We start from the raw sequence: 57,671 nt of genomic DNA on the forward strand, positions 1-57,671 counted from the left end.
CGGTGACGATCACCGCGAGCTTCACGTCGCTGATCAGGTGCGGGTGCTGGATCATCATCGCCCGCGGCAGGTCGACGACGGTGCATTCGAACGCCGCGCGCATCTCCTCCTGCAACTGGTAGAAGGCGGAGCCGTCGGTGACCACCGGCGAACTGATCGGGGCTTCCGCGCTGAGCACCGAAAGGTTCTCCGTCGCCTTGACCATCGCGCGTTCGATGAACAGCCCGTCGATGCGGCTCGGGTTCTCGATTGCGTCGGTGAGGCCGCGTCCGGGCTCGAGATCGAGGCTGAGCGCACCCGTGCCGAAATGCACGTCGAGATCGAGCAGCGCGGTCGAACGCTTTTCCTTGTCGGCGAGCAGCCACGCGATCGAGGTCGCGATGGTCGACGCGCCGACGCCGCCGCGCGTGCCGATCACGCCGACCGAGCAATGCGGACGCTCGGGCGAGGCATCGACGGGTTTAGGCGCATTGAGCATGATCTGAGCATGCACGAACGCTTCGCGGAGCATATCGGGATGGAGCGGCTTGAGCAGGTAGTCTTGGATCCCGCTCGCGACGAGGTCACGGTACAGGCGAACGTCATTCACCTGGCCCGCGGCGATCACCACCGTGCCGGGCTCGCAGACTTCGGCAAGCGCGTGGATGTCGTTCAGCGGATCGCCCGACTCGGCGAGATCGACGAACAGGATTTGCGGGGATGCCGCAACCGACAGAGACTGGATCGCGTTGCGCAGTCCGCCCTTGTAGATCTTGTCGACCGACCAGCCGAGTTCGGTCGCGATCGGGCGCAATGCCGCCGCGGTCGTCTCGTCGCAGACATAGGCGGTGAAGGGATCGCGACTGGCGGCGCCAGCGGGCTTCCACGGAGCGTTCATCACTTGCCTCCCGGCGTAGCTGCGGCGAGCGAACCGGCACCGGTCGGCGCTTTCTTGCGGTACGTGTCGATCGCCTTGTACGAGGCGGCGGTATCGGTGGTCTCCGCCCCTTCCTTGCCGCGCACCAGGTCGGCCGGGTTGGCGATCATCGCCGCGAGGTTGCTGTTGATCGCGCAGCCGAAGTTGGACGACGTGTTGGATTCGAACTCGTTGGTCGCATTACGCGACCAGTCCGGGCAGTGCGGCACCTGCGCGCGCATCCGGCTGACGACCACCCGGATCGATCCCGGCGTGACGGAAGCCGGGGTGACCGGCGCGTCGTCGCTCAGCAGCAAGCCATAGCTCGCGACCACCGCGGCGACGTCGCCGTGCGCGGCGGGGCCTTCGCCCGCGGGATCGTCGATGGCTACGCGGTCTCCATATCCAAGCCGCATCGCGTTCATCCAGCCGGCAAGCCGTTGCTGTTCGCCCGGCGCCAGGGCACCGCCAGACACGCCGAGATCGAGCGCGTAGTCGGAGCGGCTCACGACCGGTTGGTGGATCGATTCAAGACCGCGATTCTCGGTACCCATGCACCCGCCGAGCAACAGCGCGGGGATGAGGGACGCTAACAGGATCGACTTGGTGATCATCGGAAATCCTTGATGCTGTGTTCGCGAGCAGCGGGGCACGGGCCGGCTCAATTCGAGAAACCTGGCGCAGGCACGGCGCCCTTCTTGGTCTTGGCGCCATTCCCGTTGGCAGGGCGCGCGGCGATATCGTCCTCGCTGCGGCGGACGTCGCTACGCGGCATCGGCATGACCGGGGCGGCGGCGCCGATCGCCGGGGGAACATAGGACGGTCGCGCGATCGTCGGCACCGGCCGCTTGCCGCCGCCGGTGGCGCTGAGCGTTCCGAGCAGCACGCGGTCGATATCGGTCGGTGCGCGCGCGCCATCGGTCGGCAGCGCGATGTCGCTGGCGTTGTTGACCGGCTTCACCAGATACGGCGTGATGACGATCACGAGTTCCGTCTCGTTGCGCTGGAAGGCGTTCGAGCGGAACAGCGCGCCGATGATCGGCAGGTTCGCCAGCCCCGGCGTCTTGTCGTAGCTGTTGTTATTGTTGTTCGACAGCAGGCCGCTGATCATCATGCTCTGGCCCGAGCCGAGTTCGACCGTAGTCTCGGTACGACGCGTCGTGAGGCCGGGGACGCGTGTGCCGCTCAGCGTGATCGCGTTGGCGTAGTCGAGCTGCGACACTTCGGGGCGTACCCGAAGCGAGATACGACCGTCCGACAACACCGTAGGCGTGTAGGCGAGGCTGATGCCGTATTGCTTGTATTCGACCGAGATCGTGCCGAGCGCCTGCGCCAGCGGGATCGGTATCTCGCCGCCTGCCAGGAACGTGCCCGTCTCGCCCGACAGCGCGGTCAGGTTCGGGTTGGCGAGCATCGTTACCTGACCGAGCGTCTCACCGAGATCGATCGCGCCGAGCAGGTCCATGCCGAGCAGGCGCCCCGCCAAGCCGACAGTCGAGCCGATCGCTGCCTTGGCAGGAAAGCCGAAGAGCGTGTTGCCAGGCCGTGCGCCGTTGGCGTCGACCGGCGCATTGGGAAGGCCAACAACGCCGGGGGCAGTCGTGATCGTGCCTTGCCGCCCCTGCGCGATGTTAAAGAGGAAGTTACCCGAACTCCGGCTCGTCAGGTTCACGCCGATGTTCTTGACGAAGTTCCGCGTGACTTCGGCGACGCGTACCTGGAGATTTACCTGCAGAGGCGTCGCCGTCTTCAGTCGCGACAGGACCTTTGTCGAATCACCGACGAACGCCTGCACCAGTCGCTCGGCTTCGGCGGCATCCTCGGGTGCGGCGACCGTGCCCGTGAGCAGGATCAACCCGTTCATCGGCGTCGCGACGACCTGGGCTTCGGGCATCGCGAGCCCGAGCATCTGCTGCACCGAATCGAGGTTGTTGCCGACGCGGATGGTCGTAGCGTAGACGACGCCGCCGCCCTTCGCGGTTGCCGAGATCGTCGTCTCGCCGGTCTTCTTGCCGAACACGTAGAGCTGAGTCGGCGAGCGGACTTGAACGTCGGCGATGGTGTCGTCTGCGACGAACAGGTCGCTCATCGGCCGCGCCAGCGTGACGAGACGTCCGCGACCGGTGTTGACCTGGACGACGGGCAGTCCCGAGGGGGCGGCCTGCGTACGAGCTTGTCCGCGCTGGGCGAGTGCAGGGGCGGAAGGAGCTGCGGTCGCAGCCACCAGCGCGATTGCGAGCGGCCAGCCGATATGGGGCAGGCGGCGCGTCATGGAGATACGCATCTTAATTCTTCCCCCCGACCGGAACGAAGGTCACCGCGTTGCCGCGGGCGACCCGTACTGCCGGGCCTTGCGTCACGACGGTGCCGCCGCCGCTCGGCTGTGGACTGTTCATGACCTGCATCGGTCCACCATTTGGTCCGCCGCCTTCCGGTGGCCGGCCGGGCACCGTGCTGCGCCGATAGCGCGAGACGTCGGCGCCGGTCTGATAGCTGGATGCGCCGGAGATGGGCTGGCTGGCGACCCGCACCAACATCGCCTTCTCGGCTTTCGGGTCGGTGCCGTTGGGCACGCTAACGGCGCCCGACGCGATCGCTTCCTCCAGCTCGGCGGAATTGTCGGCGATCGACCGCAGCGACAATGACAGCGAGCCGAGCGTCTGTGCGAGCGCAACTTGCTCCGCGATCTTCGGCGTCGCCTCGATCGTCACGTTGGAGAAGGTCTTGACCTCGGTCTTGCCGTCGGATCCCACCAGGTTGTCGGTACGCTGATCGGTCGCGAGCACGCGGATGTTGCGCAGGATCGTCTCCGACACCTTGAGCGGCTCTCCGTCGCCACCGCCCTTGACCTCCTGGGTAAGGACGAGATCGATCCGGTCGCCCGGGAACACGAACCCGGCGACTGCGGCCTGTGCCGAGACGGGGACGGTGACCGCGCGCATGCCGGGCCCGAGTGCCGCGGCGAGGAACCCGCGATCGCCGGGCTTCACCAGCGCGCCCTGCGTGACCGGCTGTCCGGCGGTGATGATGCTGCGCACTACCGTGCCCTGCAGCGATTTCAGGTCGGTCTTGTCACGAAGGTAATAGGCGTTGTCGACCAACTCCTTCGGCCAGGGCTGGAACTTCAGCGCCGTGGCGTCGAGGATCGTGCCGACCGGGAGCGAGCGGGTCGCGACCAGCACTTCGGGGCCGTCGATGACCGGCGCGGCGATGGCGGTCGCGCCAGCTTGCGGCGCCGAACTGCCGGCGATCAGCGTTCGGGCGAAGAAGGCCGTGACGGCTGCGACTATAAGCGCGCCGACCAGCAAAATGATCTTGCGTGTATCCATGACTAGATCGTGCCTTTCAGGCGCCGCGAATGTATTTCGACGTTAATCATCACTGAAACTGGTTAAGGAGTGGTTCGCGCAGCGCGATAAGTCCGGCGATTGCTATCGCCACGCCGTAAGGGACCTCGATCTGTCCGGTGTTCTTCTTAACTCGATGCTCGATCATCATGACGAGCGTGACGAGGCCGCCGACGATCGACATCACCATCAGCATCGACAGGAACGCCGGGAACGGCAGCCACAGCGAGAGCGCGACGATCAGCTTCACGTCGCCGCCGCCCATCATGCCGAAGTGGAAGGCGAGCAGGAACAGCGCGAAGACGATGAGCGCGACGCCGATCTGCAGCGCCATGTCGGGCCACGGATCGAGGCCGTTCGCATACCACCACAGCGGCGCCAGCAGAGCGACCGCCGCGGTCTTCCAGTTCGCGATCTCCCGCGTCCGCGCATCCTGGATACCCGCCGAGACCAGCAGGCCGCCGAGCACCAGAATCAAAATTGGAAGAGCAATGTTCCATCCCATCGGCTAGTCCCTAACGGACATGGCTTTCGAAAAAGTAACCGTGCTTGGAGGAATTTCGAATGATGCCACGGGTTTGCGCATGACGGTCGATCCGCCGACGGTGCGTCGGACGATTCCGGATGAGGCGCGCATCGGCTATTGGACCGCGCCCGACGGCTGGAAGCTGCGCCGATTCGACTGGCCTGCGCAGGCGGCACGAGGGCGGATGCTGTTCCAGACGGGGCGCGGCGATATCTTCGAGAAATATCTCGAGACGTTCGCGCATCTGCATGCATCGGGTTGGTCGGTGACGGCGTTCGACTGGCGCGGGCAGGGCGGGTCCGGGCGTTTGTCGAGCGATCCGCATGTCGGCCATGCGAGCGACTATCGGGTGTTCAATGCCGACCTTGCGGCGTTCTGGTCGGATTGGAGCGCGGAGGACGCGGGCCTTGGCCTGCCACGGGTGATACTCGGCCATTCGATGGGTGGGATGATGGTGATGCGTGCGCTCGCCGATCGCACGATCGCGCCCGATGCGGCGATCCTGGTTGCGCCGATGATCGGGTTGAAGGCGCCGTTCGGGGCAGCGTTCAGCGCAACGATTGCGCGGTGGATTGCCGGTCGCGGCGACCCTGCGCGTGCGGCGTGGCGCAGCAACGAGCGGCCGGGATCGGTCGCCTCGCGTCAGTCGCTGCTAACGCACGACGCCGATCGCTACAGCGACGAGGGCTGGTGGCAGGCGGCGCATCCCGAACTCGTGCTGGGGCCGCCGAGCTGGGCGTGGCTTGCACAGGGGTTCGCGGGCGCTGCGGCGCTGGCGAGCGATGCGCGGGTCGAGTCGATCGATACACCCGTGCTGATGCTGATTGCGGAGGCCGACAAGCTAGTCGATTCGCGTGCGGCGCTCCGACTTGCGGCGCGGCTCCCCAATGCGGAGGTCGTTCGCTTCGGGTCGGAGTCCGCGCATGAGATCCTGCGCGAGGCGGATGGCGTGCGAAACCGCGCACTGTCGGCGATCGATTCGTTTCTGGCTGTGTGCGCGGTCCGACGGTGACGAAAATCTACGATATCGCGATCGTCGGCTCGGGCATGGCGGGCGCTAGCCTGGCCGCGGCGATCGGGTCGCAGGCGAGCGTGCTCGTCCTGGAGGCGGAGGACGCGCCGGGCTATCACGCGACGGGGCGATCGGCTGCCTTCTGGTCTGAAACTTACGGCGGGCCGGATATCCAGCCGCTGACTACGGCGTCCGGGCCATTATTGCATGCACGCGGCCATCTGGCGCCGCTCGGTTCGCTGCATGTCGGTCGCGCCGAGGACGAAGCGGCGATGGACGCGTTCCTGGCCGAGTTCGCCGACAGCGACGTGCGCCTGGACCGGGTCGATCCTGCCGCTTTCGTGCCCGGACTGCGCCCCGAATGGACGCTCGGCGTGCAGGAAGCGACCTGCGCCTATATCGACGTTGCCGCGCTTCACGCCGAAAGCATCGCCACCGCGCGCCGCGCCGGTGCGGTCTTCGTTACCGATGCGGCGCTCGCTGCCGCGAAACGCGCCGCCGGTGTCTGGACGATCGAGACCAAGGCCGGCACGTTCCACGCGCGGACCCTCGTCGACGCGGCAGGCGCCTGGGCCGATGACGTCGCGTTACGTGCGGGCGTGCGCCCGCTCGGCTTGCAGGCGTATCGCCGGACCATGGTGCAACTCCGCACCGATCCCGGTGCGCCCGACGGGATGCCGCACGTCGCCGATCTTGGTGGTCGGTTCTACTTCAAGCCCGAGCCCGGCGGCCGGCTGTGGCTAAGCCCGCATGACGAGACGCCGACGGACCCGTGTGACGCCTCACCCGAGGAGATCGACGTCGCGATCGCAATCGATCGGTTCGAGCAGGTCGTCGACTGGCGAGTCGCCGCCGTCGAACGACGCTGGGCCGGGCTGCGCACGTTCGCGCCCGATCGCCTGCCAATCTATGGGTTCGACCGCGACGTGCCCGGCTTCTTCTGGTGCGCGGGACAGGGCGGCTTCGGGATTCAGACCGCGCCCGCGGCTGCGCTGCTCGCCGCCAGCCTGCTGCTCGGTGTTAGCCCGGACCCTGCGGTTGCAGCGATCGACGCCGCCCGGTACGCGCCCGAGCGGTTCTAATTCTTACTTGCGTCCCGCAGCGACCGCGGCATCGCTCGCCAGCTTGTCGGCGCGCTCGTTCTCCGGGTGGCCGGCATGACCCTTGACCCACTGCCACTCGATCTTGTGCCGCGCGACCGCCGCCAGCAGAGCGTGCCATAGTTCGGCGTTCTTCACCGGCTTCTTGTCGGCGGTCTTCCAGCCGTTGCGCTGCCAGCCCTTCACCCACTTGGTGAGGCCGTCCATGACGTATTTGCTGTCGGTATACAGCGTCACCGCGCACGGCCGGGTCAGCGCGTTGAGCGCCTCGATCGCCGCGGTCATCTCCATCCGGTTGTTGGTCGTCGGCGTCTCACCGCCCGACAATTCCTTCTCGTGCGCGCCCATGCGGATCACCGCGCCCCAGCCACCGGGGCCAGGATTGCCCTTGCACGCGCCGTCGGTGAAGATCTCGACCTTGGTGATGGAAACGGGAGCTTCGTCAGTCATGCAAACAGGTCGTCCTTGAGATACGTCTCGAGCCGCCGCCAATAGGCCAGCGGATCCTTGCGCGTCACCAGCGCATCCGCCGGCGTGTTGAGCCAGTCCCACGCGCGCGTCAGCAGGAACCGCAGGCAAGCGCCGCGCGCCAGGATCGGCAGCGCAGCGCGTTCCGCATCGGATAGCGGAAAACGGCTGACGTAGCCGTCGATCAGCGCCTTGCCGATCGCCGGGTCGTAATTCTCGCCATCGCCGTCGAACGCCCATGACGTATGCATCACCGCCAGATCATAGGCGCGAATGTCGGTGCAGGCGAAATAGAAGTCGATCACCCCGGTCACGCGGTCGCCGAGCATCAGCACGTTGTCGGGGAACAGGTCCGAATGGATCGCCGCCATCGGCAGATCTCGCGGCCATTCCGCCAGGACCGCCGTCAACGCCGCCTCGGTCCGGTCGAACAGCTCCGGTTCGATCGTGTCGATGTCGCGGCCGCAGCGCTCCAGGAACGGTCGCCAGGTATCCGCACCGAGCGGGTTGGGGCGGACCTGGTCGAACCCTGCGAGGCTCGTGTGCATCTGCCCCATCGCCGCACCCGCCGCAAACGCCTGCGCCGCGGTTGGATGCGATACCGAAACCCCGGTCAGGAACTCGATCAGGCATGCCGATCGTCCGGCGAGCTGTTGGATTGCCGCGCCGTCACGATCGGGCAATGCGCGCGGTACGGGATTGCCGTCGGCCGCGAGATGATCGAGCATGTCGAGGAAGAACGGCAGGTCGTCGGTCGACGTCCGTTCCTCGTACAGCGTCAGGATGAACCGGTCGGCGGTCGTCTCGACGAGGTAGTTGCTGTTCTGCACGCCCTCCGCGATGCCCTTAGCGGACAGGAGTTCGCCCCGATCGTAGCGCGCAAGGAACGCGCCCAGCGCCTCCGCCGACACCTGCGTGTAGACCGCCATGCTAGGCGGCCGCCTCCAGTCCGCGTGGCAGCTTGAACGCGACCGTCTCGCGGTTCGTCTCGACCTCGCGCTCCGTCACCGTGAAGCGCTCCGACAGCCGGTCGACCAGTTCGCGGACCAGCAGTTCGGGCGCCGACGCGCCAGCCGTGATGCCCAGCGTGCCTACGCCGGCGAGAAAGTCCCAGTCGAGCTCACTCGCGCGCTGGATCAGCATCGCAGGCGTCCCCTCGCGTTCAGCGACCTCGACCAGCCGCACCGAGTTGGACGAGTTCGGCGCACCGATCACCAGCACCGCATCGACGCTGTGCGCGATCGCCTTTACCGCGGTCTGGCGGTTCGACGTGGCGTAGCAGATGTCCTCGCCACGTGGCGGCAGCATCTGCGGGAAGCGGCGCTGCAACGTCGCCACGACGGCGGCGGTGTCGTCCACCGACAGCGTCGTCTGGGTGAGGAAGGCGAGGTTGGTATGATCGATCGGCATGAACACCTCGGCGTCCTCGACCGTCTCGATCAGCGACATCGCGCCCGCCGGCACTTGCCCGAACGTACCGATCACCTCGGGGTGCCCGGCATGGCCGATGAACACGATATGCCGACCTTGCGCGACCAGCCGCTCGGCCTGACGGTGCACCTTCGACACCAGAGGACAGGTCGCGTCGAGATATTCGAGCCCGCGATTCTGCGCGTCGAGCGGCACCGACTTGGGCACGCCGTGCGCGGAGAACACGACCGGGGCGCCATCGGGCACCTCGTCCAGTTCCTCGACGAAGATCGCGCCCTGCGCCTTCAGCGTGTCGACGACGAACTTGTTGTGGACGATCTCGTGGCGGACGTAGACCGGCGCCCCGTGTTTCTCGATCGCCAGTTCGACGATCCGGATCGCGCGGTCGACGCCTGCGCAAAAGCCTCGGGGTGCTGCGATCAACAGTTCGAGCGGCGGCTTGTCGATTGGGCTCATGATGCCACGCCTCTACGCGATTGCTTGCCTGGACGATAGCCGGTTCCTATGGTGCGCCGCGACAGGGGCCGCTTGCGACATGCGGTGGCCCTTTCGCTCGTTCGAGAAGGTAAGCGTCGCCGTGAAAGCCCCTATCCTAGCCGTTTCTGCGTGTGCGATCTTGTTGAGCGGGTGCGCCGGCAAGGGTGAAGTCGATGCGACCGGCGGCATTTCCGCAGTCCGTTCGGTCTGCCCGCCCGTGGCGATCCCGGCAGCGACCGGCGACATCACGCTGTTCGACCCGGTCACCAGCCGCGACCAGTCAGCGATCGACGTCGTCGCCTTCATGACCAACGTCCGCTCGACCTGCGCCGATGCGACCGATCAGGTCGTCACCAACGTGACGTTCGACATTCGGGCCCGCCGCAGCCGTACCGAAGCAGCGCGCGACGTGACGCTGCCGTATTTCATCACCGTCGTGCGGGGCGGCAGCGCGGTCGTCGCCAAGCGCATCGGCCGGGTGGCATTGCACTTCGACGCCGGCCAGGCGCTGGCTTCGGCGTCGGGCACGACGACTGCGACCGTGTCACGCGCTGCGGCCACCTTGCCGGAAGACGTTCGGGAGAAGCTGACCCGCCGGCGCAAGGCAGGCGATCAGGACGCTGCGGTCGATCCGCTGAGCACGCCGGAAGTGCGCCAGGCCGTGCTGCGTGCGAGCTTCGAGGCGCTGGTCGGGTTCCAGCTCACCGACGATCAGTTGAAGTATAACGCCACGCGCTGAGCGCGTCGGGGGGGCTATCGCCCACGGCATTGCCGGAACGAAGTACGGCCCCCTCTTCGCATGAAGAGGGGGCCGTAATCTTACTTGTCGCTTCGGACCAGTTCGGTCGCGGCGAGGTGCTCTGCCAGGAACCACACCTGCGGTTCGTGCGTGCGAATGATGTTGCTCACCAGCAGATCGTTGGTGCCGTCGTCGCCCGATTCGTCGGCAGCTTCGGCGCCTTCATGAGCCTGACGCAGGATGATCTCATGCGCTTCGAGCAGGCGCGCAAGCTGCGTCGGGACGTCTTCGCGACCCTTGGGCGGGCGGGGAATCGTCGTCATCTCCGCGACATCGTGCGACATCGCGATCGAGATACCGCCAAGTGCCATGATGCGTTCGGCGACGAGATCTACGAGAGCAGCCTGCTCTTCGTAGTGCTTATCGAGCAGCAGATGCAGTTGGTAGAAGGTCGCGCCCGACATCTGCCAGTGATGCTTCTTGTACATGTCGCGGATCGTCATCGTGTCCGCTAGCACCTGGTTCAGCGTCGCGACGCTCTGGGCGCGGGCATTGTCCTCAAGTGCGATCGGGAGTTTCTTCAGCGTCCCATAAGGCTGGATTTCGCGATATTCGACCTTGTACTGTGGCTGTGCCTCGACCGACACATCGGTGTCCGTCTTGATCAGCTTCGCGGGTTTCTTCGCCATTCGGAATTCCTGTCTGTTCGGGTGAACTCGACCGGCATAACGCACGAACGGACGGATCGACAGCAGATCAAATCCTCGTTCAGCGTGATCGCGAAAACCGCCCCGCTCTTGACTGGACGGCGTCGGCGAAGGAAGCGGGCGCGGTAAACGTGTTGGGAGTTGAGGATGACGGAAGCACCGCTGGTCGCAGGTATCGAACTTGGCGGCACCAAATGCATCTGCATTCTTGCGCGCGGACCCGACCAGATCGAAGAAACCGTGCGGATTCCGACCACGCGCCCCGAAGAGACGCTGGCCGCGATCGAGGCAGTGCTGGACCGGTGGAGCGGGTTCGTGGCGATCGGTATCGCGAGCTTCGGGCCCGTATCGATCGATCGCCATTCGGGGGATTACGGCCATATCACCTCGACGCCCAAGCCGGGTTGGGCCGGGACCGATATCGCGGGACGGCTGAGCCGACGTTACGGCGTGCCCACGGGCTTCCATAGCGACGTGGTCGGCGCGGCGTTGGCCGAGGCGTTTTGGGGCGCGGCGAAGGGTTTGCCGGATATCGCCTATGTCACGGTCGGCACCGGGGTCGGCGCCGGCATGATCGCGGGCAACCGTCCGGTCGATGGGCTGACGCATTCCGAACTCGGCCATATCCGCCCCGCTCGGTTCCAGGGCGACGACTGGATCGGCAATTGCCCGTTCCACGGCGCGTGTATCGAGGGACTGGTCGCGGGACCCGCGATCGCGGCACGGATCGGATTTCCCGCCGACGAAGCGCCTGCCGAGCATCCGGTCTGGGACAACGTCGCGGACGCGCTGGGGCAGCTTTGCCACACGCTCGTGCTCACCGGCATCCCGCGCCGCATCGTGATGGGCGGCGGCGTGATGGGGGCATCGCATCTGTTCCCGCGTGTCCGCGCGGCGATGACGCGGAGCCTCGGCGGATACATCACGCTACCCGAGGTCGCGCTCGTCGATACGTTCATCGTGCCGCCTGCGTTAGGCAACAACGCCGGGCCGCTTGGCGCAATCGTGCTGGGCGCTCAAGCACTTGGACATAAGTTACAAACATCGTTCACAGCGTCTTAACTGCTTTAGGTTACTATCCTTCGTAACGATGAAGGCACTTGGCGTACCGCAAGGCACGGATGCGGTGGCCAGTGAGGAACTGTATCGATGCGCATTCTGATCGTGGACGACGAGCCAGCGATGCATGACAGCTACCGGCGCAGCTTCGCCGGTCAGCGATCGGAGAGCGGCGAGGCGCTTGGCGCGATGGCGGCCGACCTGTTTGGCGGGAACGCCAGTGAGCTCCGCCGCGGGGACATCGCCGGCTTCGTGCTGACGCATGTGCATCAAGGGCTGGACGCGGTCGCGGACGTCGCGCGGGCGTTGGCGGACGGCGAACCGTTCGCGGTCGCGTTCATCGATATCCGCATGCCACCCGGTATCGACGGGCGCGAGACGGCGCAGCGTATCCGGGCGCTCGACCCGGAGATCAACCTCGTCATCGTCACCGGATTTTCCGATTTCTCGCCGATCGAGATCAGCAAGGTTGCAGGACCTGCCGACAAGATCTTCTACATCGCAAAGCCGTTCGAGGTCGCCGAGGTCACCCAGACCGCGACGGCGCTTGCGAAACGGTGGGAAATCGATCGCGAGTTGAAGGCGGCCCGTGTCACGCTGGCCGCGCAGGTTGTTCAACTCGAAGAGCAGAGCGCCGAGCTTGCCGCGAACGAGAGTCGCGCGGTGCATATGGCGACGCATGACTCGCTGACCGACGCGCCGAACCGGCTCGCGTTCCTGCGCGCGCTGGCCGAACGAACGCGCGCGGCGGGGCTGTTCGCGACGGTCATGGTGGATCTGGATCGCTTCAAGCTGGTCAACGATACGCTTGGCCATCTGGCGGGCGACGCGCTGATCCGCGAAATCTGCGCGATCCTGCAGCGATCGGCGCCGGCGGGTGCATTGGTCGCGCGGCTTGGCGGGGATGAGTTCGGCATCCTGTTCGAGACGTCCGGCGAGGCGGCGGGCGTCATGGCGTGCGAGCGGGTCGTCGCGGCGTGTTCGGTCAGCCTGCAGGTGTTCGGCAATTCGGTGCAGGGCGGCGCGTCGGCGGGTGTGGTGGTCAGCGAGGGCGGGCAGGGCCGCGATCCAGTCGACGTCATGCGACGGTCCGACCTTGCGCTCAACGATGCCAAGCGCGGCGGTCGCGGCATCGTTCGCCTGTTCGACGAGAGCATGGACGAAGGCATCCGCTTTCGCCGGCGGGTCGAGGGTGGGCTGAGCCAGGCGATTTCGAAGGGCGAACTGAGTTTGGTCTATCAACCGATCGTGTCGCGCGACGCGGTCGAGGTGATCGGTTTCGAGGCGCTCATCCGCTGGAACACCGACGAATATGGCGCGATGAGCCCGAGCACGTTCATTCCGATCGCCGAGGAATCGAACCTGATCCACGAACTGGGCGACTGGGTGCTGGGCGAAGCGCTCGACGTCCTGAAGCAATGGCCTGGCCAGTATGTCTCGGTCAATTTCTCGCCGCGCCAGTTCCGCCGGCACAATTTCGTCGGGCACATCATGGAGAGCGTCGAGCGCGCCGGGATCGAGCCTGCGCGATTGCAGATCGAGATCACCGAAACCGCGATTTTCGACGATGCCGAACGCGCTGCGGAAACGCTCTACAAGCTACGCCAGATGGGCTTCCGGATCGCGCTCGACGATTTCGGAACGGGCTATTCGAGCCTCTACAACATCCGCAAGTTCGCGCTCGATTGCCTAAAGATCGACCGCTCGTTCATCGATGGGATGGGTCGGGAGCGCGAAAGCGCGGCGATCGTGCATTCGATTATCCACCTCGGTCGCGCGCTGGGACTCGGCGTGATTGCCGAGGGGGTCGAGACCGACGCTCAGGTCCAGGCGCTCAAGCTGGCTGGAGCGAGCCATTTTCAGGGGTATTTCTACTCGCGACCGGTTGCGGCGGATGTCGCACTCGGCATGGCAAACGCGCGCTATCTCGGCGGCGAAGACGATGTGGCGGGTGACGGACCGACGGCACCGCGGCAATTGGGCAATGGAATGCTGAACTAGTGCCGACGGTCGGCATGGGTCGCGTTCCGGCGACGCTGGGGCGGCAATTCGGCAAGATGCGGCGGCCTGCATCGCTCGGTGCGAAACTCGTGCTGATCATGACGGGCGTCGCGCTGTGCGGAACAGTCGCGATCACGGTGTTGCTGGCTTCGATCATCACGCCGAGCTTTACCAAGCTGGAAGACGCGGCGATTGCGGGGCAGGGCGAACGGACGCGTGCGGTGCTGACCAGATACGCTGCCGGGGTCCAGGCGGAAGCGCGAGATCGCCGCGATGCAGCGGGGTTATCCGAGGCAAGGCTTGCGTCTGGTAGTCGCGCTAAGCCTGTGACGCGATCACTCCCTGCCGATGGCGTTGCCGAGATCGCAGCAAACGGCCGTATCGCTGACGCGCGCTGGAACGGACCGCTGGGTTCGACCTCGTCGCAACAATGGACTGATTTGCTCGATCGTACGGACTTTGCGCACGTGCTTGGCCGGCGTCGGTCGGCGCGGTTCTATACGCGGCTGGGGAATAGTGTCGCAGCGGTAGGTGTCGCGCGAATGGCGGCGGCAAGCGGCGCGAATATCGGGCAGGGCTATATCGCGGTCGCGCGCGTGATAACCGCTAAGCAGATTTCCGAAGCTTTGGGTGTCGATGCGACGTTAGACGTCGGTTCCAGCAGTTCGGGGGTGGCGTCCTATCGAGGGTCGAGAGCGGCAATTGCCGTGCCCCTAATCGGAGCCGACGGACGCGCCGTGGCGACGACCCGGTTTGCCGTGCCAAGTGATGCAACGCGGCTCGGCAGGCGCGTGCTGGTGTTTGCGATCGCAGGATCGATCGTGCTTCTGCTGTTCGTGCTCATCGTGCTGCGTCGCCTCATTGCGCAACTCGTGCTGCGTCCGTTGCTGCGCATCGAGAACCATATGCGTCGGGTTCGCGCGTCGGGATCGCTTGCGCTGCTCGACGAGGACGAGCGGCGCGATGAGATCGGTTCGCTCGGGCGCAACTTCAACGCGATGTTGCAGCAATTGAAGGATCTGCGTGAACAGATCGGCGTGCAGTCATTCGATCTCGGGCGGAGCGAAAGTGCGGTGGCGGTAATGCACAACGTCCGCAATGCGCTGAACCCGATCAGCACGATTCTCAGCCGCGAGATCGCGCAGGTGCCGCCAATCGACCGCGCTACGCTCGACCGGGCGATCGAGGAACTCGCGCGAGGCGATGTTTCCGACGACCGCCGCCAGAAACTGGCCGCGTTCGTCACCGCGGCGATCGACGCGGACGCCGCCAACCGCGAATCCACCCGTCATGAACTCAGCATCGGCCGCGAGGCGATGGGGCATGTGCTGGAGATCATCGGCCAGCAGCAGCAGGGCGCGCATGAACGCCCTGCGCTGAAGATATGCGACGTCACCGCGATCATCGCGCGCAACGCGACGATCGTCCGTTATCTGGACGGCGCTTCGATCGCGTTCGGATTTCCTGCGGGACCCAATCTGGTCATGGCGAACCGGCTGATCCTGAGCCAGGTGATCGGCAATCTGTTCGCCAATGCGGCCGAGTCAATCGTCGCGCGGGGAACCGGCAGCGGATCGATCGTTACCGCTATCGAGCAGGTCGACGGCCGCGTGACGATCGAGATCCGCGACGACGGCGAGGGGATCACGCCCGAGGTCGCGGCGACGCTGTTCCACCGCGGCTTCTCCACGCGTGCGCATAAGTCTGGCGGTCTGGGGCTGCACTGGTGTGCCAATTCGGTGAACGCGATGCAGGGTTCGCTGCGTCTGGAGAGCGAAGGGCCGGGGCAGGGCGCGGTTGCGATCCTGACGCTGCTGGCGCCTGATGCGGGGGGCGTCGACCTCGGGTGAGGCTACAACAGGCTTGGCTGCACGTCATCGTCCTCGCCCATGATGCCCGACAACGTCAGCCCGAGCAGACGCACGCCGTCCGGCACGGGCAGTTGCGCCATCAGCAGGTCGAGGCCCGCCGCCAGGAATGCGGCCTTGTCCGTGACCGGTGCCTGTGACGATCGTGCACGCGTGATCGTGCGGAAGTCGGCGTGGCGGAGCTTGAGCGTGACCGTGCGACCGCGGGTGCCGTGCCGTTCGATCCGCACCCATGCCGCATCCGCCACCCGGTGCAGCGCCGCGCGCAGATCCTCCGCGGTCGTCAGGTTCGTCTCGAACGTCCGTTCCGCCCCGACCGACTTCGCGGCGCGGTCGACGCGCACGGGCCGGTGATCGATGCCGCGCGCCGCACCGTAGAGATAGTCCGCATAGCTGCCGAAATGCGCCTGGAGGAACGCGAGCGTCATGCCGTAGAGGTCCGCGCCGGTGAGGATGCCGAGCCGTTCCATTTTCTGCGCGGTCACCGGCCCGACACCGTGAAATCGCTTGACCGGCAGCGACTGGACGAACGCCGCGCCGCGCTTCGGCGTGATGATGCAGATGCCGTCGGGCTTGTTCTGGTCCGAGGCGAGCTTTGCGATGAACTTGTTGTAGCTGACCCCGGCGGACGCGGTGAGGCCGGTATCCGCCTTGATCCGCGCGCGGATTTCCTCCGCGATCGCGGCTGCCGTGCCGAGCCCGCGGATGTCCTCGGTGACGTCGAGATACGCCTCGTCGAGCGACAAGGGCTCGATCAGGTCGGTATAGTCGGCGAAGATCGCGCGGATGCGGTCCGAGACTTCGCGGTACACGTCGAACCGGGGGGGCACGAACACGAGATCGGGACATTTTCGGATCGCGGTGACCGACGGCATCGCGCTGCGGACACCGAACGCTCGCGCCTCGTAGCTCGCGGCTGCCACCACGCCCCGCGCACGCGATCCGCCGACCGCCACCGGGCGGCCCTTGAGCGAGGGATCGTCGCGCTGTTCGACCGACGCGTAGAAGGCGTCCATGTCGACATGGATCACCTTGCGCTGCGCCGGCGGCTGGGTAGGAGGAGCGGCCATCGTCCCCTCAGATAGGGCGGCAACGCACGGCTATACAGGGCGTTTACGCAACCAAACCGCGCGCCACGCATATCAGTCGGCAACGGACGAAGGGATACCGATGCAGGTTGGGACGGAGTGCTGGCGGATCGAACGCGCCGAGCGGATGGCGGTGATCGTCGATGCGGCGGACTATTTCCGGACGGCGCGCGTCGCGATGCTGGGGGCCAAACGCCGCATCCTGCTGATCGGCTGGGACTTCGATGCGCGCATTTCGCTCGAGCCCGGCGTCGATCGACCCGGCGAACCCAAGACGCTGGGCGCGTTCATGCACTGGCTGGTCGAGCGCGAACCCGAACTTGAGATCTTCGTGCTGCGCTGGGATACCGGGGCGATCAAGTCGCTGTTCCGCGGGTCGACGCTGTTCACGATGATCAAGTGGATGCGGCACAAGCGGATCCATACCAAGCTCGACGGGCATCATCCGACCGCGGCGTCGCATCACCAGAAGATCGTCATCATCGACGATGCGCTGGCGTTCTGCGGCGGGATCGACATGACCGGCGACCGCTGGGACACGCGCGAACACCGCGACGGCGATCCGCACCGCGTCCAGCCGTCGGGCAAGCCGTACAAGCCGTGGCACGACGCGATCAGCGCGGTGGAGGGCCCCGTTGCGCACGCGCTGGGCGAGTTGTTCCGTCGTCGCTGGCGACTGGCGGGGGGCAAGCCGATGGCAGCGGGCGTGCCGGGCGGGACGTTCTGGCCGAAGGGGCTTGCGGTGGATTTTCACGACGTCGACGTCGGCATCGCGCGGACCGAGCCGGAGATGTCGGACCAGGCGCCGGTGTACGAAAGCGAGGCGCTGTTCCTGGGACAGATCGCCCGCGCGAAGAAGCATCTGTATATCGAGAGCCAGTATTTCGCGTCGCGGAAAGTGGCGGAGGCGGTGGCGCGGCGGCTCGACGAGGCGGCCGGGCCGGAGATCGTCATCATCAACCCGACCGTGGCGCAGGGGTGGCTGGAGCCGCTGGCGATGGACACCGCGCGGGCGCGGTTGATGGAGGCGCTACACCGGCGCGACACGCATCGGCGGCTGCGGATGTATCATCCGTACACGAGGGACGGCGCGCCGATCTATTGCCACGCCAAGATTCTGATCGCGGACGACGACGTGTTCCGGTTGGGATCTTCGAACGTCAACAACCGGTCGCTGCGGCTCGATACGGAGTGCGACCTGGCGATCCAGGCTACCGACGCTGCGACCTCGAAGGCTGTTGCGGCCATCCGGGATGGGTTGATGGCGGAGCATCTGGGCGTCGCGGTGGAGGTGGTCAGTGCGATGATCGCCGAGACCGGCTCGTTGATCGAGACGATCGAGGGGTTGCGTCAGGAGCGGGAGGGCGTGAGCAAGACGCTTCGGTGTTACGAGGTGCCCGACCTGACTGCGGTCGAGGCTTGGCTGGCGGATAACGAGGTGCTCGATCCGGAAGGCCCTCAGGAGATGTTCGAGTCGCTCAGCAAGCGGGGGCTGTTCCGGCGGTGGCGGCGTAAGACTTAGGGCGGATTTCAGTATCCTCCCCCGCAAGGGGGAGGTGGCGCCGTAGGCGACGGAGGGGGAGGATGCACAACCGACGTTTCGCTTTCCTCCCCCTCCGTCTGGCAAGGGCCAGCCACCTCCCCCTGGCGGGGGAGGATGAGATGGGCAGCTTGGCACCCCATAACTAGGAATAAATAGGAAAGGCCGCGGCACCCCCCGATGCCGCGGCCTTCGTGCTCCCGAAAACTGGGGAGTTACGCGACCTGGGATTCGAGCACTTCGTCGGGTTCGCGCAGCACGTAGCCGCGACCCCAGACGGTCTCGATGTAATTCTCGCCGTCGCACGCGAGGCTGAGCTTCTTGCGGAGCTTGCAGATGAAAACGTCGATGATCTTCAGCTCGGGCTCGTCCATCCCGCCGTAAAGGTGGTTGAGGAACATTTCCTTGGTCAAGGTCGTGCCCTTGCGGAGCGAGAGCAGCTCGAGCATCGCATATTCCTTGCCGGTCAGGTGAACGCGGCTGCCATTGACCTCGACCGTCTTCGCGTCGAGATTGACCGCTAGCTTGCCGGTGCGGATGACCGACTGGCTGTGCCCCTTCGAGCGACGGACGACGGCGTGGATGCGCGCGATCAGTTCCTCGCGGTGGAACGGCTTGGTGACATAGTCGTCGGCGCCGAAGCCGAAGCTCCGTACCTTCGAGTCCATCTCGTTGACGCCCGACAGGATCAGCACCGGCGTCGCGACACGGGCGACACGCAGGCGCTTGAGCACGTCATAGCCATGCATGTCGGGCAGGTTGAGGTCGAGCAGGATGATGTCGTAATCATACAGCTTGCCCAGATCGAGGCCTTCTTCCCCGAGATCGGTGATGTAGACGTTGAACCCTTCGGTCGTCAGCATCAGCTCGATAGCCTTGGCCGTCGTCGGCTCGTCCTCGATCAGCAGCACTCGCATGCGTCGTCCCCTCTTCGCAAGACCGTCCGACACCCCATGCCAGCCGCTCGACTTCCATTCATTAACCACACAACATCTGAAGGCAAAAGGTTAATTTCGGACTAAGGTTGACGCGACGAATCGGTTGGATCGCCGCCGAGCAGTTGAATTCTTTACAAATCTTCGGTCGGAGGGCTCGGCGTCAGGTCGGGGCCGAGCAGCGTCCGGTGGACCGTCTTCGGGATATCCTCGCCGAGAACCTCACGCAGATACAGGCTGCGGACGAGCGTGAAGATCACCACCAGCAGCGCCGCTGAGAAGAACAATCCGAACAGGCCGAAGATCGTACCGATACCGATGATCGCGAAAACCGTGATCGCGGGTGGGATCGAGATCACGCGGTTCTGCACGTACGGCGTGATGAAATTGGTCTGGACGAGCCGAACGACGGCATAGGTGACGAGCGTGCCGACGATCGACGAGGTCCCTTGCGTTGCGGCAAGTCCTAGAGCGGGGATCATCGCCGCGGTGGGGCCGATATACGGAATGAATTCGGACAATCCGGCGAGCAGGCCGAGCGCGGCCGCGCTGGGGACGCCCGACAACCAAAGCCCGATGCCGACCAGGATTCCCATCGTCGTCATCAGGATCAGCGACGAGCCGAGCCACAGCCGGAGCGTCGAGCCGACGTCGAACAGCGCATCCTCGACCGCGGCACGCTTCGAGCGCGGGATCAGCAGCAGGAAGCCGCGTTCGTACACCTTGGGGTCGGCGGCGAAGAACAGCGCGCCGACCAGCAGCAACAGGCAGTTGAGCACGAGCTCGCCAGCGCCCGTCACGAGTCCACCGACATCCTGCGCGACCTTCGACCCGGCATAGGCCTGTTGTACGGCGTCGACGAGCTTCGCGCCGACCGCGCTTTGCGAGAGATATGCGGCGAGCTGGTCGAGCAGCGCCGGTGTCTGGGCGATCAGGACGTTGACCTGGCTGCGGAACTGCACGCCGAACAACCACACTAGGAACGCGATGACGCCGAGCACGGTGGCGATGCCGAGGCCGAGCGCGGGCTTGCGTGGGACGCGGAGATGGTCGCGGTAGAGATCGGCGATCGCGTGGATGACGATCGCGCCGAGCATCGACCCGAAGGCGAGGATGAGCAGGTCGCCGGCCTTGTAGAGTGCCGCGACGACCGCGACGATCACGATGGTCAGGATGACGCGGCGGATGAAGCGCGAATCGTCTGCATCGGGGGCCAGGCGGTTCACGCTGCGGCCCGCCGAAAAGCTGGAAGTTCACAAAGTGCACACGCTGGCGCGGTTTGTGCGGACTGTGCACTTTCGGCTTTTGGAGCCGATCCGAGGCTGGCTTGATGGCGGTTTTGCGAGGAGGGCGGGGCGATCATCTTGCGACCGTGGCAGATCGTCGCAGCGTAGGACAGCCGTTCCAAAGACTTAAGGTGCGTTCCGGAAACGACACTCGCTGATCCTCCCCCGCAAGGGGGAGGTGTCGCCGAAGGTGACGGAGGGGGAGGACACGGAACAGAGGTTTCCCTTACCTTCCCCTCCGTCTGGCAAGTGCCAGCCACCTCCCCCTGGCGGGGGAGGATTGTAGAATGGACGTCGGTTTAACTTACAGCGCGAGGTCGGGGCTGCGGTCGGGCTTTACGCGCATGGCCGCGGGGCGTGGGTTGGCTGCGATGCCGACCGTGGGCGAGGGAATCGCGAGTTGCAGCGTGTCCGCGGTTGATGCCCAATGCTCGGCTAGGACGTCCGGGGTCTCGTTGAGCATCACGCCGTAGGTCGGCACGATCTCGCGGATCTTCGCCTGCCAGCCGGCGGTGGCGAGGTGGTTCGGGAACACCTTCTTCAGCAGGTTGAGCATGATCGACGGCGCGGTGGAGGCGCCCGGCGAGGCGCCGAGCAGCGCGGCGATCGAGCCGTCCTTCGACGCGACGATTTCGGTGCCGAGGCGCAGCACGCCGCCCTTTTCGGGATCGCGCTTGATGATCTGGACGCGCTGGCCCGCCTGCCACAGGCGCCAGTCGCCGTCCTTCGCACCCGGGAAATACTCGCGCAGGGCATCCATCCGGTCGCTGTCCGACATGATGAGCTGGCCCGCGAGATATTCGACGAGGTCGAAATCGTCCCAGCCGACCGCAAGCATCGGCCGGAAATTGTCGAGCGTGACCGACGCGGGAAGATCGAAATACGAGCCTTCCTTGAGGAACTTGGTCGAGAAGGTCGCGAACGGGCCGAACAACAGCGCCTGCTTGCCGTCGAGGAAGCGCGTGTCGAGATGCGGCACGGACATCGGCGGCGAGCCGACCGCCGCCTTGCCGTAGACCTTGGCGAGATGGCGGTGCGTGATTTCGGGCTTGTCCGCGACGAGGAACGAGCCGCCGACCGGGAAGCCGGCATAATCGTCGGCCTCGGGGATGCCCGACTTCTGGAGGATCGGCAGCGCGCCGCCGCCTGCACCGGCGAACACGAAGCGTGCCTTGATCACCTGCTTCTCGTCGGTCTTCATATCGCGCGCGGTGACACGCCAGCGCGCCTTCTTGCCGCCGATCGTCTCGCGTTCCAGCGAGCGGACCTCATGCCCCGTGGTCAGCGTGAAATTGTCCTGCTTGGCGAGCGAGGCGATGTACTGGCGCGTGACCTCGCCCCAGTCGCAATCGGTGCCGAGCGGCGAGCGCGTCGCGGCGAGCTTGGTGCCGGGCGCGCGGCCCTCCATCATCACCGGCACCCACTGCGAGATCTGCTTCGGGTCGGTGGTGAATTCCATCCCGGAGAAGAGCGGGCTCGCCTGGAGTGCGGCGTGGCGCTTTTGCAGGAAGGCGACGTTGGCATCGCCCCACACCAGATTCATGTGCGGCGTCGAATTGATGAACGAACGCGGGTTGGCGAGGATGCCGGTATCGACCTGATGGCTGAGGAACTGGCGGGTGACCTGGAACTGTTCGTTGATCTCGACCGCCTTGGCGATCTCGACCTTGCCGTCGGCCTTGTTGACCGGCGTGTAGTTGAGTTCGCACAGAGCGGAGTGGCCGGTGCCAGCGTTGTTCCAGCCGTTGGAGCTCTCGTCGGCGACCTTGTCGAGGCGTTCGACCATCTCGATCGTCCAGGTCGGCTCGAGCTCGCGCAGCAGGACGGCGAGCGTGGCGCTCATGATGCCGCCACCGATCAGCAGGACGTCGACGGTCCGCTCGATGGTCGCGGCGTCGGCGTGCGCGATCGGCAACGCGACTGCACCGCCGGCGACGATCGCCGAGCCGAGCAGGTTGCGCCGGGTCACGCCGGTCTTGGTTTCTGGAGAGATCGTGTCGTTAGCGTCAAACCGCATGGTCATGCCTATTCGTTTCGGCATGGTCCGCTGTCCCGACACAGGCCGAAGACGACGAGAATCCATGACCGGATTATCGGGTCAGCCACGCGGAAATCACGTAAATCGATACAAATACTACCGACTGAGCGCGGCCGCTGCTCAAAGTCCTCATCCCGGTATCGGGTGTCGTTGGGATCGCGCTGGGGTGCAAACTCGAGCGTCTATCCAGCCTCTTACATGGCATCCGGCCCGGTTTTGCGCAAGGTCGCCGCTTTACGCTTGCCCTGCGTTGGGGTCGCGAAGGCGGGCTGCGAGGAAGTCTATCAGTGCCTCGACGCGCGCCGGGCGGAGGGGACTTGGCGGGGTTAGGAGATGGAGTCCGATCTTCGCAGGCGCCCAGTCTTCGAGTATCGTGACGAGTGCGCCGGACGCGATATGCCGGTCGACGATGAAGTCGGGGAGGCGGGCGATGCCGAGGCCGGCGATCAGCGCGGGGACGATCGCCTCGCCGCTGTTGGCAGTGAGCTGGCCTTGCAGGCGAACCGACACGTCGGCGCCGCCGGGGCCGTGGAAGCGCCACGGGCCGACGACGTTCGAATAACCGACCAGCTGGTGCTCGCCGAGTTGTGCCGGGTGCGTCGGGGTGCCGTGCTTCGCGAGGTAGCTGGGTGCGGCGACGGTGTGCGCCTGAATGCTGCACAGGCGGCGGGCGCGGAGCGAGCTGTCGGGCAGCTCAGCGATCCGCAGCGCGACGTCGAAGCCTTCCGCGACGATGTCGACGCGCGCATCGGAGAGGTGGAAGTCGACCTCGATACCCGGGTGCGCGACGAGGAACTCCGCGAGAATCGGCGCGACGTTGGTCACGCCGAAGCTCATTGGTGCGGCAAGGCGGACGCGGCCTGTATGCGCGCTGGCGGCGTCGTGCGCGGATTCCTCGGCGGCGCGGGCTTCGGCGAGGATGCGCGCGGCGTGTTCGGCGAGCGGCTTGCCGGCTTCGGTGAGCGCGAGGCGGCGGGAGGTGCGGTGGAAGAGCGACTGGCCGAGATGCGCTTCGAGACGGGTGATCGCCTTCGACACGGTCGCCTTGCTGAGCCCGACCGCGTCGGCGGCGGCGCTGAACGAGCGGTGCTCGACGACGCTGGCGAAGATCGCCCAGGCTTCGAGATCGGGCAGGCGCATGTGGGGTCTCCAGATCTTCCCCCTCCCTGGAAGGGAGGGGCTGGGGGTGGGTCGCTATCGAGGGAAAGTCGCGTTCGCCAAGCGGCCGACCCACCCCCAACCCCTCCCTTTCAGGGAGGGGGTAAGAAGGGGATGTTAGCTACCGAAACGATCGGTTTCCAGCGTTTCTATTTACGGCGTAATCGCAGCGCCTATCTTGGGGTCAACCAGTGGAGACCTATCATGACGACCACGACCCTTTCCAAAGTTGAACGCCGCCCCTTCGACACTCTTGGCCATGCCGATCATGGCTGGCTGAACGCGCGGCATCATTTCTCGTTCGCGAGCTATTACGATCCCGCCCGGATGGGCTGGGGCGCGATCCGGGTGTGGAACGACGACCAGATCGCCGCGAACTCGGGCTTCCCGCCGCATCCGCATCAGGACATGGAGATCATCACCTATGTCCGCAGCGGTGCGATCACGCATCAGGACTCGCTTGGTAACAAGGGCCGTACCGAGGCTGGCGACGTGCAGGTGATGAGCGCGGGCACCGGCGTGCGGCATGCCGAGTATAATCTCGAGCCCGAGACGACGACGATCTTCCAGATCTGGATCGAGCCTTCGCGTAAAGGTGGCGCGCCGAGCTGGGGTGCCAAGCCGTTTCCGAAGGGCGAGCGTTCGGGGCAGTTCGTGACGCTGGCCAGCGGGTTCGAGGGTGACGGCGATGCGTTGCCGATCCGGGCGAATGCGCGGGTGCTGGCGGCGACGTTGAAGGCTGGCGACAGCGTCGACTATGCGGTCGGCGAGGGACGCCATGTGTATCTGGTGCCGGCGACCGGTGCGATCACGATCGGCGACGACGCCTTTGGTGCGCGCGACGGAGCGGCGCTGCTGGGCGGCCAGACGGTGACGATCACGGCTCAAGAGGATGCCGAGATCGTTCTGGTAGACTCGGAGTAAAACTCCCCTCCCGCTTGCGGGAGGGGTCGGGGGAGGGGCTTCCTTCCTCGACCCCGCCCGGAACTGCCCTCCCCTAACCCCTCCCGCAAGCGGGAGGGGAACTCGAAGGAAACACATATGACCAAGGTTCTCGTGCTCTATTACTCGTCCTACGGCCATATCGAGCAGATGGCGGATGCTGTCGCCGAGGGCGCGCGTGCCGGTGGCGCCGAGGTCGACATCCGCCGCGTCGCCGAAACCGCACCGCAGGCGGTGATCGAAGCCGCGCACTTCAAGACCGATACCGCGCATGCCGAGATCGAAGGTCCCGCCGCGCTCGAGCAGTATGACGCGATCATCGTCGGCGCGCCGACCCGCTTCGGCCGGATGCCTGCGCAGATGGCGCAGTTCTGGGATACGACCGGCGGCCAGTGGTTCTCGGGAGCGCTGATCGGCAAGGTCGGCGGTGCGTTCACCTCGACCGCGAGCCAGCATGGCGGGCAGGAAACGACGTTGTTCTCGATCATCACCAACCTGATCCATCACGGCATGACGATCGTCGGGCTCGACTATGGCTTCCAGGCGCAGATGGGTGTCGACACGGTCAAGGGCGGCTCGCCCTACGGCGCGACGACGATCTCGGACGGCGACGGCAGCCGGATGCCGAGCAAGGAAGAGCTCGACGGCGCGCGCTACCAGGGCAAGCGGATCGCCGAAACGGCGGCCAAGCTGAACGGCTGATCCCGCGAGGCTCCGGTGGCTGGGGAGACGAAACTTACCCCGCGGTAAGGGCGTTTCCCCACTACCGGAGCATTTCGCTTCGCGTGCACCAGCTATGCGAGGATATGATCATGGGCTTGTTTTCCAAGGACATCGCGACGTTCGAAGACCTGTTCCTGCACCAGTTGCAGGACGTGTATTATGCTGAGCACCAGATCACCAAGGCGCTGCCGAAGATGACCGACAAGGCGACCGCGCCGGGTCTCAAGGCCGGGTTCGAGACGCATCTGCGCGAGACCGAGGGACAGATCGTTCGGCTCGAGCGGATCTTCGAGCTGCTCGGCGAGAAGGCCAAGGCGGTGACCTGCCCGGCGATCGACGGGATCATCAAGGAAGCGAACGAAGTCGCGGGCGAGATCGCCGACAAGGCAGTGCTCGATGCGGCGCTGATCGCGTCGGCGCAGGCGGTCGAGCATTACGAGATCACGCGCTACGGCACGCTGATCGCGTGGGCGAACCAGCTTGGTCGCAGCGAGATCGCGGCGATCCTCAAGGAAACGCTCGACGAGGAATATGCGACCGACGACAAGCTGACCGCGATGGCTACGTCGAAGGTCAATCCGAAGGCGGAGGCGGTTACTGCCTGAGACGTAAGTAAGGAAAAGGGCCGGCGATCAGGTGATCGCCGGCCCGTTTTTCGTTCAGGCCTTCTTGCGGGCGCGCTTGGGGGCAGTGGCGGCGGCGACGTCCTCTTCCTCGTCGGGTGCGTCCTCACCGGCTTCGGTCAGCGCTTCGCCGAGCGCCTTCAGCTTGTCCTGCGACTTGTCGGCCTTGTCGGCGATCTTGGTCGTCGCGGTGCCGAGGCGGTGGAGCAGCGCGTGGACGCGGTCGGCGTCGGGCGTGTCCTTCTCCAGCTGCTTGCGCAGCGAACCGAGGTCGCGAAGGATGCCCTTGGCGCCGGAGACTTCGGTATCGGCCAGCGCGGCTTCCCAATCCTCGACCATGTCGGCGCCCTTGGTGGGCTTGGTCGCGTCGAGCCCGCGGTTGATCGCGTTCATCGTTCCTGCAAATTTAATGGCCATGTGATCTCTCTCCGCATGCCTTTGTGGCAATCGTCAACGCGACGTGGCGGCGGAAATGTCCCCTCGATCGTATCGACTTCGATCAGTATCGGGGCCCAAGTTAACGCAGGATATCGGGCCCCTCCGCCTGCCGGATGACGTCGGCGAGCGCGGCGTTCGGCACGCGGTCGGCGAGGACCGGCGAGCAGGCGAGCAAGCCGTTGGGGCAGTAGCGGTCGTCGTCCCAGCCGGGGTGGTCCAGGATCGGGTAGAGGCATACGCCCTCGACGGGTACGCCGAGCGACTGGGCGATCTTCACCTCGCGCAGGATCATCCGGAGCCAGGCGGGGCGGGCGCTGCCTTCGATGCCGGTTTCGGCAATGAAGATCGGGCGGCCGTAGCGCGCGTACGCGTCGGCGAGGATCGCGTGGAGCGGGCGGCTGAGGGGGTGGTCGTAGGCGAGCGGCGGGCCGCCGTGGATCCACTGGTTGTTGTGGTAGAAGTTGACGCCGACGATATCCAGCAATGCCGCGCGGCCGCCGATCTGGGGCCACGCTTTCCCGGCGATCATGTCCCAGGCCTGGTATTGCGCGAGGCGGTGGCCCTCGGCGGCGGGGGCATCGTTCGGGCGGGCGGGGTCCGTGATGACGTTGATGACCGGGTCGGCGTGGACGAACCGCGCGGCGGGGTCGATCGCGAGGATCGCCTCCATCGCGGCGATCGAGGCGCGGGCGAGTTGGACCTTGAGTTCGTAGCCGCGGCCTCGGGCGAACGGGTTGAGATAGGCTGCGTCGCCGCCGCCCCAGGCGAAGAACGAGATCTCGTTGACGGGGGCGTAGAAGCGGGTCCCGCCGGGGGCGGCCGGGCCGATGTGGCGCGCGGCGGCGGCGGCGAAGGCCGCAAAGCGCGTGACGAAGGTCGGCGTCCAGATGTCGATGTCGTCGGGCCAGCCGTAATGGAGCAGGTCCCAGATGACTTCGGTGCCGATCGTCTTGGCGGCGTCCAGCTGGCGGTCGAGGCTGGACCAGTCGTAGCGGCCGGGCTCGCGTTCGATCAGATGCCAGCGCAGGCCATCGCGGACGGTCAGGATGCCGAGCTTGGCGAGTTCGCTGTAATCATGCGCGGCGAGGGTGTCGTGATGGCTGGCGGCGATGACGTCGACGCGCTTGCGATCATGTGCGCGGCGGTGCGTGGAGGATTCGAAGCCGCCTTGCAGGACGCTGCGGAACAGGCCGGTCGCCCGGGGGAGAGGTGGCCGGTCGGACAGGACTTCGGCGAACAGGGCTTCCCAGCGGGGGCCGACGGCGGCAACGGCGTACTCGCTGTCGACCTTGGCGCGGAGGGCAGTGCCGAGGCGGGTCCGCAGTGCCGGGTCTTCGAGGAGTTTCGTGATCGCGCTTGCGACGGAGGGCGGGTCTTCGTGGGGAACGAACAGGCCGCTGACCCCGTCAACGATCTGTTGTTCGGAGCCGTTGTCTCGCGTTGCTATGACGGGGAGGCGTGCGGCGCCGGCTTCGGCGATCACGTGCGGCATGCCTTCGCCGCGGGAGAGCCAGACGAAGATGTCGAGCGCGGCGAGCAGGTCGGGCACGTCGTCGCGGTCGCCGAGGAAGGTCAGGGCGGTGTCGAGGCCGAGGGCGTGCGCTCGGTTGCGGAGGGCGGCGGCGTATTCGGGGATGAAGGCGTCCGGTCCGCCGATCACGACGAATCTGGCGCGGGGGTGGCGGGCGTGGACGAGCGCGGCGGCTTCGATGAAGTCCTCGACGCGCTTTTTCGGGTCGAGCCGGCCTAGCCAGCCGATCAGCGGTACGTCTTCGGCGACCCCTAGCGTCGCACGTACGGGGGCGCGACGGGCGGGGTCGAAGGCGCGCGTGTCGACCATCGACGGGATCTCGATCGCGTGGTGTTCGCGGCCGGGCATGCGGCTGGCGGCGGCGTCGCGGATCGAGGCGCAGACGCCGACATAGCGCGCGGTGAAATGCTTGGGGCCGGCGAGCGCTTCGGAGACGAGGCCGCCATGCTCGATCAATGGCGGGCGAAGGTGCATGCGTTCGAGCGCGGGATAGATGTCCGCGACGTTCTGGCACGAGACGACGACGTCGTACGCGGGCAGCTTGCTCGCGAGGTAGGCGACGGTCTCGTCGAAGCCGAGCGCGTAGGGCGTGCGGTCGACGGCGACGCCGATCGCTTCCAATTGCGCGTGAGTCTGCTCGGGCATGCCGTCTTTTCGGAAGCAGGCGACGACCTCGATCCGGTAGCGTGTCGGATCGAGCGCCTGGGCAAGCAGTCGCACCTCCGTCTCCTCGCCGCCGACGACGAGCCAGGCGAAGACGAACAGGATGCGGATCGGGCGGGCGTCGGCAGTGAGTGCGGTGCTCAATCGCCGACCTTAAAGACGATCTGGAGGAATTCGGGTCGCTCGCCGACCAGCTTTGCGATGAACTTGGGGGCGTCGTCATAGGGCACGACGTGCGTGATGAGTTGCGCGCGGATCTCGGGGCCGCGGGCGAGCAACAGCTTCACCGTCTCGTTCGCGAGGCGGCGACGGTCCCACTGGAAACCGAGCCCGCGCGGGACGCGGTTGATCTGCGCGCAGCGGAGGTTGAGGCCGTTGTGGTGGAACTCCTCGCCGAGCCGGAGCCGGTCCGCGCCGCCCTGGTAGAAGGCGAGGTCGATCACGGTGCCCTGCGGCCTCAGCGCGCGCATCGCGGCGTGCAGGCTGGCGGCGTCGGCGCGGGTCTGGAACACGACGTCCGCGCCGCGATCATCGCCGCCGTGGAGCCAGCGTGCCTTGGCGTAGGCCCAGGCCTGGTCCTCGGTCATCGCGGTGATGCCGAGGCATTCGGCGCGCAGGCGGCGGAAGGGGGACGGGTCGGCGATCACGACTTCGCTGGCGCCGGCGGCCTGAGCGAACAGGGCCGTCAGCATGCCGACGATGCCTGCGCCGATCACCAAGGCGGGGCGGCCGCGGATGCCGTCGCCGAGGTTGACCACGTTGGGGCCGAGTAGCTCGACGTCCGCGTGGAGAATGCCGTTGGCGGCGATCGGACCCATCTGGCCGATATAGATGCCGAGGATCGGATCGAGCTCTGGCGGGAGCTTGGTCAGCAGGTCGTTGAACGGGTCCGCGGTGTGGCCGGTCTTGTGCCCGAACACCGTGCCGACGACGTCGCCGTTGGTGAAATCGTCGACCCGGCTGTCGCTGACGCGCGCGCATTCCATGTAGCCGAGGAACGGCACCGGATAGTGCGCGCTCGGTTCGCCGGGGACGAACACGCCGCGGCCTGCGTCCCAGCGTGAGTGGAGATACGGGTTGCTGTTCTTGACGAAAGTGAGTTCGGTGCCGGCGGAGAACCCGGTGTAGAGCAAGTCGAGCCGGACCTGGCCGTCGCCTGGGGGCGCTTCGTCATAGCCGAAGAAATAGGCCTGGCCGGGACGTTCGACGCCGAGCGAGCGGACGTGGCGCCACTCAGACATGGGCCACCTCGCGCTCGCGGACGTCGATCGCGCGGCCTTCGACGGCGGAGCGTTCGATCGCCAGCGCGAGGCGGAGCGTTTCGAGCGCGGCGGGATAGGGGCAGCGAATGCAGTTTTCGCCGCCGCGGACTGCGTCGATGAAGTCGCGATCCTCCAGCACTACCGGATCGCTGCCGGTGCCGCGGACCGGGCGGCCGCGGCCGATGTCGATCATCACGTCGCGGTCGGTGAGTTCGATCGCTAGGCCCTCGCCAAACAGATGCAGGCCGACGCGGTGGTTCCAGTTGAGCAGGCAGGTGGACGCGAAATTGGCGATCGCGCCGCTGGCGAAGGTGAGCATCGCGGTGCTGGTCGTCGCGACGTCGAGGCCGGAGAAGGCGGCGCGGTCGATGTGGCCCGACTGGCCGTAGACGCGGACGACGTCGCCCACGAGGTAGCGCGCGAGATCGACGAGATGCGTCGTCTGTTCGAGCATCTGGCCGCCCGATGCGTCCTTTTTCCACCACCAGCGCGGCGGCGGCGTGGAGTCGAGCCAATAGCCAGAGAGGAGGCGGGCGGGGGTTGCCGAAAGCAGCGCCTTCACCTCGTCCACGGTGTCGAGATAGCGCCAGTGATAGCCGACCGCTGTGATCAGGCCGAGCCGGTCGACCGCTGCGGCGACGTCCTCCGCGATGCCGAGATCGAGCGCAACGGGCTTTTCGACGAAGAACGGGAGCTTGTGCTCGATTGCGAGGCGTTCGGGTTCGCCGTGCGCGAAGGGGGGCACGCAAATGTAGAGCGCGTCGAGTTCGACCGCGGCCAGCATCGCGGACGCATCGTCGAAGGCGCGCGCGCCGAAGCGGGCGGCGGCTTCGGTCGCGCGGGCCATGTCGACGTCGGCGACCGCGACGATCGCGACGTCGTCGAACTGCTCCAGAACGCCGAAATGGCGATTGGCGATGCCGCCTGCGCCGATGAACCCGATCCGTGTCCGCTCCACGCCGTCTCCCTTTGTCTTTTGGTCTTGCACCGCGGCGTAGACCGCGCGCGTGTCGGCGATCATGCGATCGGCCGAGAACAGGTCTTGCTGGCGATCGATCGCTGCGCTGGCCATCGTTTTCAGGGTGCCGCGGTCAGCGAGCAACGTGACGACCGCATCGGCGAAACTGGCCGGGTCGGCGGCGGTCAGGCGACCGGTGACACCGTCCTCGATCGCTTCGGCATTGCCGGGTGCGACGGTGGCGACGACGGGCAGGCCGGCGGCCATCGCCTCGAGCGCGACCAGCGGCAGGCCTTCGAACGCCGACGGCAGGACGAGCAGGTCGGCGAGTGTCATCAGGTCGGCGACGTCGCTGCGCGTGCCGAGCATGCGGACGGTGCCGGCCAGGCCCTTGGCTGCGATCGCGCGTGCGGTCTGGGTGAGGAGAGGGCCGTCGCCGGCGAGCAGCACGATCACGTCCGGGTGCGCGGCGCGGATTGCGGGCAGCGCGTCGAGCAGGAGCGCGTGGCCCTTTTGCTCTGCAAAGCGTGCGACCATTAGGAGGACGGGGGCATTGCCGATGCCCCATTCGCCGCGGAGGGCTTCGCGCGAGCGCGAGGGTTTGTGCGCGCCGACGCCGTTGTGGATCGTTGCGACGAGAGCCGGATCGACGCCGGCTGCGCGGTGGCTGTCGCCGACTGCGTCCGAGACGCAGATCAGGCGCGCGAGTGCGGCCGAGGTGTCGCGGTGTTCGTCGCGCTGCGCGGGGTCGGTCAGGAGGTAGGGGAGGTGCTCGGTGCGGATCACGGGGACGCTGGCAGCGTGCGCGGCGCGGACTGCGGCGTGGCATTCCCAGCCTATGCCGGCATGGACGTGGATGATGTCGGGCGCTGCGCGGTCAAGCCAGCGCGCGAGGTCTGCATCGTCGCCGAGCGCCTTGACTGCATAACCCTTGGCGGCGGCGTGTTCGAGCAGGCCCGTGCCGGGCCGCGCGGCGACGACGATCTCGTCTCCGCCCAATCCTTCGGCAAGCGTCATCATGTGCGCGCCGACGCCGGACGGGGCAAGGCTGTCGGTCAGCAGGCAGATGCGGGTCATTCGGCGGCCATCACGGGGGTTTCGAGGACGACGGATTTGGCGACCATGCGGCGATAGGTGGCGAGCGCTTGCCCCACGACCTGGTCCATATTGTAGTAGCGATAGGTCGCGAGCCTGCCGACGAAGGTCACGCCCTCCTCCGCATCGGCGAGTGCCTCGTAGCGTTTGAACAGCGCCTGGTTCTCGGGGCGGGGGATCGGGTAATACGGGTCACCCTCCGCGCTCGGGAATTCGTAGCTGATGCTGGTCTTCGCGTGGAGTTGCCCGGTCAGGTGCTTGTATTCGGTGATGCGGGTCTGTGGCACCGTTTCGTCGGGATAATTGACGACCGCGACCGGCTGGAACTGTGCGACGTCGTGCGTCTCGTGGCGGAATTGGAGGCTGCGATAGGGCAGCTTGCCGAAGCGGAAGTCGAAATATTCGTCGATCGGGCCGGTGAAGACGATGTGGTCGACGTCGATGCGGTCGATCACGTCGCGGTATTCTACGCCAAGATCAAGCGTGATGCCGGGATGATCGAGCATCGCCTCGAACATCCGGGTGTAGCCGTTTGCGGGCATCGCCTGGAATTTATCGGTGAAATAGCGGTCGTCGGTCGAGGTGCGGGTCGGCACGCGCGCGGTGACGGTGCGGTCGAGTTCGGACGGGTCAAGACCCCATTGCTTCCGCGTGTAGCCGCGAAAGAACGTCTCGTAGAGATCGCGGCCGACTGCGGCGACGACGACGTCCTCGGAGGTGCGGATGTCCTCGACCGATTCCGCGCGGCTGGCGAGGAACGCTGCGGCTTCCGCGTCGTCCTCGAGCGACAGGCCGTAGAGTGCGTTCAGCGTGGTGCGGTTGATCGGCATCGGCACGAGCTTGTCATCGACGCTGGCAAGGACGCGGTGTTCGTACGGGCGCCATGCGGTGAAGCGCGACAGATAGTCGAACACGTCGGCGGAGTTGGTGTGGAAGATGTGCGGGCCGTAGCGGTGGACTAACACGCCGGCCGCATCATGCTCGTCATAGGCGTTGCCGCCGATGTGCGGGCGGCGGTCGACGACCAGCACGCGCTGGCCGCTGTCGCTCGCGAGCCGTTCGGCGAGGACCGCGCCGGCGAACCCTGCGCCGACGATCAGCGTGTCGTAGCGTTCGCGCTTCGCAGGCGGGCGGAAGGTACGTTTCGCGCGGAGGACGCGGTCGAGCTCGGTTGCCATGGCGGTTTGCGTGCGGTCCCAGGATTGTGTGGCGAGCAGGCGATCGGCTTCGTCGCGCCAGGCGCCCTCGCGAGAAAGCGCGAGCGCGGCCTCGCACGCGGTGACGAACGCGGTTGCGTCGGTGGCGATCGCGACCGCCGCTGCGTCACCGTAGTGGCGGATGACGTCGACGATCGGTGTCGAGACGACGGGCAGGCCGCCGGCAAGATATTCGGGCGTCTTGGTCGGGCTGATGAAGCGCGTCGCGGCGTTGATCGCGAACGGCATCAGCGCGACGTCCCAGCCCGAGAGATAGGCGGGGAGTTCATTGTAGCCACGTCCGCCGAGCCAGTGGATGTTGGCGCGGCGTGGCAAATGCGCGGAGTCGATCTTCACGACTGGCCCGATCATCACGAACGACCAATCGGGGCGCTCAGCGGCGACGGCGTCGAGCAGCGCGAGGTCGATGCGCTCGTCGATGACACCGAAGAAACCGAGTTTCGGGCCGGGGATATGGCGCTGGTCTTCGGGTTCGATATTGCCAGCGCGCGCTTGGGCGAAGTGCGCGATGTCGACCGCCGACGGGAAGGCGTGGACGTCGCGGTGGCGGCCGCGCTTGGCTTCGTAGAGGCTGTAACCGCCGGTGAAGACGAGGTCGGCGCGTGCGAGCAACCGGGCTTCGCGGTCGAGCAAGGCTGGGTCGGCGAAGCGGAACGCGGACAGTTCGTCCATGCAGTCGTAGACGACTGCGGCGGCATCCAGATGCTCGGCGAAGGGGAGCATCATTGGGGTGTAGAACCAGAGGACGGGCTTGGTCCGGATGCTCGTCGCGACAAGCATGTCGAGGAGTTGCCGCAAGCCTGCCTCGACCTGCTCGGCGTTCCACCAATGCGGGAGGCGCGGGCGTAGCGCGATCACGTTGTCGGCGGGAAACGGGTGGTGTTCTAGGAAGGGCAGCGGATGGTCGCAGGGGATGTGTTCTTCCCAGACGAACACGCTCTGGGCTCGCGCGAACCGCTTCATCAGATGCTGCGGGCGCTGCGTGACGAAATCCCAGCGGAGATGCGAGAAGCAGATCAGCGGCGGCGGGCTCGTGTCGTCGGTCGTGGAGAGGGTGGGAGTAGGTCCGATACCGTGCACGCTCTTCCAATCCGCGAATCCGCGGTCATCCGCGTTGTTGATCGAACCTAAGCCCACGCCTCAGACCTGACTATGCAAATGTAATTGCTTTGCATCATGTATTTGCTGGATAATCGCACCCAAACGCACAACGCTATGCTGCCAAGTCCAACGCTCCAAGACGGCGTCGCGGGGCCGGAATTGGGCGTAGGTTTCGCGCATTGTAAGGATCGCATCGGCAAACCCAGTCGTCGAAGCGGTCATGCCGGTCTCGGGCAGAATAAACTGCAATCCGCAGCGTAATTCTGCGTTGGCGAGCACCGGCAGGCCGGCGAGCATGTATTCGGTGAGGATCGCCGGCGCGCCGTCGTCGATGCCGCAGACGACGCCGAACTTGGCGCGGTTCATCAGGCGGTTGACCTCGTCGATCGGGACGCCCGGCGGCCCGACGAACTCGATCGAGAGGTTCTGGTCGCGGGCGCGTTGGCGGAGCGCGTCGGCATCCTCGCCGTAGCCGAAGACGCAGAGCGCGCGGACGTCTGGAGGAAGCTGCGCGAGTGCGTCGAACAATATGTCGTGACGTTTATACGGTTGCGCGGCGGCGACGTAGATCAGGTCGACATCCTTGGGCGTGCCGAGCGGACGAAACTGATCGACTGCAGCGAATTCGGGGCCGACGGGCAGGATCGCGGTGCACATGCCGGGGTGGCGGGCCTCGACCTCGTCCGGCTGCCACTGCGCGCCGGTCAGGACGAGGTCGAAATGCTCGCTGACTTCGGGCGGCACGCGCAACGAGGGCGCGTCGATCGAATTGTAGAGAATGATGCTGTTTTCGCAGAGCGCGAGCAGTTCGGGTGCGACGCCTAGCCCGAGCACGACGAGAATGTGTGGCGCGCCAAAAGTCCGCACGAAATCGATCATCTCGGAGGAAGCGAACGGTGCGTGGTCGTGGTCGAGGCGGAAGGCGCGGCGCGCGAGCACCGGGCTGTCGCGGTGGAATGGCGGGTCACCTTCGCCGCGCCAGTGATGCCAGATCTCGGCCTGTTCGACGATGCCGGCCGCGACGAGCGCGAGCGGAAGGCGTTCGAGATACCCGCCGGCGACGGGCTCGCGGTGGTCGGCAGTACCCGTCCAGGGTTGGCTCGCAGGATCGAGCGCGCGCCATGCCGATCCGTCGCGAGGAGGCGTTGCGGCGGAGGGATCCGCGGGAGGCCAGCCGTCGACCCAGTCGCTGATGATGACGATCGATCGTCGTTCGCTCAACGCCACCATGCACGCATCCCCTGCATCGGTATTTCCCCTGGTCTTGCACCCTTTCGTTGCAGGGCAGGCACTTAACGGGCGAAATCGAGAAACGGGATCATGTAGCTTAAATTTAGTCGGCGCGCGTATTCGCAATCACGCTCGACCGGCGGCGGGGCTTGCGCCATGTTAGTGCAAAGACGTCCATGAGTAGGTGGGGCGATGACTAGGCGAGGGCAGCGCGGACGATGCTAATCTGGATGGCGATAGTCGGTGCTTTGCTCGGCTGGGTGCTCGGAAGCTTTTCAGAAACCGCTTTATTCTTGGGCGGGGCGGTTGGCTTGTGCATCGGCTGGGCATTGCGGCGGGCGATGCGGATCGAGATCGTGCGCGAGACGGCGGTACTGAGCGCCGAGGTCGCCTTGTTGCGGGCCCACGTCAACGAACTGATGGACGCGCCGCGTTATCGTGGGGACGGTGTCGCCGATGCGCCCGAGGTCCGCACCACGCCGCGCTTGATCGAGCCGTTGGTCGCCGAACCGTCGATCGCGACGGTTGCGCCGGAGGTCGTATCGCAAAGTGAAGCACTAACCGATTTCGATACCTCGGCGGGAAGCCGCTGGGGTTCGCCGCCTTCGGGCGACCGCGCTGCGTCTGTACCTGCGCCCGCCGAACCACGCGAGCCGGGCTGGTTGGCGAGCGGCGTTGCAGCCGCGCGCGGCTGGCTGTTCGGCGGCAACACGATCGTACGGCTCGGTCTCGTCATCCTGTTCGTTGGGTTGTCGTTCCTTGCCAGCTATGCGGCGGCGGCGGGGCTGTTTCCGATCGAGTTCCGTCTCGCGGTGGTCGGCCTGTTCGGCATCGCGCTGCTCGGCATCGGCTTTCGGACGCGGACGAAGCGTCCCGATTTCGCGCTGGCGTTGCAAGGCGGTGGCGTCGCGATCATCTACCTGACGCTGTTCGGGGCGGCGCGCTTCTACGATCTCGTACCGCTGTCCGCGGCGTTCGTGCTGATGATCGCGGTCTGCGCGCTCGGCTGTGCGCTGGCGCTGTTGCAGCGTTCGCAGGCGCTGGCGGTGACGGCGTTCGCGGGCGGGTTCGCGGTGCCGTTGCTGCTGGGCGGGGAGGGCGGCAATGCGCTCGGCCTGTTCGGGTACGGCACGATCCTGAACCTCGCGATCCTGTTTATCGCACGCGCGCGGACATGGCGCGTGCTGAACCTGGTCGGGTTCTTCGCGACGTTCGGGATTGCGAGCCTGTGGGGCGCGACCGCGTATCGGCCCGAGCATTTCCTGATCGCGCAGATATTTCTGATCGTCTCGGTGCTGATCTACGTCGTGACCGCCGTGCTTTATACGCGGGCGACGCCGGGGAAGTTCGGCAACGCGGTCGATACGACGCTGTTGTTCGGGCCGGCGCTGGCCGGGTTCGGGCTCGAGGTCGCACTGATCGACGACCGGCCGTTCGGCAGCGCGTTTGCGGCACTGGGCTTTGCGGCACTGTATCTCGGTGTCTCGTTGGTGGCGCGGCGCCGGCAGCGTGGGGAACAGCAAGAGGGGCTGCGCGTAATGAACGAGGCGATGCTGGCGATCGGCATCGGCTTCGTCACGATGGCGATCCCGCTTGCACTGGGCGCGCGCTGGACCTCGGCGGCGTGGGCGCTGGAAGGCGCGGGCGCGTTCTGGGTCGGGATGCGACAAGCGCGCTGGATGCCGCGGCTGTTCGGGCTGGCGCTGCAGGTCGTTGCGACCTTGCTGTATCTCGGCACGCTCGACGACAATTTCGCGGCGCTGCCGTTCGCCAATCCGGCGTTCGTCGGTGCGATCCTGGTGGCGCTCGGCTGGTTCGCGACGGCATGGTTCGCGCGGGAGACGATCGCGCGGGAGACGATCGCGGCTGGGGAGACGCGGCTTGCGCGGGCCTATGCGCGGGGCGAGGCGGTGATCGCGACGCCGGCGTTCCTGACCGGGTTTGCGGCGTGGTGGATCGGCTGGCTGATGGAGGCGACGCGGCTTCATCCCGCGGTCGAGCGATCGCTGTCGCCTGTGCCGGTGTTCTCGACGAACGGGCAGATCCTGTTGGCGATGCTGGCGTATCTGGTCAGCGCAGCGGCGTTCCAGACGATCGCTCGGCGTCGCGACTGGCCGGTCGCGGCATGGCCGGCACGCGTCAGTGTAGGCGCATTGTGGATCGGCTTCGTCGCGCAGGCCGATCGGGGCGGCACCGTGCTGTCGTCGCCCGGCTGTTTCCTGTGGATCGTCGCGCTCGCGGTGCATGGCTGGATGCTGTTCCGCAGCGATCGTGACGACGTCGAGACACCGGGCACGCGGGCGGTGGCGTCGGCTAGCCACGTCGCGGGCGTCTGGCTGGCGGTGGTCCTGCTCGGCGACATGCTGTGGTTCGGGATCGATCGCGCGGCGCTGTGGTCGACCGCGTGGAACGAGGTGACGTTCCTCGCCGGCGCGGTGGCGGTGCTGGCGGGCCTTACCCTGTGGGCCGGGCCGGCGTTGCGCGGCGAGCGGGCGAGGACGCGGTGGCCGCTCGATCGCCATGCGCTGGATTATGCGTGGACGGCGGCGGTGCCGATCGCGCTGGGCATCTTCAGTGGCGCAGTCGCGATCGCGCTGTTTTCGTCGGGCGATACCGCGCCGTTGCCGTTCGTGCCGGTGCTCAACCCGGTCGACGTGATGGTGGCGCTGGCGGCGGGCGTGCTGTTGCTGTGGCGGCGGGCGGTGCTGGCTGCGGATATTGTGCCGGCGGGCGCCGCGCTGTTGGCGAGCAAGCGTATCTGGCTGCCGATCGCCGCGCTTGGTTTCGTTGCGGCGAACGGCGCGTGGTTGCGGACGGCGCATCATCTGGCGGGCGTGGCATGGGAGGCGGATACGCTGCTCGGCAATGCGCTGGTCGAGACGGGGATTGCGATCCTGTGGACGGTGATTGCGCTGACGCTGATGGTCGTCGCACATCGGCATGCGACGCGCAGCCTGTGGCTGGCGGGGGCAAGCCTGTTGGGGGCGACCGTCGTCAAGCTGCTGGTGGTCGACCTGTACGCGACCGGCGGCGGCGCGCGGATCATCGCCTTCATCGCGGTCGGGATGCTGATGCTGCTGGTCGGGTATCTGGCGCCGTTGCCGCCCAAGGCAGTGTCGGACGATACGAAACGAGGAGCGGTGGCATGAGCGGGGTTCGGTGGCGGTTGGGCGCGCTGGTCGGCGCCGTGCTGTTGGTCGCTGCGGCGCCGGCGGGATCGGATGGCGAGCCGGACGGCTATGCGCTTCGCCTGCCGCTGTCGGTGGAGGCGGGCGCGAAAGTCCAGCGGCTGGCGTTGCCGGCCGCAGTGCTGGCAGGATTGCAGACTCGCGACGGGCATGATTTGCGCGTGTTCGATGCGAAGGGGCGGGCGATGCCGATCGCTCGTGCAGGCGCGTCCGCGGCGGTCGGCCATGTGTCGCTCGATCCGATGCCGATCCTGGGGGCGCCCGATGCGCTGAAGGTGTCGGGCGTGTCGTTGAGGCTCGACGGGCGCGGTGCGGCGCAGGTTGCCGAAGTGCGCGGCGAGCCGGTCGCGGCTGGCGGCGCACCCGTGCTGCTCGGCGTGCTGCTCGATGCGCGGCGGGTGTCGGGCGCGGTCGAGCGGGTTGCGGTTGCCGCGGACTTGCCGGTGGGCCAGCCGGTGACGTTGACGGTCGAGGCCAGTGCCGACCTGCGCGAGTGGCGGCGGTTAGGCGAGGCGACGGTGTATCGGCGCGCGGGCGAGGCGGTGCGGTCTTCGATCGTCGCGTTGGACGATGCCGCCGTGGCGCGGGAGTATCTGCGGATCACGTGGAGCGCGGGGTCGCGGTTGCTGGCGCCGGTTTCGATCCGTGGCGCCGTGCTCGACGTGCGGCCTGACGGTGCGGCGGCGTCGGAAACGGTCGAGGCTCAGGCGCCCGCGCCGGTGTCCGGGAATGCACGCGTCGTCGATTTCGCGGTGCCGTTCGCGACACCGATGGCGAGCTTGCGGGTGATACCGGTGGAGGGCGATGGCGTCGTTCCGGTTCGGATCCTTGGGCGAGACGATCGCGAGCAGCCTTGGGCTCTGCTGGGGCAAGGCGTCGCGCGCAGCGATGGTGGGCGCGACATCACGCTGTCCGGCGACGCGCCGCGTGCGATCCGGATCGAGGCCGATGCTCGCAGTGCGGGGTTCACCGTCGCGCCGCGTCTGCGGATCGGCTTCGCGGACCGCGGCGTGATCTTCCTCGCCAGCGGCACCGCGCCGTTCACGCTCGCGGCCGGGCGCGCCGCGGCGAAGGACGTGTTCCTGTCGCCCGCCGATCTTGCCGATGGGCAGGGCAGGCCGGGCGAAGCACGCCTGGTGGCGGTGCCGGCCGCGACGGTGACGCTGTCGGCGCTCGGCGATGCTGGGGCGCCGACGCGCAATATCGTGCTGTGGGCGGTGATGCTTGCCGCGACGGCATTGCTGGCCGGGGTGGCGTGGATGCTGTGGCGGCAACAGGCGACGCAAGCGCCGCGCGATCCGAGCTGATGGTCAGCGTCCAAGGGATCGGCCCGCAGCGAGATTTAGATCACGCTGCGGGCCGGTCGTGGCGGGTGTTCAGCTCTTCACGAACGCCAGCAGATCGGGGTTTAGGACCTCGGCGTGCGTCGTCAGCATGCCGTGCGGAAAGCCCTTGTAGATCTTCAGCGTCGCGTTCTTGAGCAATTTCGCCTGCACGAGTGAGGCGTCTTCATAGGGGACGATCTGGTCGTCATCGCCTTGCAGCACCAGCATCGGCACGGTGATCGCCTCGAGATCCGCGGTCTGGTCGGTCTCCGAAAACGCCTTGATGCCGTCGTAATGTGCGAGCGCGCTGCCCATCATGCCCTGGCGCCACCAATTCCGGACGACGCCGTCCGAGACGACGGCGTTCGGACGGTTGAAGCCGTAGAACGGCCCCGATGCGACATCGAGGAAGAACTGCGCGCGGTTCTCGGCGAGCGCCTTGCGGAACCCGTCGAACACCGCGATCGGCGTGCCGCCGGGATTGGCGTCGGTCTTGAGCATCAGCGGCGGGACCGCGCTGACGAGGACGGCCTTGGCGACGCGACCCTGGGGCTGGCCGAACTGCGCGACATAGCGCGCGACTTCGCCGCCGCCGGTCGAGTGGCCGATATGCACCGCGTTGGTCAGGTCGAGATGCTCGGCGACGGCGGAGGCGTCGGCGGCATAATGATCCATGTCGTTGCCGGTTTCGGCCTGCGACGAGCGGCCATGCCCGCGGCGATCATGCGCGACGACGCGGTAGCCCTCGGCCAGGAAGAACAGCATCTGCGTGTCCCAGTCGTCCGACGACAAGGGCCAGCCGTGGTGGAACACGATCGGCTGCGCGTCTTTCGGTCCCCAATCCTTGTAGAAGATGTCGACGCCGTCTTCGTTCTTGATGAAGCCGCTGCTCATTTCGGTAACTCCGTCTTGTCATGGAAGTGCAAGGAAGCGTGCGATTCAGGGTCAAGCCTCTCCGAACACAGGTTTTCCTGATCTGCCGGGCGTTTATCACGTCTACAAATGGCAAACAGAAACTGCGTCGTCAGGGGAATGACACGCCGCGCCGCGATGTAAAAGCCCGGATCGGACTGGGATAGATCGGTCGATCGTTTATAGGTCATAGTATCGCAACGGCCGAGACCGAACCAGTTTATTGCAAGATACTGAGTTCACATTTCTTATTGTGGCCAAGCTCACGTTGAGAGCTGGCGGGGGGGGCGACTATGAGCGGACGACGACTGGGGCCGGGGAGAGTCGAGGCCTTCACCGACGGCGTGGTCGCGATCATCATCACGATCATGGTGCTGGAACTGAAGGTACCGGAAACGGGCGACCTGCACGCGTTGATCGGCAGCGCGCCGGTGCTGCTGGCGTATGTGTTGAGCTTCGTGAACGTCGGGCTGTTCTGGAACAATCACCACCACATGTTCTCCGCGGTCGAGCGCGTCGACGGGCGTGTGATGTGGGCGAACCTGTTCCTGCTGTTCTGGCTGAGCCTCGTGCCGTTCGTGATCCGCTGGCTCGACGAGAGCGCGTTCGCGGCGGGGGCGACGGCCGCCTATGGCATCGTCCTGGGGCTCGCGGCGATCGGCTATTCGCTGACCGAACGCGCGATCATCGCCTGCAACGGCAAGGAGTCGGCGGTCGCGCGCGCGATCGGTTCGGACTGGAAGGGGTGGGGCAGCATCGCGCTCTATTTCACCGGCGTGCCGCTCGCGTTCGTCAGCCGCTGGTTCGCGATCGCGCTGTACGTGGGGGTGGTTGCGTTGTGGCTGATTCCCGACCGGCGGATCGTGCGCGCGTTCGAGGGTGATCTGCGAGGCTGATCCTCCTCCCCCAAGCAAGGGGGAGGATTCGCGCATCATTTCCTGGTGCGGAGGCCCCATAGCATCGTGCCGACCAGCGCGATGCCGGCCGCGGTGCCGCCGACCGCGACCGCCGCCATGACCGGCGAGATGCTGCCATCGGCGCGGTGGAGGTGCGGGCGGAGGTTCTTGAGCAGCGGCTTGCGGCCCGACAGTCCCTCGAACATCTCGCCCGGACCCTCGGGATCGAGGATCTTGTTGTCGGCCAGCCACTCGCGGACGGAGTCTAGTTCGGGGACCTCGTAAGGACGGAGAGAGCGAGCGTCGCCGCGCAGCCGTTCGATCGTCTCGATCAGCGAGCCGGTATCGGCGATCGACGTTTCGATCGTCGCGACGTCGGTGTCGAGATGTTCGGCGAGCAGGCCGTTGCGGATGCTGGCGATCGTATCGCGCTCACCGGCGTTACGGTCGCGCGCGGCATCGATGACGACGTCGCATTCGCTGTCGAGCCGCAGCGAACGGTTGTTGAAGTTGGACGAGCCGACGCGGAGCACCTCGTCGTCGACCACCGTCACCTTGGCGTGGACGTAGATCGGCTGCCCACCCGCGGTGAACGGGTGATAGAGCCGCAGCCGGTTATGCGGGTCCTGTTCGTGCAAAGCCTCGACCAGTCGTGCACGCGCGGAGTCCATCGCGATCGGTTCGAGCCAGCCCTCCGCGGTGGTCGGGTGGACGATGACGAACTCGGGACCGTCGGGTTCGCGCAACCGCTTGCCGATCGCCTCGGCCACTTTGCGGGAGGCAAAATACTGGCTCTCGGCGTAGAAGAAGCGCTTCGTCCGCGCGATCAGGTCGACATACAGCGCCTCGATGTCGTGGCGGGGCTCCTGTTCGGCCATTTCTGGGATCGTGAGCGCGATGCCGACTTCGACGTCGGTGAAGTCAGCCTTCACATGATCGGGCCAGCAGTCGGCGCCATCGGTAACCGGCTCCAGCGCGCCGCCGCCGGACACTTCCCAACGGCCACGGCACATGTCGCCGAGCGCGCGCGCGACGGGGCCTTGCAGGATCGTGGTCGCGTCGTGCCACGGACCATAGGGCGAGCCGTCGGGCTCGATCCGGCGCGGTTCGTCGTCGGCATGCGCGCGCGTGTCCCAGCGGTCGACGGTCATGTCGATCCCGCCGCAGAACGCGACGTCGTCGTCGATCACGACCACTTTCTGGTGATGCGAGCCGGCGGGGGGATGATGGCCGTCGAGCCGCAGATGGACCTGCGGGTCGCGGATCCACTTGGCAATGCGCAACAGCGTCTGGCCGTGGAACAGCGTCTTGATCGCACCGGTATCCCAGCGGAGGATGTGGATGTTGAGCCCCGGTGTACGGCGCGCGAGCCAGCTGACGAACTCGCCGACACGCTCGGGGCCACCATCGTCATCGTCGCCGCCACCGAAGCGGATGCGCGCGTCGAAATCCCAGCCGACGAGCAGGATCTGCTTCCTGGCCTTCATCATCACCGCGCGGGCGGCTTTGAAATAATCGTCGGCATCGACGATGACGGTGGCCTGCTTGGCGGGTTCGATCCGCCAGCAGTTGCGACCGGGCTCGAGCAGTGTTCCGTGAGAATTCATGATGCTGCCATCGCAGGCTTGGCGCGATCAGCCAACCCACGGAGGCGCGTTTTGCCCTCGTTAGACGAACGGCCGGCAGCATTCATTATAAAAAGTTCGTGGCGCGCAGGCATCGTTGGTACTTTAGTCGGGCAGCGCGTGCTCGGCTACGTCGAGCGCCTGCGCCAGCAGGGCCGCGACGAGATGGTCGTCCTGGGCATCGGCAAGTTGCAGTGCGCGGACGATGGCGATGCGAAGCGAACGACGATCCTCTTTCGACGTGGTCATTTCGGTACCTTCGGGATTCTATCAGGTCCTCGCGGTGCCACGTTACCGGGTCGGCCGCGGCGAGGAAACCTGTTTGACGAACGAACGGCCGCGCGATTGCGCGGCCGTTCGCCGAATGGGATGCCGTCCCGTTACGCGGACGGCGCCCGTTACATGAACCGGTCGCCGTATCAGACGGCGTCGGTGTAGACGCGGCGGCGGGCGGCGGTGGTGGCACCGAAGCCTGCAGCGGCAGCGCCGATGAGCAGCGCGATCACGATCATGAACGACGTCCCGGCAGCTGCACCGGCGGCGGTGTCGGTCGCCGACTTGGCGGTCTCGACGGTCTTGTTCTTGGTCTGGACGAACTGTGCCTTGGCGCGCGTCACCTGGGCCTGAGCCTCCGGACGGCTGATCTTGCGCTGTGCAGCGACGATGTCGACGATGCGGCTTTCAGCCTGTGCGCCGTCCTGGCCACCCTTTGCGAGTGCTGGCAGCTCCTTGGCGATTTCCTTCTGCGCCTGCTCCGGCGTCATCTGCGCAGGGTCCGACGGTGCGTCCGACAGATACTGAGCAGCTTCGGCGCGAACGTCGGTGACGTCGACATTGGCAACGTCGGCAACCTTCGGGGCTGCTGCGCCGATGCCGGTGCCGGCTGCCGATGCGACCGAACCGACGGTGCGGAATGCGCCGCCGATGATGCCGCCGACGGCCGAGGTCAGCAGGTACATGGTGAGGATCAGAGTGACGCCCCAGACGACCAGGCCGTGGATCAGGCCGTCGAACCGGTCATGCACGCCGGCGCCGCGTGCTGCGGCATAACCACCGGCGCCCAGCGCGATGATCGTCGTGATGATCCAGTAGATCCCTGCGCCGATGCCGAAGCCGGTCGCGCCGGGGGTCGTGCCCTCGACCGGATCGACCAGGCTCAGACCGATGCCCGTGCCGAGGATGCCGAGCACCAGCTGGATCGCGATCGCGATCACGACGCCGGCGAAGATTGCGCCCCACGAGATGCGGGTCGGGGTCTTCACGCGACGGAAGTCGTCCGTCGGCAGGACGCCGGGATTTACATGGTTAGCCATAATTCACTCCTGTTATTCACGAAATTCGAGGAACGGCGTCAGTCTTTGCCGTGCCTATCGATGGGTGTGTCGATCTGTTTGTCGGCCTTCGGGGTTCCGGCCTTCGAGCCTTTGGCAGCCTTGGAGGCATCGTCGACCTTGGCTTGGCGCGCGCCGGCTTCGCTTTCCTGCGAGCCGCGCTGTTCGATCGCGGGGTCGCCGATGATCTTGCCGATCGCCTCCTGGATCGAGCCCTTCGCCTGGCGGGTGCGGGCTTCGTCCTGGTCCGATTTATCCTTGTCGCGCGTCATGCGGCGATCTCCTTCGAGGGCGCCTTGAGGTGGAGCGCGTGCGGGATGGAATCGCCATCGAACCCCCGCGCGCGCGCCCAGGCGGCGGCGGCGTTGCGACGGTTGACGCCGATCTTCGAATAGATCCGCGCGACATGGTTGCGCACGGTGTTGCTGGAAACGTCGAGCGTGCGCGCGATCGACTTGTCGTCGAGCCCGCGACAGATCAGCGCCAGCACCTCGCGCTCGCGCTGCGTCAGTTCGTCGAGCCCGACGCCGACCGGCTCGGCGTTCGGCGTGCGAATCCGCGCAAGCTTTTCCATGATCGACCGGCTGAGCCAGCTCGTGTCCTTCATCACCGCCTCGATCGCGTTGACGAGTTCGCGCTCGGACGCTTTGCGGGTGCTGATGTCGCGCATCGCCCACAGCACGCACGCTTCGTCGTCGAGCTGGATCGGCTCGGTCGAGACGATGCAGTCGATGATGTCGCCGTCCTTGCCGCGGATGCGGACTTCGCGGTCGCGGATCGGTAGGCCGGCGTCGATATCGGCCTCGATCTCGTGGCGCAGCGCTGGCGTTTCCCACAGGTCGACATCGCCGAGCGGCCGGCCGATGATCTCCGCCGAGGAATAGCCGGTGAGGCTGGTGAAAGCCTCATTGACGTCGCACAGCCGGTGACCGTCGCGCGCCCCGATCGCGAGCGCGACGGGGGCGAGTGAGAAGGTCCGCATAAAGCGCTCCTCGCTATGGCGCAGCTGCGTCTCGGCTTTCCGGCGCGGTTCGAGGTCGGCGAAGGTGAACAGCATGCAGGGCTGATCGCCCATGTCGATCGGCTGGCCGGCGACGATCACGAGCTTGGTCTCGCCGTCGGGCAGGCTGAGCTCCGCCTCCATCTGCGGGATGGTGCGGCCCTCGGCGAGGCGCTGCTTGCCGAGATCGCGCTTCTCGCCGCGTTCGAGGACGTCGATATCGTAGACCGTGCGCGACAGGACGGCGTCGCGGTCATGGCCGGTCATGTCGATGAAACCCTGATTGACCTTCACGAAGCGAAGATCGCACAGGCGACAGATGACCGCGGGCGCGGGGTTCGCGTTGAACGACTGTTCGAAGCGATCCTCGGCCTCGAACTGTGCGGACACGTCCTGGATGATCATGACGAGGCATTCGGGCTCGTCCTCGTCGTTGGTCAGGACGAGGCTGCGCACCTGATGCACCCAGCGGGGGGCTTCCTCGCCGGCGACCGCAACCTCGACCACCACCTCCGAGAAGGCCTCGCCCGACACGACGCGTTCGATCGGGTAGTCGGCGTCGTTGAGCTTGTGGTTGTTGCGGTAGCGCAGCTGGAAACGCTGGCGATAATCGTCGACCGTGGCACCGAGATCCTCGACCGAGTCGACCCCGTGCATCCCGAGTGCGGCCGTGTTGGCCCACAGGATGTCCTGGTCGGGATCGACGAGGATGACGCCTTCGTCCAGCCCCGCGATGATCTGGCGCAGGTGGCGCAGATCGGGGGAGTCACGAAGCGACTTGAGGGGCGGCGCCACGGTCATGCGATCAGTCGCGCTGGCCGTGGACGAGCCAGGCGAGGCCGTAGCCGATTGCGGCGGCCCCGAGCGCCCAGAGGACGGGCGCGTCCTTGGCCGACGCCTGCGCGGTCGAGGCGGCGCGACGAGCGGCGTCGGCGGCACGATCGCCGGCTTCGCGCGCTTCGCTGCCGATCTTGTCGGCGAGTTCGGGGGCACCGTCGACGGCATCCTCGATCGCCGACTTGGCGCGGCCGTAGAGATTCTGTGCGCCACCGGCGACCTGGTCGACGACGCCGTCGACCTGCCAGTTGCGGCTGTTCACGGTATCGCCAACGGCCTTCTCGACCTTGCCGCCGACATAGCGGGCACCGCCCTGGAATTCGTCCTTGTTCATGTCAGATCCTTACGTTTTGGAATTGGGTGGAGAGGGGCCGCGTTACGGCAGCACGCCGCAGCCCGCGGCGGCCTTGCCAACTTCGAGCGCGATCTTCGGATCGCGGAGTTCGGAGGCGACGCGGATGAGATCGGACGGGGTGAGCACGCCGGGCGTGGTGTCGCCCTGGCGGTATGCCGCGGCGGCCTTGCCCAGACGCTGCAACTGACCGAGCGATAGGTTCGCCTGGAGCCGATCGCCGACGCAATCGGAGCGCGACTGATCGAGCCCGTAGCGCTGGAGCCCGGTCGAGATGCGGGTCGCGGGTGCGGCGCAACCGGCAATGGACGCCAGCAGGGCCAAGGCCCCAGTGGCGGACGTCATGCGCTTCATGTGAGCAGCTCCAGTATCTTGCCGCACGCGGGGTGTCGCGACGGGACTGGACGCATAAACCTACCGGTAACCTCTTGGTTCCTGGTAGTTTTGTATAATACTACTAGCTATAATGTACCAAATCAGGACGCGGCACGCGCCGCATAGAGCCGCGCAAACCGCAGATGCAGCGACCGCGTGCTCGAGTCCTCGGCGACCTTTGCGCGACCCTCATGCCACTCGGCTCGACGTTGAAAATAGCTCGAATCGTCGCTGTCGTCGGCGGGGAAGCGGGTGTCGTCTTGATCCGTCGTCATGGCATTGCCTTTGGTAACCTGCGCCTTCAGTACGAAATTGCAGGCGGCCGCGCGTGATCGGAAACGACTAGGCGATGCGGTAGTATGATCAGTCTGGCGTCAGGGGGCACGACGCTGCAGGGACGCCGCCGCGGCTGAGTTGGCCGGGCGACGAAACCGTCTTTATGCCGGCTTGGTTCGATCGATTACTTGGCCATTGCCCCGGACTGGTCGAGCGGGACGACCGGCAACCAGACCGCGCTCGCCGATGTGCCGCCGCGGATGATCGTCACCGTTGCCGGCTTATAGTCCGCTTTTTTCGCGAGGAAGATGTTCGGCACGAACGTCTGCGGGTTGCGATCGTAGAGCGGGAACAGGCTCGACTGGACCTGGATCATGATCTTGTGACCCGGCTGGAACACATGGTTCACGGTCGGCAGGCGGAACTTGTATTCCTGCACCTTGCCCGCCGGGATCGCGGTCGGCTTGGCGAAGCTCTGGCGATAGCGGCCGCGGAAGATGTCGAGGCTGATCGGCAGTTCGTAGCCGCCCATCTTGGGATCGGTCGCGTTCTCGGCCGGGTAGACGTCGATCACCTTGACGACGAAATCGCCGTCGGTGCCGGTCGTCTTGGCGAAGATGTCGGCGATCGGCGCGCCCGACACGCGCACCGGCGTGGTCAGCGCCTCGGTGGTGTAGGTCATCACATCGGGACGGCCATCGACGCCGCGCTGGTCGCTGACGAGCCAGTCACCCCAGCGGCCGTCGCCGAAGTTCACCGGGCGCGGCAGGTGCGGCACGGGCTTCGATGGATCGGAGACATAGCTGTCGCCGCCGGTCGTCGCCTTGCCGAAGCCGAGCGCGCCGCCCTCCTGCAGGTAGATCGGCTTCAGCGGCGACGTGCAGCCCGTCTCGCAGGCGAGCGGCCACGTCGCGAACTTGTCCCAGTGGTTCTCGCCAGTGTTGTAGATCGCCGCGGCGGGCAGCGTGACGGGTGCGCCGTCCTTCAGATACTGATTGAAATAGGGGAGCAGCATGTCCTCGCGGAATTGCTGGGCGGTGTCGCCATTCCACTGGAACGGCCCGAGGCTGCGGCCTTCGCGGTTGATCTGGCTGTGGCGCCACGGACCCATGACGAGGTGGTTGTTGCCGAGCTTGCCCTTGGCCTTGAGCGCTTCCCACGCGGTGATCGCGCCGTACATGTCCTCCTGGTCCCACAGCCCCTGTTCCCATATCGTCGGCACGTTCGACGGGTTCGCAGCGAGCAGCTTGTCGAGTGCCTGGCCCTGCCAGAAGCCGTCATAGGCGGGGTGCGACACCATCCGCTGCCAATAGGGAAGCTGGTCGTAGCCGGACTTCTTCGCCCAGTCGCCGGCCGAGCCGACCTCGCGGAAATTCTCGTAATCGTCATAGCCGCCGGTGGGTGGCGCCTTGCCCGCGCCCTTGTAGCCGGTCTGGCTGCCGAGCCACGCGATGTTGGCGAGACGGAACGCGCCGTAATGGAACCAGTCGTCGCCCATCCAGCCGTCGATCATCGGGCTCTCGGGCGCGGCGACCTTCAGCGCGGGGTGTGGGGCGAGCAGCGCCATCGCGACCGTGAATCCCTCGTAGGACGAGCCGATCATGCCGACCCGGCCGTTGCTCTCCGGCAGGTTCGCCTTGTTCACCAGCCAGTCGATCGTGTCGTAGGCGTCGGTGACGTGATCGACCTGCGTCGGGTTGAGCGGGCCGATAACGGGACGTGTCACGACATACTCACCCTCCGACCCGTATTTGCCGCGGATGTCCTGGTAGACGCGGATATAGCCCGCCTTGACGAACATCTCGTCGGCGAGCGGCAGCGTGGCGAGGATGCTCGCGCTGTCGGAGCGGTTCGCGCGACCCTTGGCGTTGTACGGCGTGCGGGTGAGGACGATCGGCGCGTTGGTGACGCCCTTGGGATAGACGATGACGGTGTAGAGCTTGGTCCCGTCGCGCATCGGGATCATCACCTCGCGCTTCACGTAGTCCTGCGCGGCGGTCGGCGGGACGAACTTGGCGGGGATGTCGCCGCCGACGGGTGCGGTCTTGTCCTGCGCAATTGCGGTGGTGGCGAGGGCGATCGAGGCGAGCAGGACGAATTTGACGGACATGGCGAAGGGCTCCGGAAGCGTTGGGGCGAAGCTAGGCGCAACCGGGGCGCGGGGGCAATCGCGATGATGTTCTTTAGTTGCGCGGCATGGTCGTTGGCGCGGTGGAGGACGAGAACGGCCGCGCCTTTGCGCCCTTGCCCCAGAGCTTGTTGGGTTTCGCGCCCATCACGAAGCGGAGTTCGCCGCCCTGGCGAATCTCATCGTCGCGCAGATAGCTGCGGGTGAGGGGTGTGCCGTTGAGCGTGACGGAGCGGATATAGGGGTTGGCGTCCGACAGATTGTCCGTCCGGATCGCGAACTGCTTGCCGCTTGGCAGCGCGAGCGTCGCCTGCGACAGGAACGGGCGGCCGATGACATATTCGTTCGATCCGGGTGCGACCGGGTAGAAGCCGAGCGCGGTGAAGACGAGCCATGCGGACATCTGGCCGAGATCGTCGTTGCCGCTGAGCCCCTCGGGCTTGGCGCCATATTGGCTCCATACGATTTGGCCGAGACGCTCCTGCGTCCGCCATGGTGCGCCGGCGTAATTGTAGAGATAGGCGACGTGGTGGCTCGGTTCGTTGCCGTGGATATACTGGCCGATCAGCCCGGCGATATCCTCTGCATGGCTGTAATCGACCTTCGAATTGTCGAAGTCGAACATCGCGTCGAGTTTCCTGACGGTCTTCGCATCGCCGCCGAGCAGTTGGAACAGTCCTGCCTGATCCTGCGGCACGAACCAGCTATATTGCCACGCATTGCCCTCGGTATAATCGGAGCCGTAGTTGATCGCGGTCGGATCGAAGGGCGTGCGGAACGCGCCGTTCGCGAGCCTTGCGCGCAGCCAGCCGGACTTCGCGTCGAAGCTGTTGCGCCAGTTGCCCGCGCGCGTCTCGAACCGTTCGGCGATGGCGGTCTTGCCCATCCGCCGCGCCATTCGCGCAATCGTCCAGTCATCATAGGCGTATTCGACGGTCTTCGATGCGGCCTCCGGCTCCTTGTCGATGGGGACGTAGCCGCGCTGGATATACTCGCCGAGCCCGCCGTAGGAGGCGTGGTCGGCGCTCGCGACCATCGCCTGCAACGCGGCGTCCGCGTCGAAGCCGCGAATGCCCTTCATATACGCGTCGGCGATGACGGGGACGGCGTGATAGCCGATCATCGTCCACGTCTCGCGCCCGGCGAATTGCCAGACCGGAAGGATGTTATCGGGGCTGTGTTGCTGACTGGCGATCAGCGAGCGGACGATGTCGCTATTGGTCTTCTCGGGCTGGATCAGCGTCAGTAGCGGGTGTTCGGCGCGGAACGTGTCCCAGAGGGAAAAGGTCGAGCGGACGGTGAAGCCGGTGGCCTGATGCACCTGGTCGTCGGGCCCGCGATACCGCCCGTCGCTGTCGCTCCAGACGCTCGGCGCGAGCAGGCTGTGGTAGAGCGCGGTCGCGAAGATCCGGCGCATCGGTGCCTCGGCCTCGAACTTGACGGCGCCGAGTGCGGTATCCCAATCGCTTCCAGTCTTGGCGCGGACGGCGTCGAAGCCGCCGGGTTCGCTGTCGAGGTTGGCGAGCGCGCCGGCTTCGTCGACGCCGGAGATTCCGACCTTAACCTCCAACGGAGCGTCGAGCGGGCCGAAATCGAGCCGCGCTTCCAGTGCCTGGCCGAGCTTCTCCGCCAGCGCATCGCTGCCACGGCCCGGACCCTGGAAGCCCTTGTACGGGATATCCTTCTCGCGGTTGACCAGCGCGTGGCCGACCAGCGGCGCGGAGAACCGCATCGCGAAGTAGAGCTTGCGGCCGGGTGCCCAGCCGCGCGTCTCGCGGAAGCCAGTGAGCACGCCGTCGTCGCGCAGGTGCAGTCCCGACCAGAGGATCTTGCCGGGGTAATTATAGAGCGAAGACCGAAGATCGACGACGAGGTGCGCGGCCTTGCCCTTGGGAAAGCTGTAGCGATGCACCCCGATCCGCGTGCCCGCAGTCATTTCCGCGCGTACGCCGGGCCCGTCGAGCGTAACGGCATAATAGCCAGGCTTGGCGACCTCGCTGGCGTGGGAAAAGCGCGAGCGATAGCCGGGTGCGGCGGGCGTGCCGGGGTCCATCGACACGGCGTCGCCCGATACCGGCATGACGAGGATGTCGCCGAGATCGGAATGTCCCGCGCCCGAGAAATGCGTGTGGCTGAACCCCTCGATCGTCGGATCGTCGTAGCGATAGCCGGCAGCATGGCCGTAGCAGGTACGGATGACGCAGGAGGTATCGGTATCCGGCGACAACTGGACCATGCCGAACGGCGCGACCGCGCCGGGGAAGGTGTGGCCTCCGCCACCCGTGCCGATGAACGGATCGACCGCATCGCTCGGTTTGGCGAGATCTTGTCCGAAGGCAGGGCCGGCCAGGATCGTGGTGAACAGCGCACCCACGAGGCACGATCGCGTGAAGATGGACATCGAGGTCACCCGTTCGGAGGGAAATAGGCGAGGAAGCTTGCCGGGTGCCAGGTGAACCATGTCGCGCGCATCCCCTCTATTCGTTCGGTCGGCAGACTGGCTTCATCGCCAGCTCTTGCGCAACCGCAGAAGTGGATTAGAACATCAAATTGGATAATTCAAACGAACAGTTTGGAAGCGGGGGGATGCAGAAGATGGTCTTCAGACCGGGCCGATATGTCGCGCGTTCACTGAACGCCAATAGTGTGCGCTTGCCAAGCCTTCGCAATCGCGGGATCACTTCGTCGCCAACGCCGAAATCGCTACGGTGCAGTGCAGAGCGGCTTCGTCTTCTGTTCTCCAGCCTGGATGATCGGTCCGCATGACTCTTCAAACGCCGCCGCGTCTGTCGGGGACGAACCTCGAGCGCGCCGCCGACCATAACCAGCGCGTGACGCTGCATGCCATTCGCCTCGGCGGATCGCTGACGCGGATCGACCTTGCGCGGATCACCGGGCTGACCGGGCCGGCGATCGCCAACATCACGCGGCGGCTGCTGCAGGAAGGCATGATCGAGGAGGCGGGGCAGCGTCGCGGCGGGCGCGGCCAGCCGCCGACCAAACTCGTCGTCCGCGCCGATGCGTGCTATTCGATCGGCGTCAATATCGACCGCGACCATATCACGATCGTGCTGGTCGATTTCCTCGCGCAGATCCTCGCGCGCAAGTCGATCGAGATCAGCTTTGCGCTGCCCGACGACGTCCGCGATCTATTTCGGCGCTCGGTCCGCGCGATGCTGAAAAGCGCGAAGATCGATCCCACCAAGCTGGTCGGCATCGGCGTCGCGCGTCCCGACGACCTCGCGCTGGTTGCGATGCCGGGCCGTCCGGCGGCCTATGCGGCGTGGGACGGAATCGACATGGCGACGCTGTTCGACAAGCCGCTGTCGCTGCCGGTGTTCGTCGAGAACGATGCTGCCGCCGCCGCGATGGGCGAGATGCAGCTCGGCTTCGGACAGAATTACAGCAGTTTCTTCTACATCCTCGTGTCGTCGGGGCTGGGCGGCGGCTTCGTTGCGGATGGCGCGTATGTTCGCGGCACGCACGGGCGTAGCGGCGAACTGGGTTTCATGGCGGCCGGCGGCGGCAAGCGGGGACGCGAGACCGTGCAGAAACTGGTATCGCTATCCGGACTTGCCGAGCATCTGGCGAATTCGGGATTCGAGATCGGGCAGGTGCTGCATCAGGCCGACTGGGCGCCAGACATCGAGCGCTGCCTGGAGGAATGGGTGGAGAGGGCGGCGCACACGCTCTGCACGCCCCTCGACGCGATCAACTGCCTGATCGATCCGGCGGTAATCCTGATCGGCGGGCGCCTGCCGAGCCGGTTGGTGGAACGGGTGGCGGAGCGCGTCAACGCGTTGATCCGGGACGCGACCGATGCGCCCGCGATCGCGCCGGTCCGCCGTGCCGCGCTGTCGGAGGATGCGCCGGCGGTCGGTGCGGCGATCCTGCCGTTCAGTCATTTCCTGCTGCCCAAGGCCGCTGCGCTTTGGAAGGATTCCGGCACGGCAGCCGACTGACGCCGGTAATCGGCTTCGGTACCGCTATCTTCGCATGTGAGGATTCCGTGCGCTTGGCGTTGTGGAGTGCGGGCTGCTGGCGTCGTTCGCGCACGACTACGCGAAGGCGGACGTGAATCGTTGCGGTGTCTTCACCCAGACTATCGGCGCATCGAAGGGTATTCGGCGAGTTACGTCCACAACGGCCCGAAACTAGCGCAACAATCTATTTGACAATTTGCTTTTACAATTGGCAAATAGACGGGTCGAGACTGCACGCCGACAGGATCCGATTCAATCGGACAGCCCAACCGAAAACGGTGGGCAGGCGCGCTATTCGCAGGGGTAAGTGAGGGGGCGAAGGGCATCCTCACGAGGAAGAGGAAAGTCTGATGACCGCAAGCATAGAATCGTGCTCGATTGTGGCGCGTCGCCATCGTCCGTTGTCGTTCCTGTTGGCCACGGTCAGTCTTACTGCGGCGTTGGCCGGTGCTGCGCAGGCTCAACAGGCCGCGCCTTCCGCTACGCCTCCTCAGAGCGCGACGTCGTCCGACCAGGCGGAGCCCGCCTCGACTGCTACGGCGGAGTCCGGGCAAGCCGCCGGTACGACACAGCCGGATGGGTCGGCGCAGGACACTGGCGACATCGTCGTTACCGGGTATCGGCGCTCGATCGAGAAGAGCCTCACTCAGAAGCGCGAGGCGAACGCGTTCGTCGACGTGATCACCGCCGAAGACGTCGGCAAGTTCCCCGACAAGAACGTCGCCGATGCGTTGCAGCGCGTGCCGGGCGTGGTCATCACCCGCGACGGCGGCGAGGGCAGCCGGGTCAGCATCCGCGGCCTCCAGTCCGGCCTGACGCTCACCCTGCTCAACGGCAATTTCCTCGCCGGCGCCGATAGTGGCGAGCCGCAGCGGTCGTTCAACTACGTGCTGTTGCCGTCGACCTTCATCGCCAGCACCGAGGTTTATAAGTCGCCCGAAGCGCGGCTTGAAGAAGGCGGCGTCGGCGGCACGATCATCCTCAACACGCGGCGGCCGTTCGACGTGCCGGCGTGGTCGGGCTTCGTCTCCGCCGAGGGTACGTATTCGGACACGACCGAGAAGTACGAACCGCAGCTTGGCGGGCAGGTGTCGTGGAAGAACAAGGAGGAGACGTTCGGCCTTCTGGTCGGCGGCGTCTGGCAGAAGCGTACCAACCGCGAGTTGCGCAGCTCGTCCGAGAGCTGGCTGTGGTGGAGTGACCGCGACGCGCAGGGCAACGTCCTGAAGCCCGCGACCGACGTCGACGGCAAGACCTTCGCGAACAACGACGCGATCTCCTATTGGCCGGGGCAGGGCACGACTGCGCGCGATGGCACGCATTATTCGGGCTATTGGGCGCCGCAGTCGGTCAACGCCGAAGTCTTCGACCAGGAGCGCGAGCGGTACGGGATCCAGGCGACCGCGCAGTTCAAGCCGTTCGAGTCGGTCACGGTCACCGCGAACTATTTCCGGTTCGGCTATAGCAGCAACTTTACTTCGAACGTGCTGAAGATCCCCGAATGGGGTTACGACAATTTCTTCACCGGTGCGACGTTCGACAAGAGCGGCACGATCTTCCAGTCGGCCAATTTCGCGGTGCCGGCGGCGGGAACGGGCTGTCTCGCGCGCCCGACCCCGTGCACGATGGAGACGCCGCAGATCGCCGGCACGTACAGCCGAGAGAAGCAGGTTTCGAACACCTTCGAGACCGAGGTCAAATACAGCCAGGATCGCTTCGACGCTGTCCTGAAACTGGGCAAGACCAAGTCTAGCGGTGGCCCGTCGGTGCGCTTCAACGTCGCCGCCAAGCCTCGCCTGACGACGCCCGGCAAGGAGCAGAACGGCAATCTGGTGAGCAACTGGAACATCTCGGACGGCATCGCCAATTTCGAGTTCTCGCCCGAGCTGCAGAACAACATCCGCAACGGGATCGCGCAGATCGACGTGGGCTCGACCGGATCGAGCTTCGTCAACAGTGACCTCGGTCAGCGTTATGCGCAGCTCGACCTGACAAGGCGGTTCGACGGGTTCCTGAAATCGGTGCAGATCGGCGGCAAGTGGCGCGACCTGAAGATCGGCCGCGAGACCGGTCGCAACGACTGGTATGCCGATCCGGCGACGTTGCTTCGCTACCAGGATACCGCCGCCGGTGCCGTCGCGCGGCCCGAATTCTTCTACGCAAACCAGATCGGCAACATCAGCGGCGGCTTCAACGCGAATGTCGTGCCGGGCATCAATTTCGACGAATATCTAAAGTATCTGAATTCGACCTACGGCCAGGCGGTGCGGGTGTACGAACCCGACTTCGTCTATGCGCTGGGGGAGCGGGTCTTCGCCGGCTATGCGCAGGTAAACTTCGGGACCGGTGGTCTTCGCGGTAACGTCGGCCTCCGCATGGCGAACACGAAACAGTCGGGCAATACCTCCGACCGACTGCAATATCTCAACGACTATTGCGTCAACGGCCCCGGCGGGGCGGCCGATCCCAACCGTCCGCTCGGCCCCGATGGCAACTGCCAGGTGCTGCCGCTCAGCGTGCGCGAGACGATCGTCAACACGCGTGCCGACCAGTCGAAGACGTACACGGACTGGCTCCCGAGCTTCAACGTGTCGTACGAGGTCACGCCTGATCTCCTCGTTCGCGGCGCCGTCGCGAAGGTGATCGCGCGGCCATCGTTCGAGAATCTGGGGTCGCAGCGGTCGCTCACCTTCCGCTCGGATGCGTATGCGTTCGATCGTGGCCAGTTCGGTGAGTTCGCCGGCTGGTCGGGCAGCGGCGGCAATTCGGATCTGAACCCGTTCTCCGCGTGGCAATACGACCTTGGCATCGAATGGTATTTCCACCGCGGTTCGGTGCTCGGCGCGACCTTCTTCCGCAAGGACGTGTCGGATTTCGTGGTGCCGTTGGTCCTCAACGTCACGCGCGACGTCAACGGAACGCAGCAACTGATCCAGCCGTACTCGACCGTCGCGAACGGATCGAACGCACGCTCGCAGGGTGTCGAGCTGTACGCGCAGCACACGCTGTCGTTCGGTCTCGGCGCGCAGGTCAACTTCACCTACAACGACACCTCGGTGGCGGACGTGACGCTCGACGGGCAGAAGGTCGGCTCGTCCGCCTTGGTCGGCAGCGCCAAGACGCAGGTCAACGCCTCGGTCTTCTACGAACACGGCAAGGTGCTGATGCGTGCCTCGTACAACCGGCGCGGCGAAGTCGTCGGCGGGTTGCAGTCGGGCCTGAACGAATACACCGATCCCTATGAGCAGGTCGATCTCAACGCGGCATACGCGCTGACCGACCGGCTGAACCTCACCGCCTCGGTGATCAACCTCACCAAGGCCGAGGAAAGCCGCCATCTCGGCAATGATACGAAGGACCGCTTCACCTACCGGAATTACTTCGGGCGGCGGGCCTATGTGGGCGTGTCGTTCAACTTCTGATGACCTGGTTTGATCGGCTTGTCTCCCGGGTGGCGCCTTCGCGGCGCTACCCTCCCTTTTCTCGCGGCGTCGCGTCGCACGGCGTTGGCGAAACGCGCAGGCGGCGCGGGGTTCGGATCGCGCTGACCGCGTCGGCGCTGATGATGTGCGGGCTGGCGAGTGCGTCGAACCCGATCGTGCCCGGCTGGTACGCCGACCCCGAGATCCGCGTGTTCGCCGGCCGCTACTGGATCTATCCGACCTATTCGGATCACTACGGCAAGCCCGACGTCACCAGCCGCTTCTCGGCCGCGCAAAAGCTCGCGCGGCAACGCAAGACGGTGCGTCCGTCCTACGGCATGCAGACCTTCTTCAACGCGTTTTCGTCGCCCGATCTGGTGCACTGGACCAAGCACGACCACGTGTTCGACGTTCGGAACGCCGCCTGGGCGGCCTATGCGATCTGGGCGCCATCGGTGATCCAGGCGAACGGGCGCTATTACATGTTCTTCAGCGCCAACGACATCCAGAGCGATGCGGAGCTTGGCGGGATCGGTCTCGCGGTCAGCGACCGGCCCGGTGGT

General features: G+C 66.1%; 47 protein-coding genes (2 of these 47 cut by a window edge). 16 read left to right on the plus strand and 31 right to left on the minus strand.

The window, feature by feature from the left end; translation table 11 throughout:
- The 5 genes in view from C8J25_RS11160 to C8J25_RS11180 are tightly spaced (at most 49 nt apart) and all read right to left on the minus strand, a layout consistent with a single transcriptional unit that may run on beyond the window.
- On the minus strand, positions 1–877 hold the 5' portion of the coding sequence (locus C8J25_RS11160) for a CpaE/TadZ family protein (RefSeq protein ID WP_107954489.1). It extends 413 nt beyond the left edge of the window; only the first 877 of its 1,290 coding nucleotides appear in the window; its start codon is at positions 875–877; its stop codon lies beyond the left edge, outside the window.
- The gene (locus C8J25_RS11165; RefSeq protein WP_107954490.1) at positions 877–1,509 is read right to left on the minus strand and encodes a CpaD family pilus assembly protein; all 633 of its coding nucleotides are present in this window, start codon (positions 1,507–1,509) and stop codon (positions 877–879) included. Before C8J25_RS11165 ends, C8J25_RS11160 begins: the two co-directional genes overlap by 1 nt.
- 47 nt (positions 1,510–1,556) lie before the next feature.
- The gene (locus C8J25_RS11170; protein WP_244187004.1) at positions 1,557–3,179 is read right to left on the minus strand and encodes a type II and III secretion system protein family protein; all 1,623 of its coding nucleotides are present in this window, start codon (positions 3,177–3,179) and stop codon (positions 1,557–1,559) included.
- Between the two features lies 1 nt (position 3,180).
- Positions 3,181–4,224 carry a Flp pilus assembly protein CpaB gene (gene cpaB / locus C8J25_RS11175; RefSeq protein ID WP_107954491.1) on the minus strand — a complete coding sequence of 348 codons (1,044 nt, stop codon included), beginning with the start codon at positions 4,222–4,224 and terminating at the stop codon, positions 3,181–3,183.
- Positions 4,225–4,273: 49 nt separating this feature from the next.
- Positions 4,274–4,747 (minus strand): A24 family peptidase, encoded by a 474-nt coding sequence (locus C8J25_RS11180; protein ID WP_107954492.1) that lies wholly within the window; start codon positions 4,745–4,747, stop codon positions 4,274–4,276.
- A 79-nt stretch (positions 4,748–4,826) separates the two neighbouring features.
- On the opposite strand from C8J25_RS11180, the gene C8J25_RS11185 reads away from it, so the two are divergent.
- Entirely contained in the window at positions 4,827–5,780 is a 954-nt protein-coding gene (locus C8J25_RS11185) for an alpha/beta fold hydrolase (RefSeq protein ID WP_107954493.1), read from the plus strand.
- On the plus strand, positions 5,777–6,862 hold the full coding sequence (locus tag C8J25_RS11190; protein WP_107954573.1) for an NAD(P)/FAD-dependent oxidoreductase: 1,086 nt from the start codon (positions 5,777–5,779) through the stop codon (positions 6,860–6,862). The genes C8J25_RS11185 and C8J25_RS11190 overlap by 4 nt, the downstream gene beginning before the upstream one ends.
- Positions 6,863–6,865: 3 nt before the next feature.
- Here C8J25_RS11190 and rnhA read toward each other — a convergent pair whose 3' ends face one another.
- The 3 genes from rnhA to ispH are packed head-to-tail and all read right to left on the minus strand — an operon-like array spanning position 6,866 to position 9,235.
- On the minus strand, positions 6,866–7,330 hold the full coding sequence (gene rnhA, locus C8J25_RS11195; protein WP_056064977.1) for a ribonuclease HI: 465 nt from the start codon (positions 7,328–7,330) through the stop codon (positions 6,866–6,868).
- Positions 7,327–8,277, minus strand: a complete 951-nt coding sequence (thrB, locus tag C8J25_RS11200) for a homoserine kinase (RefSeq protein WP_107954494.1) — start codon at positions 8,275–8,277, stop codon at positions 7,327–7,329. The genes rnhA and thrB overlap by 4 nt, the downstream gene beginning before the upstream one ends.
- A gap of 1 nt (position 8,278) precedes the next feature.
- Positions 8,279–9,235 carry a 4-hydroxy-3-methylbut-2-enyl diphosphate reductase gene (ispH, locus tag C8J25_RS11205; RefSeq protein ID WP_107954495.1) on the minus strand — a complete coding sequence of 319 codons (957 nt, stop codon included), beginning with the start codon at positions 9,233–9,235 and terminating at the stop codon, positions 8,279–8,281.
- 79 nt (positions 9,236–9,314) lie between these two features.
- On the opposite strand from ispH, the gene C8J25_RS11210 reads away from it, so the two are divergent.
- Complete coding sequence (locus C8J25_RS11210) at positions 9,315–9,995, plus strand: hypothetical protein (protein ID WP_244187006.1); 681 nt, start codon at positions 9,315–9,317, stop codon at positions 9,993–9,995.
- A gap of 80 nt (positions 9,996–10,075) precedes the next feature.
- Here C8J25_RS11210 and C8J25_RS11215 read toward each other — a convergent pair whose 3' ends face one another.
- Entirely contained in the window at positions 10,076–10,684 is a 609-nt protein-coding gene (locus tag C8J25_RS11215) for a Dps family protein (RefSeq protein WP_107954496.1), read from the minus strand.
- A 165-nt stretch (positions 10,685–10,849) separates the two neighbouring features.
- Between C8J25_RS11215 and C8J25_RS11220 the strand changes: the two genes are divergently transcribed.
- The 3 genes from C8J25_RS11220 to C8J25_RS11230 all read left to right on the plus strand — a co-directional run bounded on the left by C8J25_RS11220 (position 10,850) and on the right by C8J25_RS11230 (position 15,612).
- Positions 10,850–11,764, plus strand: coding sequence for an ROK family protein (locus tag C8J25_RS11220; RefSeq protein WP_056488750.1), 915 nt, complete (start codon positions 10,850–10,852; stop codon positions 11,762–11,764).
- Positions 11,765–11,851: 87 nt separating this feature from the next.
- Positions 11,852–13,762 carry a putative bifunctional diguanylate cyclase/phosphodiesterase gene (locus C8J25_RS11225; RefSeq protein ID WP_107954497.1) on the plus strand — a complete coding sequence of 637 codons (1,911 nt, stop codon included), beginning with the start codon at positions 11,852–11,854 and terminating at the stop codon, positions 13,760–13,762.
- Positions 13,763–13,776: 14 nt separating this feature from the next.
- Positions 13,777–15,612: a sensor histidine kinase gene (locus tag C8J25_RS11230; protein ID WP_244187008.1), complete on the plus strand. Its 1,836-nt coding sequence runs from the start codon at positions 13,777–13,779 to the stop codon at positions 15,610–15,612.
- Positions 15,613–15,614: 2 nt separating this feature from the next.
- Here C8J25_RS11230 and dinB read toward each other — a convergent pair whose 3' ends face one another.
- The gene (dinB, locus tag C8J25_RS11235) at positions 15,615–16,700 is read right to left on the minus strand and encodes a DNA polymerase IV (RefSeq protein WP_107954498.1); all 1,086 of its coding nucleotides are present in this window, start codon (positions 16,698–16,700) and stop codon (positions 15,615–15,617) included.
- 100 nt (positions 16,701–16,800) lie between these two features.
- Here dinB and C8J25_RS11240 point away from each other — a divergent pair, with 100 nt between their 5' ends.
- Positions 16,801–18,240, plus strand: coding sequence for a phospholipase D-like domain-containing protein (locus tag C8J25_RS11240; RefSeq protein WP_107954499.1), 1,440 nt, complete (start codon positions 16,801–16,803; stop codon positions 18,238–18,240).
- A gap of 233 nt (positions 18,241–18,473) precedes the next feature.
- Here the strand turns inward: C8J25_RS11240 and ctrA are convergent, their stop codons facing one another.
- The 4 genes from ctrA to C8J25_RS11260 form a co-directional block, all read right to left on the minus strand.
- Positions 18,474–19,175 carry a response regulator transcription factor CtrA gene (gene ctrA / locus C8J25_RS11245; protein WP_056064964.1) on the minus strand — a complete coding sequence of 234 codons (702 nt, stop codon included), beginning with the start codon at positions 19,173–19,175 and terminating at the stop codon, positions 18,474–18,476.
- Between the two features lie 152 nt (positions 19,176–19,327).
- Entirely contained in the window at positions 19,328–20,419 is a 1,092-nt protein-coding gene (locus tag C8J25_RS11250) for an AI-2E family transporter (protein ID WP_107954500.1), read from the minus strand.
- A gap of 364 nt (positions 20,420–20,783) precedes the next feature.
- The gene (mqo, locus tag C8J25_RS11255; RefSeq protein WP_107954501.1) at positions 20,784–22,502 is read right to left on the minus strand and encodes a malate dehydrogenase (quinone); all 1,719 of its coding nucleotides are present in this window, start codon (positions 22,500–22,502) and stop codon (positions 20,784–20,786) included.
- A gap of 249 nt (positions 22,503–22,751) precedes the next feature.
- A complete protein-coding gene (locus C8J25_RS11260) occupies positions 22,752–23,657 on the minus strand; it encodes a LysR family transcriptional regulator (protein ID WP_107954502.1) in 906 nt (301 codons plus the stop codon).
- A 222-nt stretch (positions 23,658–23,879) separates the two neighbouring features.
- On the opposite strand from C8J25_RS11260, the gene C8J25_RS11265 reads away from it, so the two are divergent.
- The 3 genes from C8J25_RS11265 (at position 23,880) to C8J25_RS11275 (ending at position 25,945) form a co-directional block, all read left to right on the plus strand.
- Positions 23,880–24,599 (plus strand): pirin family protein, encoded by a 720-nt coding sequence (locus C8J25_RS11265; protein ID WP_107954503.1) that lies wholly within the window; start codon positions 23,880–23,882, stop codon positions 24,597–24,599.
- A 117-nt stretch (positions 24,600–24,716) separates the two neighbouring features.
- The gene (gene wrbA, locus C8J25_RS11270) at positions 24,717–25,319 is read left to right on the plus strand and encodes an NAD(P)H:quinone oxidoreductase (protein WP_107954504.1); all 603 of its coding nucleotides are present in this window, start codon (positions 24,717–24,719) and stop codon (positions 25,317–25,319) included.
- Positions 25,320–25,429: 110 nt separating this feature from the next.
- Entirely contained in the window at positions 25,430–25,945 is a 516-nt protein-coding gene (locus C8J25_RS11275; protein ID WP_056489424.1) for a YciE/YciF ferroxidase family protein, read from the plus strand.
- A gap of 54 nt (positions 25,946–25,999) precedes the next feature.
- On the opposite strand, the gene C8J25_RS11280 is transcribed toward C8J25_RS11275, so the two are convergent.
- The 6 genes from C8J25_RS11280 to C8J25_RS11300 form a co-directional block, all read right to left on the minus strand.
- The gene (locus C8J25_RS11280; RefSeq protein WP_244187010.1) at positions 26,000–26,380 is read right to left on the minus strand and encodes a hypothetical protein; all 381 of its coding nucleotides are present in this window, start codon (positions 26,378–26,380) and stop codon (positions 26,000–26,002) included.
- 100 nt (positions 26,381–26,480) lie between these two features.
- The gene (locus tag C8J25_RS11285) at positions 26,481–28,739 is read right to left on the minus strand and encodes a glycosyltransferase family 4 protein (RefSeq protein ID WP_107954506.1); all 2,259 of its coding nucleotides are present in this window, start codon (positions 28,737–28,739) and stop codon (positions 26,481–26,483) included.
- Entirely contained in the window at positions 28,736–29,836 is a 1,101-nt protein-coding gene (locus tag C8J25_RS20935; RefSeq protein ID WP_208622578.1) for a zinc-dependent alcohol dehydrogenase, read from the minus strand. The genes C8J25_RS11285 and C8J25_RS20935 overlap by 4 nt, the downstream gene beginning before the upstream one ends.
- Entirely contained in the window at positions 29,829–31,892 is a 2,064-nt protein-coding gene (locus tag C8J25_RS20940; RefSeq protein WP_208622579.1) for a glycosyltransferase, read from the minus strand. The genes C8J25_RS20935 and C8J25_RS20940 overlap by 8 nt, the downstream gene beginning before the upstream one ends.
- On the minus strand, positions 31,889–34,090 hold the full coding sequence (gene glf, locus C8J25_RS11295) for a UDP-galactopyranose mutase (RefSeq protein ID WP_107954576.1): 2,202 nt from the start codon (positions 34,088–34,090) through the stop codon (positions 31,889–31,891). The genes C8J25_RS20940 and glf overlap by 4 nt, the downstream gene beginning before the upstream one ends.
- Before the next feature lie 177 nt (positions 34,091–34,267).
- Entirely contained in the window at positions 34,268–35,458 is a 1,191-nt protein-coding gene (locus C8J25_RS11300; RefSeq protein WP_107954507.1) for a glycosyltransferase family 4 protein, read from the minus strand.
- Positions 35,459–35,688: 230 nt separating this feature from the next.
- Here C8J25_RS11300 and C8J25_RS11305 point away from each other — a divergent pair, with 230 nt between their 5' ends.
- Both C8J25_RS11305 and C8J25_RS11310 read left to right on the plus strand, forming a co-directional pair.
- The gene (locus C8J25_RS11305; RefSeq protein ID WP_244187015.1) at positions 35,689–38,607 is read left to right on the plus strand and encodes a DUF2339 domain-containing protein; all 2,919 of its coding nucleotides are present in this window, start codon (positions 35,689–35,691) and stop codon (positions 38,605–38,607) included.
- The gene (locus C8J25_RS11310; protein WP_107954509.1) at positions 38,604–39,953 is read left to right on the plus strand and encodes a DUF3999 family protein; all 1,350 of its coding nucleotides are present in this window, start codon (positions 38,604–38,606) and stop codon (positions 39,951–39,953) included. Before C8J25_RS11305 ends, C8J25_RS11310 begins: the two co-directional genes overlap by 4 nt.
- 69 nt (positions 39,954–40,022) lie before the next feature.
- On the opposite strand, the gene C8J25_RS11315 is transcribed toward C8J25_RS11310, so the two are convergent.
- The gene (locus C8J25_RS11315) at positions 40,023–40,865 is read right to left on the minus strand and encodes an alpha/beta fold hydrolase (RefSeq protein ID WP_107954510.1); all 843 of its coding nucleotides are present in this window, start codon (positions 40,863–40,865) and stop codon (positions 40,023–40,025) included.
- Positions 40,866–41,176: 311 nt separating this feature from the next.
- Here C8J25_RS11315 and C8J25_RS11320 point away from each other — a divergent pair, with 311 nt between their 5' ends.
- On the plus strand, positions 41,177–41,779 hold the full coding sequence (locus tag C8J25_RS11320) for a TMEM175 family protein (RefSeq protein ID WP_244187017.1): 603 nt from the start codon (positions 41,177–41,179) through the stop codon (positions 41,777–41,779).
- A gap of 35 nt (positions 41,780–41,814) precedes the next feature.
- Here C8J25_RS11320 and C8J25_RS11325 read toward each other — a convergent pair whose 3' ends face one another.
- The 10 genes from C8J25_RS11325 to C8J25_RS11360 all read right to left on the minus strand — a co-directional run bounded on the left by C8J25_RS11325 (position 41,815) and on the right by C8J25_RS11360 (position 52,104).
- A complete protein-coding gene (locus C8J25_RS11325) occupies positions 41,815–43,386 on the minus strand; it encodes a phospholipase D-like domain-containing protein (protein WP_107954511.1) in 1,572 nt (523 codons plus the stop codon).
- Positions 43,387–43,509: 123 nt separating this feature from the next.
- Positions 43,510–43,653 carry a hypothetical protein gene (locus C8J25_RS20735; protein ID WP_167397705.1) on the minus strand — a complete coding sequence of 48 codons (144 nt, stop codon included), beginning with the start codon at positions 43,651–43,653 and terminating at the stop codon, positions 43,510–43,512.
- A 170-nt stretch (positions 43,654–43,823) separates the two neighbouring features.
- A complete protein-coding gene (locus tag C8J25_RS11330) occupies positions 43,824–44,717 on the minus strand; it encodes a hypothetical protein (protein ID WP_056064938.1) in 894 nt (297 codons plus the stop codon).
- A 38-nt stretch (positions 44,718–44,755) separates the two neighbouring features.
- Positions 44,756–45,007 (minus strand): hypothetical protein, encoded by a 252-nt coding sequence (locus tag C8J25_RS11335; protein ID WP_107954512.1) that lies wholly within the window; start codon positions 45,005–45,007, stop codon positions 44,756–44,758.
- Positions 45,004–46,536, minus strand: a complete 1,533-nt coding sequence (locus C8J25_RS11340; RefSeq protein WP_107954513.1) for a helix-turn-helix transcriptional regulator — start codon at positions 46,534–46,536, stop codon at positions 45,004–45,006. The genes C8J25_RS11335 and C8J25_RS11340 overlap by 4 nt, the downstream gene beginning before the upstream one ends.
- A gap of 4 nt (positions 46,537–46,540) precedes the next feature.
- Complete coding sequence (locus C8J25_RS11345) at positions 46,541–46,906, minus strand: CsbD family protein (protein WP_107954514.1); 366 nt, start codon at positions 46,904–46,906, stop codon at positions 46,541–46,543.
- Between the two features lie 42 nt (positions 46,907–46,948).
- Positions 46,949–47,278: a hypothetical protein gene (locus C8J25_RS11350; RefSeq protein WP_107954515.1), complete on the minus strand. Its 330-nt coding sequence runs from the start codon at positions 47,276–47,278 to the stop codon at positions 46,949–46,951.
- Positions 47,279–47,400: 122 nt separating this feature from the next.
- A complete protein-coding gene (locus C8J25_RS20740; protein WP_167397706.1) occupies positions 47,401–47,574 on the minus strand; it encodes a hypothetical protein in 174 nt (57 codons plus the stop codon).
- A gap of 185 nt (positions 47,575–47,759) precedes the next feature.
- Entirely contained in the window at positions 47,760–49,685 is a 1,926-nt protein-coding gene (locus C8J25_RS11355) for a CocE/NonD family hydrolase (RefSeq protein ID WP_107954516.1), read from the minus strand.
- Between the two features lie 73 nt (positions 49,686–49,758).
- Positions 49,759–52,104, minus strand: a complete 2,346-nt coding sequence (locus C8J25_RS11360; protein ID WP_107954517.1) for a GH92 family glycosyl hydrolase — start codon at positions 52,102–52,104, stop codon at positions 49,759–49,761.
- 361 nt (positions 52,105–52,465) lie between these two features.
- Here C8J25_RS11360 and C8J25_RS11365 point away from each other — a divergent pair, with 361 nt between their 5' ends.
- The 3 genes from C8J25_RS11365 to C8J25_RS11375 all read left to right on the plus strand — a co-directional run.
- Positions 52,466–53,665, plus strand: a complete 1,200-nt coding sequence (locus C8J25_RS11365; RefSeq protein WP_107954518.1) for an ROK family transcriptional regulator — start codon at positions 52,466–52,468, stop codon at positions 53,663–53,665.
- A 371-nt stretch (positions 53,666–54,036) separates the two neighbouring features.
- Entirely contained in the window at positions 54,037–57,108 is a 3,072-nt protein-coding gene (locus C8J25_RS11370) for a TonB-dependent receptor (protein ID WP_107954519.1), read from the plus strand.
- On the plus strand, positions 57,108–57,671 hold the beginning of the coding sequence (locus C8J25_RS11375) for a glycoside hydrolase family 43 protein (RefSeq protein ID WP_244187019.1). 615 nt of this gene lie beyond the right edge of the window; 564 of the gene's 1,179 nt are visible here — the first part of the coding sequence; the start codon lies at positions 57,108–57,110; the stop codon falls past the right edge of the window. The genes C8J25_RS11370 and C8J25_RS11375 overlap by 1 nt, the downstream gene beginning before the upstream one ends.

Source organism: Sphingomonas faeni (assembly GCF_003053745.1).
Lineage (GTDB): Bacteria > Pseudomonadota > Alphaproteobacteria > Sphingomonadales > Sphingomonadaceae > Sphingomonas > Sphingomonas faeni.

Bases quoted from the DNA above. Each gene is read 5' to 3' on its own strand.
- C8J25_RS11165 (WP_107954490.1), bottom strand. From the start codon at position 1,509: ATGATCACCAAGTCGATCCTGTTAGCGTCCCTCATCCCCGCGCTGTTG.
- C8J25_RS11170 (WP_244187004.1), bottom strand. From the start codon at position 3,179: ATGCGTATCTCCATGACGCGCCGCCTGCCCCATATCGGCTGGCCGCTC.
- cpaB (WP_107954491.1), bottom strand. From the start codon at position 4,224: ATGGATACACGCAAGATCATTTTGCTGGTCGGCGCGCTTATAGTCGCA.
- C8J25_RS11180 (WP_107954492.1), bottom strand. From the start codon at position 4,747: ATGGGATGGAACATTGCTCTTCCAATTTTGATTCTGGTGCTCGGCGGC.
- C8J25_RS11185 (WP_107954493.1), top strand. From the start codon at position 4,827: ATGACGGTCGATCCGCCGACGGTGCGTCGGACGATTCCGGATGAGGCG.
- rnhA (WP_056064977.1), bottom strand. From the start codon at position 7,330: ATGACTGACGAAGCTCCCGTTTCCATCACCAAGGTCGAGATCTTCACC.
- thrB (WP_107954494.1), bottom strand. From the start codon at position 8,277: ATGGCGGTCTACACGCAGGTGTCGGCGGAGGCGCTGGGCGCGTTCCTT.
- ispH (WP_107954495.1), bottom strand. From the start codon at position 9,235: ATGAGCCCAATCGACAAGCCGCCGCTCGAACTGTTGATCGCAGCACCC.
- C8J25_RS11210 (WP_244187006.1), top strand. From the start codon at position 9,315: ATGCGGTGGCCCTTTCGCTCGTTCGAGAAGGTAAGCGTCGCCGTGAAA.
- C8J25_RS11215 (WP_107954496.1), bottom strand. From the start codon at position 10,684: ATGGCGAAGAAACCCGCGAAGCTGATCAAGACGGACACCGATGTGTCG.
- C8J25_RS11220 (WP_056488750.1), top strand. From the start codon at position 10,850: ATGACGGAAGCACCGCTGGTCGCAGGTATCGAACTTGGCGGCACCAAA.
- C8J25_RS11225 (WP_107954497.1), top strand. From the start codon at position 11,852: ATGCGCATTCTGATCGTGGACGACGAGCCAGCGATGCATGACAGCTAC.
- C8J25_RS11230 (WP_244187008.1), top strand. From the start codon at position 13,777: ATGGGTCGCGTTCCGGCGACGCTGGGGCGGCAATTCGGCAAGATGCGG.
- dinB (WP_107954498.1), bottom strand. From the start codon at position 16,700: ATGGCCGCTCCTCCTACCCAGCCGCCGGCGCAGCGCAAGGTGATCCAT.
- C8J25_RS11240 (WP_107954499.1), top strand. From the start codon at position 16,801: ATGCAGGTTGGGACGGAGTGCTGGCGGATCGAACGCGCCGAGCGGATG.
- ctrA (WP_056064964.1), bottom strand. From the start codon at position 19,175: ATGCGAGTGCTGCTGATCGAGGACGAGCCGACGACGGCCAAGGCTATC.
- mqo (WP_107954501.1), bottom strand. From the start codon at position 22,502: ATGACCATGCGGTTTGACGCTAACGACACGATCTCTCCAGAAACCAAG.
- C8J25_RS11260 (WP_107954502.1), bottom strand. From the start codon at position 23,657: ATGCGCCTGCCCGATCTCGAAGCCTGGGCGATCTTCGCCAGCGTCGTC.
- C8J25_RS11265 (WP_107954503.1), top strand. From the start codon at position 23,880: ATGACGACCACGACCCTTTCCAAAGTTGAACGCCGCCCCTTCGACACT.
- wrbA (WP_107954504.1), top strand. From the start codon at position 24,717: ATGACCAAGGTTCTCGTGCTCTATTACTCGTCCTACGGCCATATCGAG.
- C8J25_RS11275 (WP_056489424.1), top strand. From the start codon at position 25,430: ATGGGCTTGTTTTCCAAGGACATCGCGACGTTCGAAGACCTGTTCCTG.
- C8J25_RS11280 (WP_244187010.1), bottom strand. From the start codon at position 26,380: ATGGCCATTAAATTTGCAGGAACGATGAACGCGATCAACCGCGGGCTC.
- C8J25_RS20935 (WP_208622578.1), bottom strand. From the start codon at position 29,836: ATGTCTGAGTGGCGCCACGTCCGCTCGCTCGGCGTCGAACGTCCCGGC.
- C8J25_RS20940 (WP_208622579.1), bottom strand. From the start codon at position 31,892: ATGACCCGCATCTGCCTGCTGACCGACAGCCTTGCCCCGTCCGGCGTC.
- glf (WP_107954576.1), bottom strand. From the start codon at position 34,090: ATGAAGCGGTTCGCGCGAGCCCAGAGCGTGTTCGTCTGGGAAGAACAC.
- C8J25_RS11300 (WP_107954507.1), bottom strand. From the start codon at position 35,458: ATGGTGGCGTTGAGCGAACGACGATCGATCGTCATCATCAGCGACTGG.
- C8J25_RS11305 (WP_244187015.1), top strand. From the start codon at position 35,689: ATGGCGATAGTCGGTGCTTTGCTCGGCTGGGTGCTCGGAAGCTTTTCA.
- C8J25_RS11310 (WP_107954509.1), top strand. From the start codon at position 38,604: ATGAGCGGGGTTCGGTGGCGGTTGGGCGCGCTGGTCGGCGCCGTGCTG.
- C8J25_RS11315 (WP_107954510.1), bottom strand. From the start codon at position 40,865: ATGAGCAGCGGCTTCATCAAGAACGAAGACGGCGTCGACATCTTCTAC.
- C8J25_RS11320 (WP_244187017.1), top strand. From the start codon at position 41,177: ATGAGCGGACGACGACTGGGGCCGGGGAGAGTCGAGGCCTTCACCGAC.
- C8J25_RS11325 (WP_107954511.1), bottom strand. From the start codon at position 43,386: ATGAATTCTCACGGAACACTGCTCGAGCCCGGTCGCAACTGCTGGCGG.
- C8J25_RS20735 (WP_167397705.1), bottom strand. From the start codon at position 43,653: ATGACCACGTCGAAAGAGGATCGTCGTTCGCTTCGCATCGCCATCGTC.
- C8J25_RS11330 (WP_056064938.1), bottom strand. From the start codon at position 44,717: ATGGCTAACCATGTAAATCCCGGCGTCCTGCCGACGGACGACTTCCGT.
- C8J25_RS11335 (WP_107954512.1), bottom strand. From the start codon at position 45,007: ATGACGCGCGACAAGGATAAATCGGACCAGGACGAAGCCCGCACCCGC.
- C8J25_RS11340 (WP_107954513.1), bottom strand. From the start codon at position 46,536: ATGACCGTGGCGCCGCCCCTCAAGTCGCTTCGTGACTCCCCCGATCTG.
- C8J25_RS11345 (WP_107954514.1), bottom strand. From the start codon at position 46,906: ATGAACAAGGACGAATTCCAGGGCGGTGCCCGCTATGTCGGCGGCAAG.
- C8J25_RS11350 (WP_107954515.1), bottom strand. From the start codon at position 47,278: ATGAAGCGCATGACGTCCGCCACTGGGGCCTTGGCCCTGCTGGCGTCC.
- C8J25_RS20740 (WP_167397706.1), bottom strand. From the start codon at position 47,574: ATGACGACGGATCAAGACGACACCCGCTTCCCCGCCGACGACAGCGAC.
- C8J25_RS11355 (WP_107954516.1), bottom strand. From the start codon at position 49,685: ATGTCCGTCAAATTCGTCCTGCTCGCCTCGATCGCCCTCGCCACCACC.
- C8J25_RS11360 (WP_107954517.1), bottom strand. From the start codon at position 52,104: ATGTCCATCTTCACGCGATCGTGCCTCGTGGGTGCGCTGTTCACCACG.
- C8J25_RS11365 (WP_107954518.1), top strand. From the start codon at position 52,466: ATGACTCTTCAAACGCCGCCGCGTCTGTCGGGGACGAACCTCGAGCGC.
- C8J25_RS11370 (WP_107954519.1), top strand. From the start codon at position 54,037: ATGACCGCAAGCATAGAATCGTGCTCGATTGTGGCGCGTCGCCATCGT.